Origin of the sequence: Pseudoalteromonas sp. SG44-5, from assembly GCF_014164175.1 — a bacterium.
Classification (GTDB): domain Bacteria; phylum Pseudomonadota; class Gammaproteobacteria; order Enterobacterales; family Alteromonadaceae; genus Pseudoalteromonas; species Pseudoalteromonas nigrifaciens.
On the sequence record NZ_JACJES010000008.1, the window covers coordinates 1 to 57,671 of the forward strand.

The 57,671-nt window shown below is 40.0% G+C and carries 51 protein-coding genes and 1 tRNA gene (1 of these 52 running past the window's edge); 31 read left to right on the forward strand and 21 right to left on the reverse strand.

From position 1 onward, the window contains the following. The 4 genes from ftsY to rpoH form a co-directional block, all read left to right on the forward strand. A partial coding sequence (ftsY, locus tag H5079_RS10330) for a signal recognition particle-docking protein FtsY (RefSeq protein ID WP_182684013.1) occupies positions 1 to 1,123 on the forward strand: 1,123 nt, incomplete at its 5' end. 233 nt (positions 1,124 to 1,356) lie between these two features. Beyond that, entirely contained in the window at positions 1,357 to 2,034 is a 678-nt protein-coding gene (gene ftsE / locus H5079_RS10335) for a cell division ATP-binding protein FtsE (protein WP_011327066.1), read from the forward strand. Continuing rightward, positions 2,031 to 3,017, forward strand: coding sequence for a permease-like cell division protein FtsX (ftsX, locus tag H5079_RS10340; RefSeq protein ID WP_011327067.1), 987 nt, complete (start codon positions 2,031 to 2,033; stop codon positions 3,015 to 3,017). Before ftsE ends, ftsX begins: the two co-directional genes overlap by 4 nt. Positions 3,018 to 3,241: 224 nt before the next feature. Further along, positions 3,242 to 4,105: an RNA polymerase sigma factor RpoH gene (gene rpoH, locus H5079_RS10345; protein WP_011327068.1), complete on the forward strand. Its 864-nt coding sequence runs from the start codon at positions 3,242 to 3,244 to the stop codon at positions 4,103 to 4,105. 145 nt (positions 4,106 to 4,250) lie between these two features. On the opposite strand, the gene H5079_RS10350 is transcribed toward rpoH, so the two are convergent. The 3 genes from H5079_RS10350 to gorA form a co-directional block, all read right to left on the reverse strand. Then, positions 4,251 to 5,087 carry a mechanosensitive ion channel family protein gene (locus H5079_RS10350; RefSeq protein WP_011327069.1) on the reverse strand — a complete coding sequence of 279 codons (837 nt, stop codon included), beginning with the start codon at positions 5,085 to 5,087 and terminating at the stop codon, positions 4,251 to 4,253. 91 nt (positions 5,088 to 5,178) lie between these two features. After that, the gene (locus H5079_RS10355) at positions 5,179 to 5,811 is read right to left on the reverse strand and encodes a hypothetical protein (protein WP_086996603.1); all 633 of its coding nucleotides are present in this window, start codon (positions 5,809 to 5,811) and stop codon (positions 5,179 to 5,181) included. Positions 5,812 to 6,081: 270 nt separating this feature from the next. Then, on the reverse strand, positions 6,082 to 7,443 hold the full coding sequence (gene gorA, locus H5079_RS10360; protein WP_011327071.1) for a glutathione-disulfide reductase: 1,362 nt from the start codon (positions 7,441 to 7,443) through the stop codon (positions 6,082 to 6,084). Positions 7,444 to 7,648: 205 nt separating this feature from the next. On the opposite strand from gorA, the gene prlC reads away from it, so the two are divergent. Both prlC and H5079_RS10370 read left to right on the forward strand, forming a co-directional pair. Continuing rightward, positions 7,649 to 9,700: an oligopeptidase A gene (gene prlC / locus H5079_RS10365; protein ID WP_182684014.1), complete on the forward strand. Its 2,052-nt coding sequence runs from the start codon at positions 7,649 to 7,651 to the stop codon at positions 9,698 to 9,700. Positions 9,701 to 9,904: 204 nt separating this feature from the next. Continuing rightward, entirely contained in the window at positions 9,905 to 10,663 is a 759-nt protein-coding gene (locus tag H5079_RS10370; RefSeq protein WP_182676967.1) for a class I SAM-dependent methyltransferase, read from the forward strand. Between the two features lie 176 nt (positions 10,664 to 10,839). On the opposite strand, the gene H5079_RS10375 is transcribed toward H5079_RS10370, so the two are convergent. The 4 genes from H5079_RS10375 to gpmM all read right to left on the reverse strand — a co-directional run bounded on the left by H5079_RS10375 (position 10,840) and on the right by gpmM (position 15,677). Beyond that, positions 10,840 to 11,580, reverse strand: coding sequence for a divergent polysaccharide deacetylase family protein (locus tag H5079_RS10375; RefSeq protein ID WP_182684104.1), 741 nt, complete (start codon positions 11,578 to 11,580; stop codon positions 10,840 to 10,842). 72 nt (positions 11,581 to 11,652) lie between these two features. Continuing rightward, the gene (locus H5079_RS10380; RefSeq protein WP_182684015.1) at positions 11,653 to 12,918 is read right to left on the reverse strand and encodes a S41 family peptidase; all 1,266 of its coding nucleotides are present in this window, start codon (positions 12,916 to 12,918) and stop codon (positions 11,653 to 11,655) included. A 68-nt stretch (positions 12,919 to 12,986) separates the two neighbouring features. Next, a complete protein-coding gene (locus H5079_RS10385; RefSeq protein WP_182684016.1) occupies positions 12,987 to 14,129 on the reverse strand; it encodes a murein hydrolase activator EnvC in 1,143 nt (380 codons plus the stop codon). A 3-nt stretch (positions 14,130 to 14,132) separates the two neighbouring features. Then, positions 14,133 to 15,677 (reverse strand): 2,3-bisphosphoglycerate-independent phosphoglycerate mutase, encoded by a 1,545-nt coding sequence (gpmM, locus tag H5079_RS10390; protein ID WP_182684017.1) that lies wholly within the window; start codon positions 15,675 to 15,677, stop codon positions 14,133 to 14,135. Positions 15,678 to 16,303: 626 nt separating this feature from the next. Here gpmM and H5079_RS10395 point away from each other — a divergent pair. From H5079_RS10395 to gpsA, 4 genes are read left to right on the forward strand one after another with little or no spacing between them, the layout of a single operon-like run. Further along, complete coding sequence (locus tag H5079_RS10395) at positions 16,304 to 16,735, forward strand: rhodanese-like domain-containing protein (RefSeq protein ID WP_011327078.1); 432 nt, start codon at positions 16,304 to 16,306, stop codon at positions 16,733 to 16,735. Between the two features lie 29 nt (positions 16,736 to 16,764). After that, entirely contained in the window at positions 16,765 to 17,034 is a 270-nt protein-coding gene (grxC, locus tag H5079_RS10400; RefSeq protein ID WP_011327079.1) for a glutaredoxin 3, read from the forward strand. A gap of 40 nt (positions 17,035 to 17,074) precedes the next feature. Next, positions 17,075 to 17,563, forward strand: a complete 489-nt coding sequence (gene secB, locus H5079_RS10405; RefSeq protein ID WP_011327080.1) for a protein-export chaperone SecB — start codon at positions 17,075 to 17,077, stop codon at positions 17,561 to 17,563. 3 nt (positions 17,564 to 17,566) lie between these two features. Next, positions 17,567 to 18,574 (forward strand): NAD(P)H-dependent glycerol-3-phosphate dehydrogenase, encoded by a 1,008-nt coding sequence (gene gpsA, locus H5079_RS10410; protein WP_182684018.1) that lies wholly within the window; start codon positions 17,567 to 17,569, stop codon positions 18,572 to 18,574. A 194-nt stretch (positions 18,575 to 18,768) separates the two neighbouring features. On the opposite strand, the gene trmL is transcribed toward gpsA, so the two are convergent. After that, positions 18,769 to 19,233 carry a tRNA (uridine(34)/cytosine(34)/5-carboxymethylaminomethyluridine(34)-2'-O)-methyltransferase TrmL gene (gene trmL / locus H5079_RS10415; RefSeq protein WP_011327082.1) on the reverse strand — a complete coding sequence of 155 codons (465 nt, stop codon included), beginning with the start codon at positions 19,231 to 19,233 and terminating at the stop codon, positions 18,769 to 18,771. Between the two features lie 110 nt (positions 19,234 to 19,343). Between trmL and H5079_RS10420 the strand changes: the two genes are divergently transcribed. Further along, positions 19,344 to 20,246 (forward strand): cation diffusion facilitator family transporter, encoded by a 903-nt coding sequence (locus tag H5079_RS10420; protein WP_310736337.1) that lies wholly within the window; start codon positions 19,344 to 19,346, stop codon positions 20,244 to 20,246. Between the two features lie 660 nt (positions 20,247 to 20,906). Here H5079_RS10420 and H5079_RS10425 read toward each other — a convergent pair. The 3 genes from H5079_RS10425 to H5079_RS10435 are packed head-to-tail and all read right to left on the reverse strand — an operon-like array spanning position 20,907 to position 23,925. Then, on the reverse strand, positions 20,907 to 21,839 hold the full coding sequence (locus tag H5079_RS10425) for an alpha/beta fold hydrolase (RefSeq protein WP_182684019.1): 933 nt from the start codon (positions 21,837 to 21,839) through the stop codon (positions 20,907 to 20,909). 3 nt (positions 21,840 to 21,842) lie between these two features. Continuing rightward, positions 21,843 to 23,258 carry an ATP-binding protein gene (locus tag H5079_RS10430; RefSeq protein ID WP_182684020.1) on the reverse strand — a complete coding sequence of 472 codons (1,416 nt, stop codon included), beginning with the start codon at positions 23,256 to 23,258 and terminating at the stop codon, positions 21,843 to 21,845. Then, positions 23,236 to 23,925 (reverse strand): response regulator transcription factor, encoded by a 690-nt coding sequence (locus H5079_RS10435; RefSeq protein WP_182684021.1) that lies wholly within the window; start codon positions 23,923 to 23,925, stop codon positions 23,236 to 23,238. The genes H5079_RS10430 and H5079_RS10435 overlap by 23 nt, the downstream gene beginning before the upstream one ends. A 164-nt stretch (positions 23,926 to 24,089) precedes the next feature. Here H5079_RS10435 and H5079_RS10440 point away from each other — a divergent pair, with 164 nt between their 5' ends. Further along, complete coding sequence (locus H5079_RS10440) at positions 24,090 to 24,575, forward strand: Spy/CpxP family protein refolding chaperone (RefSeq protein ID WP_182684022.1); 486 nt, start codon at positions 24,090 to 24,092, stop codon at positions 24,573 to 24,575. A 435-nt stretch (positions 24,576 to 25,010) separates the two neighbouring features. On the opposite strand, the gene yacG is transcribed toward H5079_RS10440, so the two are convergent. The 5 genes from yacG to H5079_RS10465 all read right to left on the reverse strand — a co-directional run bounded on the left by yacG (position 25,011) and on the right by H5079_RS10465 (position 29,976). Then, positions 25,011 to 25,241 (reverse strand): DNA gyrase inhibitor YacG, encoded by a 231-nt coding sequence (yacG, locus tag H5079_RS10445; protein WP_011327088.1) that lies wholly within the window; start codon positions 25,239 to 25,241, stop codon positions 25,011 to 25,013. 148 nt (positions 25,242 to 25,389) lie between these two features. Then, complete coding sequence (gene pilB, locus H5079_RS10450; RefSeq protein ID WP_182684023.1) at positions 25,390 to 27,063, reverse strand: type IV-A pilus assembly ATPase PilB; 1,674 nt, start codon at positions 27,061 to 27,063, stop codon at positions 25,390 to 25,392. Between the two features lie 120 nt (positions 27,064 to 27,183). Next, the gene (gene coaE, locus H5079_RS10455; RefSeq protein ID WP_182684024.1) at positions 27,184 to 27,816 is read right to left on the reverse strand and encodes a dephospho-CoA kinase; all 633 of its coding nucleotides are present in this window, start codon (positions 27,814 to 27,816) and stop codon (positions 27,184 to 27,186) included. A 1-nt stretch (position 27,817) separates the two neighbouring features. Beyond that, positions 27,818 to 28,714 (reverse strand): A24 family peptidase, encoded by an 897-nt coding sequence (locus tag H5079_RS10460; RefSeq protein ID WP_182684025.1) that lies wholly within the window; start codon positions 28,712 to 28,714, stop codon positions 27,818 to 27,820. 35 nt (positions 28,715 to 28,749) lie between these two features. Then, on the reverse strand, positions 28,750 to 29,976 hold the full coding sequence (locus tag H5079_RS10465) for a type II secretion system F family protein (RefSeq protein WP_182684026.1): 1,227 nt from the start codon (positions 29,974 to 29,976) through the stop codon (positions 28,750 to 28,752). 124 nt (positions 29,977 to 30,100) lie between these two features. On the opposite strand from H5079_RS10465, the gene H5079_RS10470 reads away from it, so the two are divergent. After that, a complete protein-coding gene (locus H5079_RS10470; protein WP_182684027.1) occupies positions 30,101 to 30,712 on the forward strand; it encodes a fimbrial assembly protein in 612 nt (203 codons plus the stop codon). Here the strand turns inward: H5079_RS10470 and H5079_RS10475 are convergent. The 3 genes from H5079_RS10475 to nadC form a co-directional block, all read right to left on the reverse strand. Beyond that, complete coding sequence (locus H5079_RS10475) at positions 30,693 to 31,124, reverse strand: prepilin-type N-terminal cleavage/methylation domain-containing protein (protein ID WP_182684028.1); 432 nt, start codon at positions 31,122 to 31,124, stop codon at positions 30,693 to 30,695. The genes H5079_RS10470 and H5079_RS10475 overlap by 20 nt on opposite strands. 11 nt (positions 31,125 to 31,135) lie before the next feature. Continuing rightward, positions 31,136 to 31,567, reverse strand: a complete 432-nt coding sequence (locus H5079_RS10480) for a prepilin-type N-terminal cleavage/methylation domain-containing protein (RefSeq protein WP_182684029.1) — start codon at positions 31,565 to 31,567, stop codon at positions 31,136 to 31,138. A gap of 551 nt (positions 31,568 to 32,118) precedes the next feature. Further along, the gene (gene nadC, locus H5079_RS10485; RefSeq protein ID WP_182684030.1) at positions 32,119 to 32,964 is read right to left on the reverse strand and encodes a carboxylating nicotinate-nucleotide diphosphorylase; all 846 of its coding nucleotides are present in this window, start codon (positions 32,962 to 32,964) and stop codon (positions 32,119 to 32,121) included. Positions 32,965 to 33,454: 490 nt separating this feature from the next. Between nadC and ampD the strand changes: the two genes are divergently transcribed. The 6 genes from ampD to lpdA all read left to right on the forward strand — a co-directional run bounded on the left by ampD (position 33,455) and on the right by lpdA (position 42,238). Beyond that, a complete protein-coding gene (gene ampD, locus H5079_RS10490) occupies positions 33,455 to 34,009 on the forward strand; it encodes a 1,6-anhydro-N-acetylmuramyl-L-alanine amidase AmpD (RefSeq protein ID WP_182684031.1) in 555 nt (184 codons plus the stop codon). Between the two features lie 13 nt (positions 34,010 to 34,022). Continuing rightward, positions 34,023 to 34,874 carry a beta-lactamase regulator AmpE gene (gene ampE, locus H5079_RS10495; RefSeq protein WP_011327100.1) on the forward strand — a complete coding sequence of 284 codons (852 nt, stop codon included), beginning with the start codon at positions 34,023 to 34,025 and terminating at the stop codon, positions 34,872 to 34,874. Positions 34,875 to 35,196: 322 nt separating this feature from the next. Next, entirely contained in the window at positions 35,197 to 35,946 is a 750-nt protein-coding gene (pdhR, locus tag H5079_RS10500) for a pyruvate dehydrogenase complex transcriptional repressor PdhR (RefSeq protein ID WP_011327101.1), read from the forward strand. Positions 35,947 to 36,029: 83 nt separating this feature from the next. Further along, positions 36,030 to 38,696, forward strand: a complete 2,667-nt coding sequence (aceE, locus tag H5079_RS10505) for a pyruvate dehydrogenase (acetyl-transferring), homodimeric type (protein WP_011327102.1) — start codon at positions 36,030 to 36,032, stop codon at positions 38,694 to 38,696. Between the two features lie 10 nt (positions 38,697 to 38,706). Continuing rightward, positions 38,707 to 40,653 carry a pyruvate dehydrogenase complex dihydrolipoyllysine-residue acetyltransferase gene (gene aceF, locus H5079_RS10510; RefSeq protein WP_182684032.1) on the forward strand — a complete coding sequence of 649 codons (1,947 nt, stop codon included), beginning with the start codon at positions 38,707 to 38,709 and terminating at the stop codon, positions 40,651 to 40,653. Positions 40,654 to 40,810: 157 nt separating this feature from the next. Continuing rightward, entirely contained in the window at positions 40,811 to 42,238 is a 1,428-nt protein-coding gene (gene lpdA, locus H5079_RS10515; protein ID WP_011327104.1) for a dihydrolipoyl dehydrogenase, read from the forward strand. A gap of 431 nt (positions 42,239 to 42,669) precedes the next feature. On the opposite strand, the gene H5079_RS10520 is transcribed toward lpdA, so the two are convergent. Then, positions 42,670 to 43,122: an REP-associated tyrosine transposase gene (locus tag H5079_RS10520; protein WP_182684033.1), complete on the reverse strand. Its 453-nt coding sequence runs from the start codon at positions 43,120 to 43,122 to the stop codon at positions 42,670 to 42,672. 226 nt (positions 43,123 to 43,348) lie between these two features. Here H5079_RS10520 and H5079_RS10525 point away from each other — a divergent pair, with 226 nt between their 5' ends. Then, a complete protein-coding gene (locus tag H5079_RS10525) occupies positions 43,349 to 44,023 on the forward strand; it encodes a tRNA-uridine aminocarboxypropyltransferase (protein WP_182684034.1) in 675 nt (224 codons plus the stop codon). A gap of 389 nt (positions 44,024 to 44,412) precedes the next feature. Then, positions 44,413 to 45,954, forward strand: a complete 1,542-nt coding sequence (locus H5079_RS10530) for a PAS domain-containing methyl-accepting chemotaxis protein (protein WP_182684035.1) — start codon at positions 44,413 to 44,415, stop codon at positions 45,952 to 45,954. A 523-nt stretch (positions 45,955 to 46,477) separates the two neighbouring features. Here H5079_RS10530 and H5079_RS10535 read toward each other — a convergent pair. Beyond that, positions 46,478 to 46,553 (reverse strand) — tRNA-His (locus tag H5079_RS10535). Between the two features lie 262 nt (positions 46,554 to 46,815). On the opposite strand from H5079_RS10535, the gene H5079_RS10540 reads away from it, so the two are divergent. From H5079_RS10540 to H5079_RS10585, 10 genes are all read left to right on the forward strand, one after another. Beyond that, positions 46,816 to 47,634, forward strand: a complete 819-nt coding sequence (locus tag H5079_RS10540) for a mechanosensitive ion channel family protein (RefSeq protein ID WP_011327107.1) — start codon at positions 46,816 to 46,818, stop codon at positions 47,632 to 47,634. A 32-nt stretch (positions 47,635 to 47,666) separates the two neighbouring features. Continuing rightward, positions 47,667 to 48,449 (forward strand): YdiY family protein, encoded by a 783-nt coding sequence (locus tag H5079_RS10545; protein ID WP_089367703.1) that lies wholly within the window; start codon positions 47,667 to 47,669, stop codon positions 48,447 to 48,449. A 121-nt stretch (positions 48,450 to 48,570) separates the two neighbouring features. Further along, a complete protein-coding gene (locus H5079_RS10550; protein ID WP_182684036.1) occupies positions 48,571 to 51,249 on the forward strand; it encodes an SLBB domain-containing protein in 2,679 nt (892 codons plus the stop codon). A 301-nt stretch (positions 51,250 to 51,550) separates the two neighbouring features. Beyond that, positions 51,551 to 52,528 carry a Wzz/FepE/Etk N-terminal domain-containing protein gene (locus H5079_RS10555; RefSeq protein WP_182684037.1) on the forward strand — a complete coding sequence of 326 codons (978 nt, stop codon included), beginning with the start codon at positions 51,551 to 51,553 and terminating at the stop codon, positions 52,526 to 52,528. Positions 52,529 to 52,589: 61 nt separating this feature from the next. After that, positions 52,590 to 53,693, forward strand: a complete 1,104-nt coding sequence (gene rfbB / locus H5079_RS10560; RefSeq protein ID WP_182684038.1) for a dTDP-glucose 4,6-dehydratase — start codon at positions 52,590 to 52,592, stop codon at positions 53,691 to 53,693. Between the two features lies 1 nt (position 53,694). Then, a complete protein-coding gene (rfbA, locus tag H5079_RS10565; RefSeq protein WP_182684039.1) occupies positions 53,695 to 54,573 on the forward strand; it encodes a glucose-1-phosphate thymidylyltransferase RfbA in 879 nt (292 codons plus the stop codon). Then, the gene (locus H5079_RS10570; RefSeq protein WP_182684040.1) at positions 54,570 to 56,009 is read left to right on the forward strand and encodes a lipopolysaccharide biosynthesis protein; all 1,440 of its coding nucleotides are present in this window, start codon (positions 54,570 to 54,572) and stop codon (positions 56,007 to 56,009) included. The genes rfbA and H5079_RS10570 overlap by 4 nt, the downstream gene beginning before the upstream one ends. A gap of 7 nt (positions 56,010 to 56,016) precedes the next feature. Further along, positions 56,017 to 57,129: a DegT/DnrJ/EryC1/StrS aminotransferase family protein gene (locus H5079_RS10575; protein WP_182684041.1), complete on the forward strand. Its 1,113-nt coding sequence runs from the start codon at positions 56,017 to 56,019 to the stop codon at positions 57,127 to 57,129. Further along, a complete protein-coding gene (gene tagD / locus H5079_RS10580; RefSeq protein ID WP_182684042.1) occupies positions 57,126 to 57,593 on the forward strand; it encodes a glycerol-3-phosphate cytidylyltransferase in 468 nt (155 codons plus the stop codon). Before H5079_RS10575 ends, tagD begins: the two co-directional genes overlap by 4 nt. A 3-nt stretch (positions 57,594 to 57,596) precedes the next feature. Beyond that, on the forward strand, positions 57,597 to 57,671 hold the start of the coding sequence (locus H5079_RS10585) for a phosphorylcholine transferase LicD (RefSeq protein WP_182684043.1). It continues 672 nt past the right edge of the window; the window shows 75 of its 747 coding nt (coding positions 1-75); its start codon is at positions 57,597 to 57,599; the stop codon falls past the right edge of the window.

Genomic DNA, 57,671 nt, shown 5'->3' on the forward strand with positions numbered 1-57,671 from the left:
ACGTATTGCAGCAGAGCAAGCAGAAGCTGAGCAATTAGAACAGCAACGTATTGCAGATGAACAGGCAGAAGCTGAGCGGTTAGAACAGCAGCGTATTGCAGCAGAGCAAGCTGAAGCTGAGCGTTTAGAGCAACAGCGTATTGCAGATGAACTTGCAAGCGAAGCAGCTCAAAAAGTAGAGAAACCTAAAAAAGAAGGTTTTTTCTCTCGCCTTAAAAAAGGTTTATTAAAAACTCGCGTTAATATTGGTTCTGGTTTTGCTTCCATATTTAGCGGTAAAAAAATAGACGATGATTTATTTGAAGAGCTAGAAACGCAATTACTCACCGCCGATTTAGGCGTTGATACCACAATGAAGTTAATAGACCGCCTAACTGATGCAGCAAACCGTAAGCAATTAAAAGACGGTGACGCACTTTACGAGCTAATGAAACAAGAAATGGCCGTAATGCTTAAAACTGCAGAGCAGCCGTTGGTTATTCCAGCCGATAAAAAACCATTTGTTATATTAATGGTAGGTGTTAACGGTGTAGGTAAAACGACGACCATTGGTAAATTGGCTAAGCAATTTCAAAGCGAAGGCAAGTCGGTCATGCTTGCTGCGGGTGATACATTTAGAGCCGCAGCGGTTGAGCAACTACAAGTATGGGGCGAACGTAATAGTATTCCTGTTATTGCACAGCATACTGGTGCCGACAGTGCGTCTGTTATTTTTGATGCTTTTCAAGCGGCAAAAGCGCGTAACGTTGACGTATTAATCGCAGATACAGCAGGGCGCTTGCAAAATAAAGACAACTTAATGCAAGAGCTTGAAAAAATAGCGCGAGTAATGAAAAAAATTGATCCTGACGCGCCGCACGAAGTAATGTTAACTATTGATGCGGGCACAGGGCAAAATGCAATTAGCCAGGTAAACTTGTTTAATCAATGCGTTGGTTTAACCGGTATTACTCTTTCAAAACTAGATGGCACGGCAAAAGGCGGTGTTATTTTTGCGGTAGCAGATAAGTTTAACATTCCAATTCGTTATATTGGTGTGGGTGAAAGTATTGATGATTTACGTGCCTTTAAAAGCGATGACTTTATTGATGCGCTATTTAGCCAAGATGAAGACGACGCTTAAAGCTTAGCAAGCTATTAGTACAAGCGTTGAAAAGTGATCAGCGCGACGTTCATAAAGTGAAGCTTCACCCAAATGGTCATGTTTGTACTTTGATTTTCCGGTTCTGTAGGTGTGGTTTATAACACACCTTTAAAAGGTGGAACTTTTATTTACCAAAAGAGGGAGCTTGCTCCCTTTTTAATTGCGAGGAATACCAGCTTTATTGATGTTTAATAGTGTTGGCATAATAAAAAATGATAAATTTTCAGCAAGTAAGTAAAACCTATCCAGGCGGGCATCGCGCTCTTGAAAAAGTTAATTTTCATATTAAACCTGGTGAACTCGCGTTTTTAACCGGCCACAGTGGCGCGGGTAAAAGTACGCTGTTAAAGCTAATTAGCTTAATGGAACGCCCTTCTGCTGGAAGTGTGTTTATTAACGGTATCGATTTAAACAAAGTAAACTCACGGCAAATTCCTTATGTCCGTCGCGACATCGGCATTATATTTCAAAACCACCGCTTATTAGAGCGCTACACTATATTTGATAACGTAGCACTGCCCTTGATCATTGAAGGCACACACCATAAGCAAATTGCAAAGCGTGTGCATGGCGCGCTTGATAAGGTTGGCTTGATTGATAAAATTAAATGCCACCCATCTATGCTCTCTGGTGGCGAGCAGCAGCGTGTGGGTATTGCCCGCGCAATTGTTAACTCCCCGCCAATATTATTAGCAGATGAACCTACGGGTAACCTAGATCCTGAGCTTTCAATGGAAATATTACGTCTTTTTGAAGAGTTTAATAACCATGGAACAACCGTACTTATTGCTACCCACGATCTAGGATTAGTGGCCCGGATGAAGTATCGCAGCTTAACCCTAAAAGATGGTCGTATGATTCAAGATCCGTTAGCCGAGGGCGCATTATGAGTTTACTTTTTAAAAGTCGTCAAAATAGTAACGATAAACAAAAAAAATCAGTATTTGCTGGCGGTTATTTTTTTATTATTAATATTTTTCGCCAAGGCGTACATAGCTTAGGTGAAATGTGGCGTACACCTCTAGCGTCGTTAATGACTATTGCAGTACTGGGTTTGAGCTTAACCTTGCCAGCTAGCTTATACTTAGTGGTTAAAAATGTGCAACAGGTAAGCAGTGGCTTTGAAGAGGCCAGCGAAATTTCTTTGTTCGTAAAAGAAAGCATGAACGAGCAAGAAACCCAAACCTTAGTAAAGCGCTTAGCACTCTACCCAGAAGTAGAAAGCGTGACCTTTATTTCTAAGCAGCAAGCTCTACAAGAGTTTAAGCAAGTATCTGGATTTGGTCAGGCGTTAAGCTATTTAAATAGCAATCCGTTACCCGATGTTGTGCTCGTTATACCAACATCGCGACACAGACAGCCTAATGCCGCAAAAGTACTTTTAACTAAGCTTGAAAGTGAGCGAGAAGTTGATTTTGGCAAGCTTGATATAGCTTGGCTTGAGCGCCTAAATGCATTGCTAAGCCTATTAAAAGAAAGTGTTATTACCATTGCGCTGCTATTGCTTACCTCGGTAACGCTAATAATAGGTAACACTATTCGTTTGTCTATTATGGATAAAAAAGAAGAAATACAAGTAATGAAGCTAGTAGGCGCTACTAATACTTTTATTCACGCCCCCTTTTTATGGACCGGAATATGGTATGGCGTTATAGGCGGATTATTTGCATTTATATGTGTGGCGCTAATGATGTGGTGGCTATCAACTGCGGTTAGCAGTGTGGCAAGCGTTTACCAAACTAGTTTTTCTTTAATTGGTTTAACCTTAAAAGAATTTGGCTCGCTGGTACTGCTTGCTACTAGCTTAGGGTTTATTGGTTCGTACTTATCGGTTAATCGTTATATAAAAGAAATTGAGCCAGATAAAGTCTGACATAAAAGGGTCACATTTTTATATTATTCTTTTTAAAGCAGTTTTTATAAAAGTACTTTAAAGCTATAGCAGGCTTAATTCATCACTTATTCAGTCGCTTAGCGTAGACTTAAAAAATACAAAAAACCACTTGATTTATACTTAAGAAAAGTTTTAAATTGGGGTTAGCACTCTTAGGTAAAGAGTGCTAAGATGGTTTCAAATGTTTATCACCGAGGTGAAAAATGAGTAAAGATTTATACGCAATGGCACTTACAGTTGGACAGCAAAGCGCAAGCATGGACGGTTACCTTCAAGCGGTAAGCACTATTCCTATGCTTAAAGTAGAGCAAGAACAAGAGCTGGCAACACGTCTTCAGGAAGAAGGTGATCTTAGTGCTGCAAAGCAACTCATTATGTCGCACTTACGCTTTGTAGCGCATATTGCAAAAGGCTACTCGGGTTATGGCTTGCCACAAGCAGATTTAATCCAAGAAGGTAATATTGGCCTGATGAAAGCGGTAAAGCGTTTCAACCCAGAAGTGGGTGTGCGTTTAGTATCGTTTGCAGTGCATTGGATTAAAGCAGAAATTCATGAGTTTGTACTTAAAAACTGGCGCATCGTAAAAGTTGCTACCACTAAAGCACAACGTAAATTGTTTTTTAACCTTCGTAAAAATAAAAAACGTTTAGGCTGGTTTAACCAAGCAGAAGTTAGCACAGTAGCTAGCGAGCTAGGTGTGAGTGAAAAAGAAGTACGTGAAATGGAATCGCGCATGAGCGGCCAAGACATGGGCTTTGACCTTACAGGTGATGACGACGACAGCGCACCAAGCAGCACCTATTCACCAGTACAGTATTTAACTGATGGCACTGCTGACTTAGCTGACGATATTGAGCAGCAACAATGGCAAGAACAATCACATACTCGTTTGTTTAGCGCTCTTAAAACGCTAGATGAACGCTCGCAAGACATTGTAAGCGCACGTTGGTTAACCGACGATAAAGCAACGCTACAAGAACTTGCTGAAAAATACAGTGTATCGGCTGAGCGTGTTCGCCAGCTAGAAAAAACAGCGATGAAAAAGCTACAAGCTGCAATGGTGTAAACCTAACCATTTAGCTAACAACAAAAAAGCCCCGCATATAAAATGCGGGGCTTTTTTGTTTGTTAGGATAAAAATAGCAAAATAGCAGTTTTCAGAAAGCGACTCGCTGTTAACAAAAAACACAGTGCTTAGCTGGCCTTTAATCCTAAGTGATTTTGCTTTGCACATCACTTTTAGTTGCTTCGCTATACCACAGCTCCATAAAGCATTCAGTTAACTTATGTTCTATTTCAAGTGCTTTATCGGTTGGGCAAAATAGGGTGAAGCTTGCTCTAAATTCTCCTAACTCAGTAGTACCAAAGTGAATCTCGGGTTCTGGGCCTGAAATTTTTGCATCTAATTTTCTTTCGATAATAGAGTTATACCGGCTCGCCACTTCTTCAAACTCTTCGCAGTAATGCTTGGCTTTATTGCGAAGAGTTTCGTAAATAGGGTACGGGTTAAAGCTGTCTTTACGCACAATATTAAAATGATGAGTAGCAAAGCGTTTAACAAAGTTTAAGTTTTTTATTGGGCTGGTAATTAATTTGTTATTAGGAATAAATATTGTTTTTCTAGAGAATTGATAAGTTCGCATATCAATTTCATGTAAGGTGGTTTTAATCCAGTTGGTCTCTGCTACTTCGCCATAATATTCACCAACTTGTACCCAGTCGCCAATTCTAAATGGGCGGGTTGTTACTAAGTAAAAAAAGCCAATTACACACTGAATAAACTCTCTAGTGGCAAGCACAATAGCAACGGCAAAAGCGGCTATAGACAGTGCAAAGTTTTGAATCTCAGTCGACCATATAAACAGCAGTAACAAAACCATAGTAAAGTTAATAAAGTGCTTAATATTGTGTGCAATGTAGCGAGTATCTTTTTCTTTTTTTTCTGCTCTATATCGCGCCAACTTATCAACAAGTACTTTTAAACTAAATGCGATAGTGAGCACCACCACTGAGATAAGAACTGGGTGTAGTAGTATATCTTTGATCATAAATTCCAAAATACGAGTAATTACAAACAAGCTTAGTATATTGATTTATGAAACCAATTAGCAAACTTAACCTCAAAAAAATTAAGTTGAGTTAGTCAGTTACTCCATTGCCAACATGGTGATGCTGTTTATTAAGCTGTTTACGACACAAAAGTACAAGCTCAATAGCTGAAATTAAAATTAAAGTATAACCAAGTGTTTCTATCCCTTCTTCTACAATGTTTTTAACTATACGCACGTAGCTCTCACCCATTATAGAGTGCCAAAATTCACCTCTGCCCATAATGCGAGAAAAAGCTAACAACGTAACCAAGCCAGATAAGCAAATGCCATAACTTGGTGTTTGAGTATAGGCTTGGATGGAGCTAAAAATAGTCCCTCTTTTTCTTATTAGGTAAACAAATGTACAAGCAAGTATTGAATAAACGATAGTTTGCCAGGCGCCATCAAAAACATACATATCAAGGTATGTATCAAATTCTCTTACAAACATCATTGCTGTTAGAGCTGCAAGTAATACCGAAGCTACCTTAAGTTTCGAGCTAATACGCGAGGCATAAAAAAACAAAATAGCACTTAAAAAAGTTAAAATATCTTGCATGTGCTCAGTGAGTGTTTCTTCACTATAAAGTGCATTTTGCTGTAATTCAAAGCCTTCAAGCTGAATTAATGAGGCAACACCAGCTAAGCATAATAAGTAAATAAAAGATCGTAGTAAAAACATGAAAAAATCCACATAGGAGACCATGCGCGAGATTTTAATTACAAAAAGGACAGAAAGCCAAAATATTATGGAAACTTTTTATATATTTATTGGTCTAAAACTTTTGCTGTTAAATTAATGGGTTAAATGTGTAATTGGTGTTTTTATGTTGTTTTACTTGTAATGGTTTGGTTGGTTGGTTTGTTGTGTGTTGCAAGTGTAAATATATTGAGCATAAAAAAGCCCTTACTAAATAAATAGTAAAGGCCTTTTGCAGTTTAAAGTCGATACTTAGCGCATCGTTACAAACTCTTCTGAGCCAGTCGGGTGTATAGCAACCACAGCATCAAAGTCAGCTTTAGTAGCGCCCATTTTCATGGCGACAGCAAAACCTTGAATCATTTCGTCTACAGCAAAACCTATACCATGCAAGCCGACCACTTTTTCATCTGGACCTGCGCACACTAGCTTCATTTTACAAGGCTGGCGATGTTGCGTAACCGCGGTATACATAGCGGCAAAAGCTGATTGGTATACTTTTACGTTTTCTGCACCGTATTGCGATATAGCTTCTTGCTCTGTTAAGCCAATAGTACCAATGGGTGGATGACTAAATACTACTGTAGGAACTAAGCTGTAATCCATTTTTAAATCATCTGGCAGTTCTTTATTAAATAAGCGCTCAGATAAAGTACGCCCAGCTTTAACTGCTACTGGGGTAAGCTCAATGCCGTTTTCGATAATGTCGCCCACAGCGTATACGTTTTTAGCTGTGGTATTTTGGTACTCGTCTACTTTAACAAAACCTTTGCTGTTAACTTCTACGCCTGCTGCAGCAATATTAATTGCATTTGTGGTTGGCTCGCGGCCAATAGCCCAAATTACTTGGTCTACGTTATGGCTTTTACCATTATCTAAATGCAAGGTTACTGAGCCGTCGTCTTCTTTAACCAATTTATGTGGTACAGATTCGGTATGCAGCGTAGGGCCTTCTTTTGCCATTACTTCAACTAGCGTATCGATTATATATGGGTCAAAGTTACGCAGTGGTGCGTGTTTACGCACAAATAAATGCGTGTCAGTGCCCAAGCTATGTAGTACGCCTGCAAGCTCTACAGCAATGTAACCTGCGCCAATAACAGCAACGCGTTTAGGTTGCTCTTTAAGCTCAAAAAAGCCATTAGAGTCAATGCCGTGCTCAGCACCTTCAATGTTTGGAATGCTTGGACGACCGCCAACAGCAATTAAAATATGATCAGCAGTATAATGCTCACCATCTACTTCAACTGTTTTATTATCTACAAATTTAGCAAAACCTTTAATTACGGTAACGCCGTTGTTTGCAAGGCCATTATCGTAACCTTTATGGATTCGGCCAATGTAGGCTTCGCGGCTTTCTACTAATTTGCCCCAATCAAAACCTTTTACTTCAACATTAAAGCCGTAATCAGGCGCATATAAATTAATTGCTTCAGCAACTTGAGCACCATGCCACATTACTTTTTTAGGCACACACCCTACGTTTACACATGTGCCACCCATATGTTTTGCTTCAATAAGTGCTACTTTAGCGCCACGCATTGCCGCACGGTTTGCCGACGCAATACCGCCGCTACCACCGCCAATTGCAATATAATCAAAATGCTGAGCCATGTTTAATCCTCAAAGTTTATTTAACTGTATTGTGCCGATGATAGCATATGCTCAAGGCAAATCACTTAATCAGCATAGGTAAAATTACCATACACCTTGTATAAACGAAAAAGATCTTATTGCGATCATCATAAGCTTAAATGCTCTTGTATTTAGTCACTTTGCCCCAACTTTAATGCTTATAATGCACAAATTTGAGATAAATATGACCAATGCAAACACTAACCCATTAATTGGGCTTGAAGGCTTACCGCCATTTTCAAAAATAAAGCCAGAGCACGTAGTGCCAGCACTAAAGCACGGGATTGAGCAGTGCCGCCAAGCCATTGAAGATGTGCTTGCTAAAAAATCATACACTTGGAACGATTTAGTACTGCCACTAGAAGAAGCCGATGATAAATTATCACGGATGTTTTCGCCGGTATCGCATTTAAATTCGGTAATGAATAACGACGAACTACGTGAGCAATACGAGCAATGTTTACCACTTATTTCTGAGTACTCAACTTTTGTAGGGCAGCATCAAGGTTTGTTTGCAGCTTACAACGCGTTATATAACAGTGATGAATTTAAAACCCTCACTACCGCTCAGAAAAAGTCGATTACTAATGCATTACGCGATTTTAAATTATCGGGTATTGCACTAGAGCCCGCGCAGCAAAAACGTTATGGCGAAATTAGCGCGCGTTTATCAGAGCTGGCCTCTAAATTTGGCAACAATGTTATGGATGCCACATTGGCTTGGCATAAACACATTACCGATGAAAGTGAACTGGCTGGTTTACCAGAGTCGGCGTTGGCTTTAGCTGCCGATACCGCAAAAAGTAAAGAATTAGACGGCTGGGTATTTACGCTCGATTTTCCATCGTACTTACCTATTATGACCTACGCCGATAATCGCGAATTACGCGAAGAAACATACACAGCGTTTTCTACACGTGCGTCTGATCAAGGTCCTAATGCGGGTGAATTTGATAACTCAGCAATTATGAGCGAAGAGCTAGCGCTACGTCATGAACTAGCACAGCTGCTTGGCTTTAATAGCTACGCTGAAAAGTCACTTGCCACTAAAATGGCTGAGACGCCTGCACAAGTATTCTCATTTTTAGAAGACCTAGCGGCTAAATCAAAACCACAAGCAGAGCAAGAACTTGCAGAACTACAAGCCTACGCAGAGCAAAAACACGGTATTACCGAACTAGCAGCGTGGGATTTTGGTTATTACGGCGAAAAGCTCAAGCAAGACAAATACGCCATTTCAGACGAAGTACTCCGCCCGTATTTTCCAGCTAATAAAGTATTAAGTGGTTTGTTTGAAACAGTTAACCGTTTATTTGGCATTAGCGTAAAAGAAGTCAGTGATTTTGACAGCTACCACAAAGATGTACGCTTTTTTGAAATATACGACAGCAGTAATACGCTACGTGGCCGTTTTTATCTCGACTTATATGCTCGCGATCATAAACGTGGTGGCGCATGGATGGACGACTGTATGGGGCGTAAAGTACGCGCTAGCGGCGAATTGCAAACACCAGTGGCGTATTTAGTTTGTAACTTTAACAAAGCAATAGGCGATAAGCCGGCCTTGTTTACTCATAACGAAGTAACTACTTTATTCCATGAGTTTGGCCATGGTATTCATCATATGCTAACTCAGGTAGATGCAGCTCCTGTTGCAGGCATTAACGGCGTTGCATGGGATGCGGTAGAGCTACCAAGTCAGTTTTTAGAAAACTGGTGCTACGAAGAGCAAGCACTTAGCTTTATTTCAGGGCATTACGAAACCGGCGAGCCACTACCAAAAGAGCTACTAGATAAGTTACTAGCGGCTAAAAACTATAACTCGGGCATGCAAATGCTGCGTCAGTTAGAGTTTTCGTTATTCGACTTTAAAATACATAACGACTACGTAGCCGGTGAGCCATGTAATATTCAAGCTGTGCTTAACGACGTGCGCAGTCGCACCTCGGTAATAAAAGCGCCAGAATTTAACCGCTTTCAGCATGGCTTTAGTCATATTTTTGCCGGTGGTTATAGCGCAGGTTATTACTCGTATAAATGGGCAGAAGTACTCTCTGCCGATGCTTATTCTAAATTTGAAGAAGAGGGCATTTTTAACCCAGAAACAGGGCGAGCATTTATGCAGCACATCTTAGAAAAAGGCGGCAGCGAAGAGCCAATGGAATTATTTAAAAACTTCCGTGGCCGCGAGCCAAATGTTGACGCATTACTTCGCCACAGCGGTATTGCTGCCTAAAGTATAGAGTTAACTCTATACACTTTGAGTTACTCACCAATATATAGCGCTCAGTTTTCATTGCAAAACTGAGCGCTTTTTTACAGCATTTGAACTTTAATTACTCTCAAATTTAAGACTATTGTTTTCCTTTCATTGCTAATTTAATGCTTTAAACTAAGGCGCTTGATATACTAAAAAAGTATTTTATCGTCGGAGTGTAGAGTGGTTATTAAGTGTGCCTTTAAAGAGTGCCGTCCTTATTTAAATGAGTTAGAAACACGTTTTGGCTTAGCCCATTGGGCAGAGCAAAGCAGTGGTTTTAGCCTGCATTACGACGATACAGGCCTGAGCTTATATAAAACCGATGAGCCTAAACTAGGCGCAATAAGCGTTGACTTTGTTACGGGCGCAGCAGCGCACAGACGAAAGTTTGGCGGCGGTAAAGGCCAAGCAATTGCCAAAGCAGTAGGCTTAAATAAAGGAGCGACTCCTATAGTCCTCGACGCCACCGCAGGGCTAGGACGTGATGGTTTTGTATTAGCGTCGCTTGGTTGTAAAGTTATATTGCACGAACGCCACCCCGTAGTTGCAGCACTTTTATACGATGGTCTGCAGCGCGCATACAACGACATTGAAATTGGTCCGTGGATGCAGCAAAACATGAGCCTCATATTTGGCTCAAGCCATACCTTGCTTGCTCAATGCGAAAGCATGCCAGATGTAGTTTACTTAGATCCTATGTTTCCGCATCGCGAAAAATCAGCCTTAGTTAAAAAAGAAATGCGCGTATTTCAAGACTTAGTAGGCGCCGACACCGACGCCGACGATTTACTCGAATTTGCCTACCCACTTGCCAGTAAGCGCGTGGTAGTAAAGCGCCCCGACTATGCCCCGTTTTTAAACGATAAAACTCCTAGCATGCAAATAAAAACGAAAAAAAACCGCTTCGACGTATACGTAAAAGCTGCGATGAACAAGTGAATTTCATTCTAATTCATTGTTAAGTATGCTTTGTGCTATAGATATATACTATGGGGTTAGCTACATTAGGTACTAGGTCGAAATTAGCCACGGTCAGTGTTTAAGTTGTGCGTAGGCGGGGCTTTATGCCGCGCTTATTAAAGAGCTGGCTTTTACTAACCGCTGCAATTTACTCTTTAGCGCTTCTCTGCTAGTTGTATATATTTACGCTCTACCAGCTTAGATACGGGTACTAATTCAAAACCTTGTTTGCTGAGCTGTGGTAAAACGTGGCGTAAAAATGCGATTGTTTCTGGGTAGGGGTGGGCAATTGCAATAGCAAACTTATGCTCAGTAGCGTGTTGTTTTAGCTCATCTAGGCGCAGTTGTAACTGTTCTGGTGTGGTTATGTTATCTAAAAAAATATGACGGCCAATATTTTCAACACCTAAAAAGTTAGCGGCATTTTGTGCCTGGCTTAATTCAGTGGTGCGGCTATCTAAAAAGTATAAATGTCGCTTTTTAAGCACTTCCATTATCCACCTCATAGCTTGGCTTTGCTGGGTGAGCGCCGATCCCATGTGATTATTAACCCCTTTAACTTGCGGTAAACTGGCCAAAGCAGTGCCAAGTGTTTGCTGTATCTGCTCTTTATTCATATTTAACGTAAGTGCGCCAGGGCCAAGCTCCTTGCCGTTAAGTGCTTGCATGGGAATATGCAGTAATAACTCTTTATTTGTTTTACTGGCTAAAGTGGCAAAAGCTTGTGCATAAGGCGTGTGAGGCAAAATTGAATACGACACTTGGCCAGGCAAAGTTAACAGTTCTAAATCCCTCTGGTGATAGCCTATGTCGTCTATTACTATCGCTATTTGCTTGGCTTTAGCATTGAGTGACGCAAAACCAAGCATCAATATCAGCCCTATAATTACTTTCATCATTATCGCTTTTTAAATTTATAGTTTTTATTATTTTTAGAGCTTATTAATTCAACATCAGTAAGGCTAAAATTATTGCAGGTTAAGTAATTGTTTAGCTTTAGCTAATTGTAAATCAGTTACCTTGCTGGCTAGTTGTGTTTGTTTACTTTTAGCTTGCTGGTTTTTGATTATAACGGCTTTATCACTTTGTGAAAGGGTTGTTTGATTAATCGCCACGTCGGGCGTAATACCAACACCTTCGATTGATTTTCCCAAAGGGGTAAAGTACTTAGCTGTAGTGAGCTTTAATGCAGTGCTGCCATCACCAAGTGGAATAAGTGATTGCACTGAGCCTTTACCAAAAGATTGGCCGCCAACAACCTTGGCGCGGTTATTATCTTTTAATGCGGCAGCTAAAATTTCGGCTGCTGATGCCGAGTTTTCGTTAATTAGCACGACAATAGGGGCGCCTTTTAAAATGTCTCCGTGTTTGGCATAAAAAGCTTTATTTGCCTCGTTATAGCGCCCTTTGGTTGTAACAATAGTACCGTTTTGTAAAAACAGATCCGATACCGCAACAGCGCTTCTAAGTGTACCGCCGGGGTTATCACGTAAATCAATAACTAGGCCTTTAAGTGGGTGCCCAAAGTGATTTTGCATGGCTGCTATTTGCAAAGCCACTTCATGTAAAGTGTGGTTAGAAAAACTATTGATAGCTAAATAACCGCTGCCTAAATCTAAGCGCTGACTAGTAACGCTTTCAAGCTTTATTTTACGGCGACTCACATTAAAATTAAGTGGTTGCAGTTGGTTATCACGCTTTATGGTTAAGCTAATATTACTAAGTTTGCTGGCTGTTATTAGCTGAGCAACATGCTCTACGGAGCTGTGTTGTGTTGTTTGATTATTAACGCTAATGATAATGTCACCGGCCATAACTCCAGCACTTTTAGCAGGTGAGCTACTCACTACATTTACAATGGTTACACTGTTATTTATTTGTTTAACCTCAATACCTAAACCGGTATAGCGGCCATTAGTGTTATCAAATAAAGTATTTAATTCGTGTTCATCAAGGTATTTAGAGTAGGGATCGAGCTGGGCATATAAATGCGCAAATTGTTGGTTGTTATAGCTAGTATGTGTGGTGTTTTGGAGTGCAAGATCTTCAACGTAGTAGGTATGAATATTAAATAGGATTTCGGTTATTTGTTGGTTTTTTAATTCTTTAATCGAACTAGAAAACACATTAGCTGAAAAGCTAATAAAAACAAATAGGGCAAGTAAATACAGGCTTAAGCTAAGCGTAAAGCCTGTATTTTTAAACCATTTTGCTAAGGTGCTTTTTTTGTCCATCGGCTGCTCCAATGCGGCGCAGCGGTTAATTTATACCAATGGTATGTTTTAAATAAGATTGGTATTTGCTAAATGCGTTTGCACCATTTTTCCGGATTTACTGCACGCCCTTTATGGCGCATTTCAAAGTATAGACCAGAACTTGCTTGCCCGCCGCTTTGGCCAACTAGCGCTACCGTTTCGCCTTCTCTTACCATGTCGCCAACATCTTTCAATAAGGTTTGTGCATGGCCGTAAAGGCTCATAAAGCCCTCACCATGGTCAACTACAATTACCCAGCCGTAGCCTTTTAACCAATCGGCAAATACCACTTGGCCGTTATGAACACTGTTAATATTGCTGCCTTCTTTTGCGCCAATTAATACGCCTTTCCAGTCAATACCACCGTGTTTTCGTTGTCCAAAAGTGTGCTCTAACTTACCTCGGCTTGGCCAGTTTAGTTTGCCTTTGCTATTATTGAGGCCGAGTAATTCAACTTTTTTATTTTTTTCTTTCTCTAACTCTTCAATAGTTGTGATCAGCGTTTGTTGGTTTTCTTTTAAATAGTTAATTGAGCTTTTGGTGCTGTTTAGCTGTGCCTGTAAATTTTTTAAATTGGCTTGGCGTTCACTTTGGGCGTTAACTAATGCGGTTTGGCGTCTTTTTTGTTCATCATGCAGGTTTACTAGTTTTTGCTTTGTTTTAGCCAGTTCAGCCTGGTTTTGCGCTATTTGTAACTGCAGCGCTTTTAGCTCTTCGAGTTGTTCAATACGGGCTTTATTTAAATAATTATAATAGCTTAGAGTGCGCTCAAACTTAGCTGTGTCTTCTTGATTGAGCAGCATTTTTGCATAGTCATCGTCGCCACCGGCCATATAAGCACTTTTAAGTTGCGCAGCTAATGCGTGTTGAAACTGTGCATGTTGTTGTTCGAGTTGATCGGCTTTTTGTTGTTGCAGTTGTTGCTGTTGCTCGGTTTTTTTAACCGACTGCTCAGCCATATTTAGGGCTTTGGCGTTTTTAGCTATTTCGAGTTCGTGCTGTTGTAGGTTTTTTTGTAGCGTGGCAACTTTTTTGCGTTGCGCGTTGTATTCAGATTGGCTTTGTTTAAGTGCCGTTTGTACTTCGCTGAGATCTTTTTTGGTACGATCTTCATTAGCGACTGCAGTTGCAGTCGCTAAAAAAGTCAGTATTAAAATTAGCTTAGTAACGCTATTAATACATTTTTGCATAGATTATTTCAACGTCATGATAGGTTTGCCTGTCATTTCAGTTGGCTGCTCCATGCCCATTAAGTGCAGCATAGTAGGCGCTACATCACTAAGCGCCTTACCCTCAGATGGTGTTGCGTCGCGGCCCACATAAATAAATGGCACCGGTTCGCTAGTATGTGCAGTATGGGCTTGGCCTGTTTTAAGGTTGGCCATTTGCTCAGCATTACCATGGTCGGCAGTAATAAGCGCTTCACCGCCATATTCGTTAAGTGCTGCTACTACGCGGCCAATACAGTGATCAACTGCTTCGCAGGCTTTAACTGCCGCTGCAAATACACCAGAGTGACCCACCATATCGCCGTTAGGGTAGTTACAAATAATAGCGTCGTATTTGCCGCTTTTAATTGCCGCAACGAGTTTGTCGGTAAGCATTTCTGAGTTCATTTCGGGCTGCAAATCGTAGGTTGCAACTTGTGGTGAAGGAATAAGTTCGCGGGTTTCACCGTTAAATTCGTCTTCGCGGCCACCACTAAAGAAAAACGTAACGTGGGCATATTTTTCGGTTTCTGAAATACGTAGTTGAGTTTTACCGTGTTTTTCAAACCATTCGCCAAGTACGTTTACCAGTGGCGTGGGGCCAAATGCAACCGGGGCGTCTATATCTGCAGCGTATTCGGTCATCATTACAAATGCGCTAAGGGCAGGTGATTTTTGTTTGGCAAAACCGTCAAAGTTAGGCTCAACAAATGCACGTGTAATTTCACGGGCGCGATCGGCTCTAAAGTTAGCAAATATAACCGTGTCGCCATCGTTAATTTGTACAGGCTCTGCGCCTGCAGGAGTAATGGTGCTTGCGGCTACAAACTCATCGTTTTCGTCGCGCTCATAAGCTGCTTCAAGTGCGCTCAGGCCAGTCGGGTAGCTAAAGTCGCCTTGTGCTAACGTAAGTAAGTTATAGGCTTTTTCTACGCGGTTCCAGCGGTTGTCTCTGTCCATTGCGTAATAACGGCCAATTAGCGATGCTAAGCGGCCACATTGTAGCTTTGCAAATACTGCTTCAATGCGTTCAATAGAAGCTTTAGCACTGCGTGGAGGTGTGTCGCGGCCATCTAAAAAGCCATGAAAGTACACCTCTTTTGCACCGCGTTTTGCAGCAAGTTCAATACTTGCCACAATATGATCTTCGTGGCTGTGTACGCCGCCTGGGCTTAATAGCCCCATAATGTGCACGGCTTTATCGGCACTTACGGCTTTATCTATGTTATCGACTAGTGCAGGGGTAGAGTCAAACTCACCATCGTTTATCGCTTTTGTTATACGAGTAAAGTCTTGATAAACAACGCGTCCTGCGCCTAAATTAACGTGGCCAACTTCAGAGTTACCCATTTGACCATCAGGAAGGCCTACATCAAAACCCGAAGCTGAAATTAATGTGCGCGGGCGGGTGGCCCATAATTCATCTAATACAGGGGTGTTTGCAGCCAGAATCGCATTACTTTGCTCATCTTCGCGGTATCCCCAGCCATCTAAAATCATTAATACCAGTGGTTTTTTATGCTCTGACATAGTCACTCCTCAAGGTTAACGTTGCGATAAAACACGCTAACATTACCGCTAACATGCTGATGCTAAGCATACCGTGTTTTATAGCTAGGATCAGCAATCAAAATAAGATATTAAAACTTTTTAATATCTTACTAAAAATTAACAACAAGCTGTTACTTTGTTCTTACTAAAAACACCTCGTAAAAGCGTATTATGCTTTGCCTTGACTCGCATTTTTAGCTGATTTGGGTATACTTGCGCACCTAATACCAATTTTATTAAAAACATGCACATTCTAGCTGATTAAATAGCTCATTAACTGCGTTAAAAATAATTTATATAGAACAACTATATATCATCATTTTTACTTGTTATTGACCCATTTCATTGACGCTACAATAGCCCATTAATTTAATGCAATTGGTATAATACCAACTTTATTAAAGCGCTGTGTATGCGAGTAAGGTAAATTAGGTATATATTGTGTTTAAAATTTCACAAAAGTTAGCACTTCTGTTTAATTTTATGTTGTTTGTGAGTAGCTTACCTCTTGTTATACTTGCTTATAGAGTTAATGCAATTGGTATTGAACGAAAAAAATAGCTAAAACATCACGTTTTAGGATGTAATTTTATAGTGGATGTCGAATGGATCAATATATTGAATTTATCACCAATCACCCAATTTTAAGTGCAGCTTGGGTGGGTATTGTGTTTCTTATTGTTAGTGGTTGGATCAAAAGTAAACTCTCAGCAGTGCGCCAAATAAACCCTCAGCAGTTAACGCTGCTTATCAACCGTGAAGACGGTCAAGTTATTGATATGCGTGCGCAAAAAGAGTTTAACACCGGACATATTGCCGGTGCTCAGCATTTAAGCCCTGAAAATGCGAAAAAATCTGACTTTTCAAACCTTGAAAAGTATAAGAGTAAACCCATTATATTGGTATGTACTACAGGCATGACCGCTTCAGGAACTGCAACCGCTATGCATAAAGCGGGTTTTGAGCAGGTAAGTGTGTTATCTGGTGGTATGGGCGCGTGGCAATCTGCGAGCTTACCAACTACAACCGGTCGCTAATAAATATTAGCTCCGATAGAGGATATATTATGAGTAATGTTGTTTTATACACCAAAGCGTATTGCCCTTTTTGTCAACGTGCTCGTGCACTTTTAGACAGTAAAGGTGTGCAATACACAAACTTTGATATTGGTGTACAGCCTGAGCTGCGCGATGAAATGATCGCCAAAGCAGGCGGCGCAAGCACGGTACCGCAAATCTTTATTAATGATGAGCATATAGGTGGCTGCGACGACATGATGGCAATAGAAGCACAAGGTCAACTTGATAAAAAGCTAAATGCCACACTAAACGCTTAAATTTTAACTAATTATAATAACGAACAGGTTAAGGATTACAATGAACGAAGAAACGCAAAACGCAGCAGCACAACAAGAAACTGGCGCACAATTTACTATTCAACGTATTTACACAAAAGACGTGTCGTTTGAAACGCCAAATTCTCCAGCTATTTTTCAAAAAGAATGGACACCAGAAGTTAAGTTAGACCTAGACACTCGCTCTAATAAGTTAGACGAAGGTGTATTTGAAGTGGTTTTAGCACTAACAGTGACTGCATCTATTGGCGAAGAAACGGCCTTTTTATGTGAAATTCAACAAGCAGGTATTTTTACTATTGCTGACGTTGAAGAAACACAACTTGCTCATATGCTTGGTGCATTTTGCCCTAACGTATTGTTTCCATATGCGCGTGAAGCTGTTTCTAACCTTGTTAACCGTGGTACTTTTCCACAGCTTAACCTTGCGCCAGTTAACTTTGACGCATTATTTGCACAATACATGCAACAACGCACAGCGCAAGCTGAGCAGGCATCAGTAGACGCTTAAATTATGAGTACAGCAACTTCAGCTGTTACTGTATTAGGGGCGGGGTCTTATGGCACCGCCCTTGCTATTTGTTTAGCCCGAAATGGTCACCAAGTGACACTTTGGGGGCGCAATAGCGACGACGTTGCCACGCTTGCAGCTGAGCGAAAAAATCAACGTTACTTACCTGATATTCCTTTTCCCGACACTTTAACTCTTGAAGCCGACTTACAGCGTGCTGCTGCAAGTAGTGAAATAGTGTTAGTGGTTGTGCCTAGCCATGCATTTGGCGACACCTTAAAGCAAATTAAACCTGCTTTACAGCAAGGCGCAAAAGTTGCGTGGGCAACTAAAGGGTTAGAGCCAAATACCGGACGCTTATTACAAGAAGTTGCAGTACAAGAGCTTGGCGATGCAATTCCATTAGCGGTGCTTTCGGGGCCAACATTTGCTAAAGAAATGGCCATGGGATCACCTACTGCTATTTCGGTTTCATCCACCTCTACAGAGTTTGCACAACAGTTAGCTGATTTACTGCATTGCGGTCGCTCATTTAGAGTGTACAACAATGATGATTTTATTGGCATACAGCTAGGTGGTGCGGTTAAAAACGTTATTGCTATTGGTGCAGGCATTTCCGACGGCGTAGGTTTTGGCGCTAATGCACGCACGGCACTAATTACTCGCGGCCTTGCAGAACTAACACGCTTAGGCTGTGCTTTGGGTGCAAAACCCGAAACCTTTATGGGGATGGCAGGCCTTGGCGATTTAATTTTAACCTGCACAGATAATCAATCGCGTAATCGTCGCTTTGGTTTAGCGTTAGGCAAAGGCGAAAGCGTAGAAGCTGCAATAGAGTCTATAGGCCAAGTGGTCGAAGGCTTTAGAAACACTAAAGAAGTGTATTTATTAGCGCAGCGCAGCGGTGTAGAAATGCCAATCACCGAGCAAATCTATAAAGTACTGTACGAAAATAAAGACATGAAAGAAGCGGCTATGGCTTTATTAGGCCGAGAGCAGCGCTCAGAATAAAAGGGCAGCTTTCATAAAACTAGGTTTTAGGTGTCAGGTTTTAGATAGACATTAGCCAAGCTCGGTGTGTGGGTTAAACCACAGACGGGCTTAATGTCGCGCAGGTTAATCTTTAAACCTGCGCGAGGTAAGCCCCCCCTACAAGTTAGGCGCTTGGTTTATTCACTTACCTAAAACCTTGCGCCTAAAGCTCCTTACTTTGCGCCCGGAAACCCAAGTTGGCGCCACGATTCATACACAAACACCGAAACCGCGTTAGATAAGTTCATACTGCGGCTATTGGCTTGCATCGGAATGCGTACCCGTTGCTCGTTTGGAAGCGATTGAATTAGCTCATCCGGAAGGCCGCGTGTTTCAGGGCCAAATACTAAACAGTCGCCGGCCTCGTATTGTGCCTGATGATGAAATTGGCTGCCTTTAGTGGTGCAAGCGTATATTTTTTTAGGCTTGCATGCTTCTAGGTAAGCTTCAAACGAAGCATGGCGCTGTACATGGCTAAATTCATGATAATCAAGGCCGGCACGTTTTATTCGTTTGTCATCCCATGCAAAGCCAAGTGGCTCAATTAAATGTAGCGAATAGCCCGTATTTGCACATAAGCGAATAATATTACCCGTATTCGGTGGGATTTCAGGTTGGTATAAAACAATATCCAGCATAACGAGCCTTATAAAATAGTCAGTAATTTAACGATTTGCAGTATACACAGAAAGCGTGTAAAAAACTGATATACTCACTTTATTCAATACACTTATTAACGGATAAATACGTGCATAATCGCAGTTACGAATTTTGGGTAAAAACCTCTAGTTTAGTCACTATGGTCATGGTGAGCTTAATGATTGCAGCTAAAACCTGGGCATGGCTTGCCTCGGGTTCAGCGTCAATGCTGGGCTCATTAACCGATTCACTCATGGATATTACCGCCACAGCTATGAGTTTTTTAGTATTAGGTTATGCGCTGCGCCCCGCTGATGATGACCACCGTTTTGGTCACGGTAAAGCCGAAGCGCTTGCTGGGCTAGGGCAGGCCGCATTTATTGCAGGTTCTGGCTGTTTGTTAGCATTTCATAGTATAGAGCGCTTGTTTAATCCTTTAGAGCTCACTCATTCATTATTAGGTGTATGGGTAAGTATTTTTGCCATTGCCTGTACGTTAGTGATTGTATTTGTACAAAATAAAGTAGTTAAACATACCGAATCTATCGCAATAAAAGCCGACTCAGTACATTACAAAGGCGATTTAATTTTAAATGCTGCGGTGCTACTGGCTATTTTACTCTCGTATTATGGGGTGTTGTACGCCGACCCTATTTTTGCAGTTGGCGTTGCCGGTTACCTACTTTATAACAGCTGGGATATAGCCCGAGATAGCGCAGATCACTTAATGGACAAAGAGCTGCCAGACGAAGAAAAACAACGTATTTTAGATGTATCGAAAAGCCATATCGATGTGCGCGGTGTACACGGTGTGCGTACCCGTCAAGGTGGGAAAGTTAAGTTTATTCAATTACATTTAGAGCTAGATGATCACCTAAGTTTAATTCGCGCGCACAATGTAGCCGATGAAGTAGAGGCAATGATCACTAAAGAATTTGAGTCAGAAGTTGATATTCTAATTCACCTAGACCCTTTGTCTTCCGTGGAACTGAGTGACACTGAGGGACACTGAGGGAGCCGCAGTAACTGAGCCGTAAGCAAAGCTGGTATCTCAGGTTAAAACCAAGCAAACACCGGATTTAACCTGATACCTTTGCCTTAGACGTTAGTTTACCTCGCGCAGGGTTTTAAAAATTTAACAAGCGCGGCATAAAGCCCCGCCTACGGTTTAACCCAAACACCGAGCTTGGTTTTTTCTCTACCTGAAACCTAACAGCTCAAACATAAACCTTTGCCGTAGGCGGGAGTTTACCTCGCGCAGGGTTTTAAAAATTTAACAAGCGCGGCATAAAGCCCCACCTACGGTTTAACCCAAACACCGAGCTTGGCTAACTCCTACCAAAACCTGACGCCTAATACCTAAAACCTAAACCTTTGCCGTAGGCGTGAGTTTAGTTTACCTCGCGCAGGGTTTTAAAAGCTTAACAAGCGCGGTATAAAGCCCCGCCTATGGTTAACCTAAACACCGAGCTTGGTTTTTTCTCTACCTGAAACCTGACGTCTAATACCTCAAATCTAAACCTTTGCCGTAGACGTTAGTTTACCTCGCGCAGGGTTTTAAAAGCTTAACAAGCGCGGCATAAAGCCCCGCCTATGGTTAACCCAAACACCGAGCTTGGTTTTTTTCTACCTAAAACCTGACGCCTAATACCTAAAACCAGCTCTTCCACACCTATTCACAAAACTGGTACAAACTTGTTAGCAATGGCTGGCGTATTTCATCACGCTCAAATAATAGTTCGTGCTTAGCACCGGCAAAGCTCTTTATTATTGCCTGGTTATGTCGGTTTGCTAATTTATATTGCGCGGCGTTATCTACTACTTCGTCGCGCTCTGCGCTGGCAATAAACAGCGGAATATTAATGCTTAACTTATCAACCGATGCAATAAAGGTAAATGCGGCTTGTAGCCAACCATAGGTTACGCCACCAAGTTGCAGTAGTGGGTCTTGATAAGTTTGCCTAAAGTTTTTATAACGCACTTGGCTGCTAGTTAATGAGTTTAAAGCAAACTCTTCTGGGCTGTAATCGTTTTGCCCTAGGGCATAACTTTGTGAAAAACCGAAAAAAACAGCTGCGTTAGCAATTAGTTTTGCCAGCGGTTTTGGAGTGTTTTTAGTGTGAATGTCAAACATAGGTGCCGATAAAAACAACCCACTAAAGTTATTTTCAAAATGAGCTAAATAGTCAAAGGCAATTGCGCCGCCCATTGAGTGGCCAAGCAGTATTTTTTTGCCTTGCCAGTGGTTATCAACAATTTGTTGATTAAATAAATGCAGGTCGTGGCGATAATCAGTAAAGCATTTTACATAGCCTTTATGCTTATTGGCTAACTGTCGGTAAGAGCGACCTTGGCCTTGATGATCAACAATAAACACGGCAAAATTATTACTGTACAGCTCCCACAATAGCTCTTTGTATTTATCAAGCCCTTCAATGCGCCCTGAGCTAATAACAATCGCGGTATGCGCATGCTCAGGTTTTGCATAGGCGTAAAATAACTGCCCGGCAGGGGTATTTAAATAGGCTTTAACTAGGGTGTTGTTATAAAAATCATTAATACTGGGTTGATTATTAACAAGCTCGTTTTCACTACTGTAAAACATTCGCTACTCTTTTATTATTGGCAAAGTAACCATGGCGCACAGGCCACCTTGTGGTTTATTTGATAAAACCAAGCTGCCGCCATGAGCAATAATCGCATTTTTGGCAATCGCTAAGCCTAAACCCGTGCCACCACTCACTCGGTCACGCGCATCTGACTGCCTAAAAAACGGCTCACATAGCTTGCTAAGCTGGTTGTTTGGTACACCTGGGCCATCATCACATATTTCAATATAAATGGCATCACCGTGCTTTAGGGTAAGGCTAATAGTGTGCTGTGCATATTTAATCGCGTTGCGCAGTAAGTTTTCCAGTGCGCTGGCAATTAGCGCTTCATCGCAATTTAGTGTTACCGCCGCCGAGCCGCTTACTTGCAGTTGCTTGTTGTGCTGTTTTGCTTCAAAGGTGGCATCGTTAAGTACATGATCAACAATATCTTGCAGTGACTGTTTGTGTAGCGATAACGCTTGGCTATTTGCCTCTAAACGCGACACTTGCAATACATCGGCAATCATTTTATCAAGCTGGTTGGCTTCTTTTTCTATGCGAAGTAAATACGATTGGCTGGCTTCGTTAGCTTGCATTTGCGCAAGGCCGGTCGCCATTTTTAAGCGAGTAAGTGGCGAACGTAGCTCGTGTGATATATCGGCTAGTAGGCGCTTTTGTGCGCTAATTAATTGCGCTAATTGGTCGGCCATACGGTTAAAGTCGCGCCCTAATATTCCCAGCTCATCTTTACGATTTACCGAAATTGCGGCGCGCGCTGTTAAATCCCCCGCAGAGAGTTTTATAGCGGCTTTTTTTAAGCTATTAATAGGGGCAATTAAGTTACGGCTAAATAAAAAACTTAAAATAAGTGAGGCAATAATAGCAATTGATATTTTTATCCAACCCGGCATTAACTTTAACCGCAGATATAGCGGCGTATGGTTGTAAATATCTATTTCATATAAATAAAAATCACCCTCAGGTACTCTAATTTTTATTGGCCCAATTGCTTGGTATTTTTCGGTATAAATAACTTGCGGCGGCATGCTCTTAGTAAAGTTAAGCAAGCTTAAATCAACATCGGCGGGTATGCTTTTATTTGTTAGCGAATCTTCTAGCTGCTCTGCATTTAAATACAAAAGCTTACCATTAGTACGTCGAGGGTGCTTTAGCGTATCGTTAAGCAAACGCTTGTGCTTTATGGTAGAGCGCTCAATGTTTTTAGCGGTATAAGCTAAGTTTTTTTCCATTGGGCCATGCAAAGGGTTATAACTAACAGAGTTAATAGTTGTAACACTACTTAAAAATATAAGTGCCGCACCTGTGCCAATAATAGTTAACCAAAACCAAGTAAAGATTTTAAAAAACAAATAGTGCCGAGGGTGTTTAAGCCAGCTAAAACTTGCCAATTTATTCGCCTTGAATAAAGACATAGCCCGTCCCTCTAATGGTTTTAATTAGCTCGTTAGGTAGGTGTTCAGCTATTTTTTTACGAATGTTGCTAACGTGCATATCAATAGAGCGATCAAACGAGGCTAAGCGCCTGCCAAGTACATCTTCACTTATTTGCTCTTTACTAACCACCTCGCCAGCACGTTTGGCAAGTAATGCGAGTATTTCGTATTCGGTGCCAGTAAGGGTTAAGGTTGTTTGTTTAATTAAGGCTTCACGAGCAGCCAAATTAATAATAATACCGTTAACCACTAATTTATTATTGCTAGTGGCATTCATGGTGGTTATATGTTCAATACGGCGCGTAATTGCTTTAACTCGAGCAAGTAATTCACGATGATTAAAAGGTTTAGGTATGTAATCGTCTGCGCCAAGTTCAAGGCCAAAAATACGATCAAAATCTTCGCCTTTGGCGGTAAGCATAATTACCGGTGTAAGCTTGGTTTGCCTAAGTTGTTTAAGTACTTCAAAACCATCAAGGGTAGGCAGCATTACATCAAGTAGTATTAGTGCGTAGTCGTTCGCTTGCGCTAGTTTTAAGCCCTGCTCGCCGTCGTGTACGCTTTGCACGTTAAATCCTTGCGCGGTTAAATACTCGCTTAATAGCTCACACAAACCTGTGTCGTCATCAATCATTAATAGTTTCATTTTCAAACCCTTGAGTTGTGCCGTATGAGCTGATTTTACCTGCTAAATAGTACAAAAGTGAATCTTTACATAACCTTTACACTGCTTTGCGTTACTTTGCATTGCAGCGGGTATAGTTAGCTCAACAGATTAAAACAACCAATCCAATAGTAAAGGTAATGATTATGACTAAAGTAAATACACTTTCAAAACTAGTACTTATTTGTGGCTTAGCAACCGCTACTTTCGGTGCAACCAGTGTTATGGCCAAAGGCGATATGCATAAGCAAGGTCGCCACTCACAAGCGCACTTTTTACTATCGGAGCGCGGCGCTGATAAACTCGATTTAACACAAGAGCAGCAAACTAAATTAGAAGCTATATTTGCAGCACAAAAAACGCAAATGCAAGCACTTAAAGGCACCGACAAAGAAACGCGTAAAGCACAGCGCACCGCTCACAAAGCTAAAACGGAAAGCTTGTTATCAGCAGCAACGTTTGACGAAAATGCAGCAAAAGAGCTACTAGCTCAACGCCACGAAAAAGGTGAGGAAATGGGTTTAATTAAATTAAAAACTCAGCACCAAGTGTGGCAAGTTCTAAATGCAGAGCAGCAAGAAAAGTTTGCAAAAATGCAAAAGCGCATGGGTAAGAAAAAACATTCAAAATAGCTCGGTGTTTAAATTACCCGTAGGCGGGGCTTGCCACCGCGCTGCGCGCACGTAGTGCTAAAGATATATTCACAAAGAGGTTAAGAGCCGCTGCGCTTTAGAGGAGTAAACAGTAAATTAGTTGTTTAAATGGCTTCTCATTTGCTCTCATTGTCTTCTCTTTGTGAAAAAGGTTGGTTTTAGCTAGAGCCAAGATCGGTGTTTAAATTACTCGTAGGCGGGGCTTTATGCCGCGCTGGTTAAAACTTAAAAACTATTGCGCGAGGTAAACTCCCGCCTACGGGTTGGGGGTTTATTGTAGGCGGGGCTTTATGCCGCCTAGTTAAACTCTAAAACTATTGCGCGAGGTAAACTCCCGCCTACAAATTCCAGACAAAAGACAAAGCCAAGCAAGGTGCTTGGCTTATATACTTTGCTGCTCTCTAAAATTTATTTTCACTTAAAAAAGTCATCTTCATTTTTTGCCATCATGGCTTCTATGTCTTCAATCATGTCTTGGCTAAAATCTTCAGCTGAAGTGATAGGGGCTGAAATTCTGTTATTTTCAAACGACCATTCGCCTAAATCAATAAGCTGACAACGTTTTGAACAAAACGGGCGGTGTGGGCTTTGCTCTGACCATTCAACCTTACTTTTACAGGTTGGGCAGTTAACAATAGTTGGCATAGTAATCTCTCAATCTTGTTTTAAATGGTGCTGTCTAATAGCCAAACTATAAGTCAGTTTAAATGCTTTTAGTATTGTATTGGCTTTTATAGAGTCGTATCATTTTTCTGATACCTGATACCTGATACCTGATACCTGATACCTGATATTAAAAACTCGTTACCCGATTAATCTCAGCTAAGGAGGTCATGCCGTCGGCGGCTTTACGAATGCCCGATAAACGCAGGTTATTAAATCCGGCTTTAAGCGACACTTCAGCTATTTCTAGTGAGTTACCACCGCGCATTATAATTTGTGCTATTTCTGGGGTAATTTTCATTACTTCGTAAATACCTACACGGCCTTTATAACCATCGGTACAGTTTTCGCAACCTTTAGGAGCATACAAGGTCATTTCACTAATTTGCTGCTGGCTAAAACCTTGACGTAGCAGTTCTTCACTAGGTAAATTTTCAGGTGTTTTACATTTAGGGCATAAGCGGCGCGCTAGGCGCTGAGCTATAATTAAACTAATTGAACTTGCTACGTTATATGCAGGTACGCCCATGTTTAATAAGCGGGTAATGGTTTCGGGCGCTGAGTTAGTATGCAAGGTCGAAAGCACTAAGTGACCTGTTTGCGCCGCTTTAATTGATATTTCGGCGGTTTCTAGGTCACGTATTTCACCTACCATTACTACATCGGGATCTTGGCGTAAAAATGCGCGCAATGCGTTGGCAAAGGTCATATCGGCTTTAATATTAATTTGTACTTGGTTAACCCCTTCGAGGTTAATTTCTACCGGATCTTCGGCGGTACTAATATTGCGCTCTGGCTGGTTTAATATATTTAAGCCGGTGTAAAGCGATACCGTTTTACCCGAGCCTGTAGGCCCAGTTACTAATATCATTCCTTGTGGTTGCTCAAGCGCATCCATATACAGCTTTTTTTGCTCGGGTTCGTAACCTAATACATCAATGCCAAGCATGGCGCTAGATGAATCAAGAATACGCATTACAATCTTTTCGCCCCATAAAGTGGGCATGGTGCTTACCCGAAAGTCGATACTTTTACGCTCGGTTATTTTTAGCTTTATGCGGCCATCTTGTGGTTTACGTTTTTCGGCAATATCAAGGCGCGACATTACTTTAATACGCGCGGAAAGCTTAGTAGCTAAACTGTTTGGTGGGCTGGCTACTTCGTGCAAAATACCGTCAATTCTAAAGCGAATTCGGTATTTGTGCTCGTAGGGTTCAAAGTGTAAATCAGACGCACCTTTTTTAATCGCATCCATTAATATTTTATTGATGTAAACAATGATTGGTGCATCGTCTTTATCATCGTCTTTAGGAGTGTCTTTTTGTATATCGGCGTCTAGTTCGGCAAACTCTTTAAACTCGTCATCGCTTAAATTTAAGCTGCCAGTGGCATCAAGCAATTGTTCTATTTTTTTATCGAGTTGAATGTAGTCAACCACTACCACTTCGCAAGACAAACCAGTACTAAATTCAAAGTTTTCAAATGCGCCGTAATCGGTAGGATCAGAGGCGGCAATATACACTTTTCTGCCTTTTTGTACTAAAGGCAAAATATGATGCTTACGGATCAGTTTTTCTTTTATTAACTCAGGAGAAATAAGTGCAGTATTAAAGTCTTTTAAATCAAAAAAAGGCACCCTAAATAAATCAATGCATTGCGCCGCTAAATCTTTACTGTCAATTTTTCCGCATTTAGCAATAAGCTCAGCAGTAGAGGCAAACTCTTGCTGTTTAGTTTTTACTATATTGGCATCAACACGGCCAAGGGTAATAAATTTTCTTAATAACGGTGAGTTAATATTCATTGCGCACCTGTATAAATCCTTCAATAGTTAGCAATTTATCAGAAAAAAGCAGGGATTACATTGCCCATCACAATCTAGGCTAATTTTAGCAACTAAAATAGCTGTTTTTATAATTTATGGCTATTTTAACGCCAATTTTAAATAGCCTTTATGTAAAGCAATTAAGTCGTGTTTAACCAAAGCTAAGCTGCGATCGTTATTTAAAATATCATCTGCTTGTTGTTGTTTTTGTTCACGTGACATTTGCGCGGTAATAATACTATTTACTTGATCTAAGCTTATGTTATCACGTTTAACCGTACGCTCTATTTGCACGTTTTTTGGCACGTCTATAAGTAAAGTGCGGTTACAGTATTTATCAAGGCCATTTTCAAAAAGTAGCGGGGCAACCAGTACCACATAAGGGCTGGTGGCGTTATTTAAATCGGTAATAATTTGCTGGCGAATAAGTGGATGTAATAGCGTATTTAACCAGCTTTTATGCTCAGTATTGCTAAAAACTAGCTCGCGTAAAGCACTGCGGTTTAAGTTGCCGTCGGCTAAGAGTATATCAGCACCAAAGTGTGCAACAATTGCCTTTAACCCTTCGCTGCCTGGCTCAACTACTTGGCGAGCAATAATGTCGGCATCAACAACGCAAATATCCAGCGCTTCAAGCATATTACTTACAGCCGTTTTACCACAGCCTATACCGCCAGTTAAACCCAGTACCCAATTATTAATGTTTGTTACTTTAACTGCTTGTTCGCTCATATTAGTAACCAATTAAATTAAAGTAGTTAGCTTGCAGTTGCTCGCCCCATAACATAGTGATCCAGCCTGCAATAGCTAGGTAGGGGCCAAACGGAATGGGCGTGGCTTTGTCTTTTCCTTGAATCGTTAATAGCGCAATACCAATAATGGCGCCCACTACGCTCGAGAGCAAAATAATAGTCAATAACGATTGCCAGCCAAGCAAAGCACCAAACACGGCAAGTAATTTAAAGTCGCCATAGCCCATGCCTTCTTTACCGGTAAGTAATTTAAATAACCAAAATACGCTCCACAAACTCAAATAGCCGCAAGCAGCACCAATAATGGCATCAGCTGGGGTAACGGTATAGCCCAGTACTGCTGCAATAAGCGCCAGCCATACAAGCGGTAGGGTAATTTGGTCGGGCAGGAGCATATGGTCAATATCAATAAAGGTAAGTGCCACTAAAGCCCAAGTAATTGCTATATAAAGTAAAGCCTGCTCAGTAGCACCCAACTTATACGCAACAACTAAGCTCAATAGTGCAGTTATTGCCTCTACAATAGGGTAGCGAGCCGATATAGGGTTACTACAACTGGCGCATTTACCTTTTAAAAATAACCAGCTAACTACGGGTATATTTTGCCACGCTTTAATTGCGGTTTTACATTTAGGGCAGGTAGAGTTGGGCTTAATTAAATTAAAAGTTGAGTTTAAAGACTCGCTTTCATCTGCTTTATTACTTTTAAGTTCGCTTTCTAAAAGCAGCCGGCATTCGCCTTGCCATTCGCGTTGCATCATTAGTGGCAAGCGGTAAATAACTACATTTAAAAAACTACCAACACATAAACTCACCAAGCCAATAGTGGTTAAATAAAACCACAATTCACTTTGCATTACTTCTATAATACTTTGCATATAACGACCAAATAATTAAATAATGAGTTTAAAAACTAAATAACAGAGCCAAGTTGGAATATAGGCAAGTACATGGCAACAATTAGACCACCTACTAGCACGCCTAATACGGCCATGATTAATGGCTCTAGCAAGCTTGAGAGCCCATCTACCGCATCATCAACTTCTTGCTCATAAATAGTCGCTACTTTGGCTAACATGCTATCAAGTGATCCCGACTCTTCGCCAATAGCCACCATTTGTATTACCATGTCAGGAAATATTTTAGAATTACGCATTGCCCAGTTCATTTGATTACCCGAGCTTACTTCGGCTTTTATTTCTAAAATAGCATAACGATAAACCGCATTACCCGAGGCGCCTGCGGCAGAGTCCAGCGCATCAACTAGCGGTACACCAGCAGCAAAGGTGGTCGAAAGCGTACGCGCGTAGCGGGCAACAGCCGCTTTATTTAAAATCATACCAATAACGGGCAGTTTTAATATAGCTCGGTCGGTAGCATCACGTAACTTTAAACTTTTAAGGTGTGCTTCTTTAAAAGCCCAACCAAAGGCAAATATTATTATAAGTATTATCCACCAGTACTCTTGCATAAATTCCGATATAGCAATTACAAATAAGGTAAAAGCAGGGAGTTCAGCGCCAAATCCGGCAAAAATATCCTGAAATTGTGGTACTACAAATATTAGCAATATAGAGGTAACAATAAGTGCGATAACTAATACCGCGATAGGGTAAAACATCGCTTTTTTAATTTTTGATTTAAGCGCTTCAGACTTTTCTTTATAAATGGCAACCCGGTCGAATATTTTATCTAAAGCGCCAGACTGCTCTCCCGATGCCACTAAATCACAATATAAATCATCAAAATAACGGGGATGGCGCCTTAGTGCTCGCGATAACGGTTGGCCTGCTTTAACTTCATCAGCAATGGTTTCCATGAGTTTACCAAGGCTTTTATTAGTCGCTCCAGTACCAATCATTTCAATTGACTGTATTAGCGGTACACCCGCCATAAGCATGGTGGCAATTTGCCGAGTGACTATGGCAATATCTTTAGGGGTGATTTTTTGTAAGCGTGCACCAAATAACGGTTTGGCTTTACGCTTTACTTTTGAGGGGGTAATACCCTGTTTACGCAGTTGGGCTTTTACTAACGCAACACTAGAACCTGTAAACTCACCTTCTAAACGTTTCCCGCGAGTGCTAACGCCTACCCACTCAAAGGTATCTTGCCCTTTTTTTTCTTGTTGTTTAGCCATATTGATTCCATATCACCATGAAGGTATAACATTTAGCTTAGTGCTATATAATAGCTGCAAAATTGCACATAAACAATTGATGCAAAAGCTTTTACTAACTTATAACAAAATGATGGAATCATGTATGTTAAAACAAAAACTTAAACAGAAACTCCAGTGGTCAATTATACATTTACTCTTAGGGGCTTTGGTTTTAACTATTGCTGCAATGCTTATTTATTTAAATTGGTTTTATGATGGTCGTTATTTGCTAACAGATTTGGTTGGCTTAGCGGTAATAATATTTACCTTAGATCTTATTTTAGGCCCAGTACTGAGTTTTTGGCTACTCTCACCAGATAAAGCAAAGAAAGAAAATGTCATCAATATTTTATTAATCGTATTACTGCAAGCTGTATCATTTAGTTATGGTGTTGTTCAAATAGACAGCCAAAGGCTTGCCTATATTATTAAATGGCAAAGCTCTTATTTTGCTGTATCAAAAGGTAATTCCAGGCTAAGTGAAACCTCGGAACATTTTTACAATTTTAACGAGCCTAAAATAGGTACTACTAATAGGAGTAAGTACGATAAGCTTATTAAAGAGTCGATTTCGCCAGTAGAAATGTATGAGTTTTTTGAAGCATCAAGTTATGCAACAGAGTGCGGGATACAGTGCGTAGTAATAACAAAAAAAGGTATAGTAAATGTTACAAAGGATGGTAGTAGCCTTGTTTTTAGCAAGTCCCTTCGTTAATGCAGGTGCTAGTTGCTAATAGTTCCCATTGCAGTTGGTTCGCATTTATTGTTGCAAGCATAATATAAGTATCGCCTACGCTAGAAATAGATGCTTCGTTACTAGCTGTTGATTTTATTTGGATGCTTTGGGTGGTGTTGGCAATTTCAATGTCGGAGATAAACTCAGGGGCTAAAAAGTCTGATTTATTACTGCCTAATTTGCTAAAAGTATTACAATTATTTAGAGATTCCTTTGTATAAAAGCAAATTTCAATATTACGTTGTAATGTGTTGGTTGCTAAAACGACTTCGGTAAATTTAGCGCGCTTATAATGGTTGTTATAAGCAGGCAGAGCTAATGATATTAATATCCCCATAATGGAGATAGTTATCATTAGCTCTATTAAAGAAAAACCGTAGGCTTTCCTCATTTTATATTTTCTTAACAAAGACCTGCAGCGATACATGTACTCTTGTCATCTACAGCCCAAGTTAAAGAGCCTGTTGTTTCGGTCGGCACTAAAATATAGTTCATACTGTTTACGTCAGATGTTCCAAGGGCTGTGATAGCTGCTGTTTCAGCTTTAAGTGTCACGCTAGCAACATTTTTACCAGAAGAAACACCAGCTTGCATACCTATTTTAGCCGCAGTATCACAGTTTTTTAAATCGCCAGCTCCACGTGTTTGGAAACATACATCTATTAAGCCTTTAGCTGAAGATGCAGCTAGCACAACTTCAGAAAAACGTGCTTTTTTAGTATATGTTTGGTACTGCGGTAACGCGATTGCAGCCAAAATGCCGATAATTGCGATAACAATCATTAATTCAATTAGGGTGAAACCCTTTTGGTTCTGTTGTGTCATTGTTTTCATGTTTCCTCTCCTAAAGGATAATGTTGTGGTAAATAAGCGTTATTTAAGTAGCATTAGTGCTTGGCTTAATTTGTTTATTTAACCTGTTTACTTAATTTGTTTATTTAAACAGTTTACTTAACTTGTTTATTTAAAGAACAAACTTTACTGTACAGCGTATTTTGGTTTGTATAAACAAGAACACGTTGTGCATTTAGTTATTAAAGTTACCAATATTTAGCACTTTAATGTGTTATTGAGTTGCTTTTATATTTATAAATTAGCTTATATTTTTAGGTATAGCTGTATAAATACTTAACTTTTTTATGCATTTCATTGCACTCATTAATATTAAACCAGCTAATTAGTGCTTTTATATTAATGGTACATTCATTTATAGTACAACAGCGTGAGTTTACCACTGTTTTTTACTTTTTAGTACACGGATTATATTTAAAAAAAGTATTTTATTTAACAAAATGTTAAAAAGCAATCCTTTCGGGTTATTTAATGCTTTATAGTATCTATTGTCAATGAATTAGCGCAGTTTAAATTTAAAGTCTGCGTTATTATTAATCAAATCGCATTGATAAATCGATTGATTGTAAGTTTTTTGTTAACGCTCCGCTTGATATAAAGTCTACCCCAGCTTGTGAGTAAGTTTTAAGCGTTTGTAGGGTCATATTGCCCGAAACCTCAAGTTTTGCACGTTTGTTAGTAACCACTACAGCTTGTTTAATTTGCTCTACGTTAAAGTTGTCGAGCATTATAATATCGGCACCTGCATCAAGCGCTTGTTTTAGATCAACAAGTGATTCAACTTCTACTTCTATTGGTTTGTTTGGTTGGTTTTGTTTAGCTTGCGCCACGGCTTTGTTTATACCGCCACACGCTGCTATGTGATTTTCTTTTATTAAAAACGCGTCGTATAAACCAATACGGTGGTTTGCACCGCCGCCACATTTAACGGCGTACTTTTGTAAAATGCGTAAACCAGGTATGGTTTTACGGGTATCGAGTAGTTGGGTTTTTGTACCCGCAAGTTCTTTTACATAATGAGCTGTGGTAGTAGCAGTACCCGAAAGTGTTTGTACAAAGTTAAGTGCTGTACGCTCGGCAGTTAAAATAGCGCGAGCCGAGCCTGTTGCTGTAAATAAAGTACTGTTAGCTTTAACTGCATCGCCATCGTTTACTAGTACATTTACTACAACACTAGGGTCTACTTGCTTAAATACTTCAATAATTAGGTCTTTACCACAAAATATGCAGTCTTCGCGGGTAATTACTTTAGCGTTCGCTTGCTCGTTTGCTGGAATAAGTTGCGCGGTAATGTCGCCATTTTCAGCACTTTGGTAATTTAAATCTTCACCAAGTGCAAGAGTAACTAGTTGACTAACTAAAGTGTGTGGAATAGGCATAAAAAAGCTCGTAACAGTAAATAAATTAAGCAAATTTTACTATGTTTGAATTGCAATAACCAGCTTTGTAGTAAAGGCTGGTATCAGGTTTTAGGGAAGAGCAGGTTTTAGGTTTCAGGTTTTAGGTAGAGATAAGCTCGGTGTTTAAATTACCTGTAGGCGAGGGCGCCGCACGTAGTGCGAAAAACATATTCACAAAGAGGCTAAGAGGGCGCTGCGCTTTAGAGTAGTAATAAGTAAATTAGTTGTTTAAGTGGCTTCTCATTTACTCTCTTTGTGAAAAGGTCGGTTTTAGGTAAAGATCAAAGCAAGCTCAGTGTTTAGGTTACACGTAGGCGGGGCTTTATGCCGCGCTGATTAAAATTTAAAAACAGCGCGAGGTAAACTCCCACCTACAAGTTCGCTGTTTGGTAAGCTTTTATTGCTTCGTCTATCATTTTTAAATTAAATCCTTTAGCATCGATGTTATGTAGATCTTTTGATTTAAATTATGAACATAGATTTAAATGGGGTGGTAAATTGTGCTTTGCAGCGTGGTTGTTCGCATTTTGATGAGCGCCCGAGTGATACAGACGTTTCTTTATTGGTAATTCACAATATATCCTTGCCGGCGGGGCAGTTTGGTACACCCTATGTTGATGATTTATTTATGGGTACGCTTAATTGTGAAGCGCATAGTAGCTTTAGCGATTTACACGGTGTGCGGGTGTCGGCACATTGCTTTATTAAACGCAGCGGTGAGCTAGTGCAGTACGTGCCATTTACTAAGCGAGCATGGCATGCTGGGGCGTCTGAGTTTAACGGGCAAACTAACTGCAATAACTTTAGCATTGGCATTGAGCTTGAGGGAACCGACACCACAGCTTATACTTTAGCGCAATACACTAGTTTAAAAACACTAAGTAAAGCCATAATGCAACGCTATCCAAATATAACAACAGAGCGAATTGTAGGGCATTGCGATATAGCACCAGGGCGAAAAACAGACCCCGGTAGTAGCTTTAACTGGCATTTATTTTTAACTATGCTTAAACAATCAGGCTAAGTGAGTAACAACAATGATTTTGGTTTCGATAATAATTGCATTAATACTTGAGCGCTTAGGTGCTCGTTCAGCCCATTGGCAAATTAGCTACTACGCAGACGGTTATGTAAATCGCTCGGCAAACCTGCTCACTAATAAAGGCGTATTTGGCTCGGGTGTTGGCTTTTTAGTGTGGCTACTTTTACCTGTACTGGCTATTGGTTGTTTATATTTGCTGTCTGACTTTGTGCTGTGGCAACTTATTTTTAATGTAACAATATTACTCGTGTGTTTTGGCTGTGCTAAGCAGCGTGCATTATATAAGTCGTACTTAAACGCTTTAACCCGAGATGATAAAACTGCGGCTACCTTATATGCACTGCAAATGGGCCAAAATCGCACAGAAGAAGAGCAAGACGGCGAAACAGTTGGACAAACCCTGGCATGGGTTAACTTTAGATTTTACTGCGCGGTGATTTTTTGGTTTGTAATATTAGGCGTAGCCGGTGCGGTTTTATATGCACTCGTGCGCACATTCGCAGATTTAGTAACGCAAGATGACGACGAAATAATAGCAAAGCATTCTAAAATGCTACACAGATTATTATTTTGGCTTGATTGGTTACCAGCGCGCATTACCAGCTTTGGTTATTTAGTAATAGGTAACTTTAATAAAGGCACTAGTTGCTGGTTACGCTACGCGCTTGATTTTTCAAGCCCTAACCGCAAAGTGGTTACTTACACTGCCTTAGCCGCAGAGCAAGTAGAAAAACGCTACTACGACTGCGCGTACGAAGCCACTTGTATGATTAAATTGGTAAAACGTAATGTATTGTTTTATTTAGTACTGATTGCATTATTAACCCTGTTTGGTGGGCTGGATTAAAAAACATTGCGCGAGGTAAACTCCCGCCTACGGGCTAACACCTAAACTCTCCGCTATCACTTTTACCCTCCCTGGTCTGACCAATTTATTTTCGTCTCATTTACCTTTCTTTATTTATACTATTTTGTGTATTCTTTAAACTTTGCGCTGAATGCGTTACGCTGGCTAAGTGTCCTTAAAGCTACTGTAAATTGACAGCAATTAGGCTTTTTGTTACCGTATGTCAAAATTTGGTATGACCAATTTACCTTTTGGTTAAATTGTTCAGTTCAAAGCCTGGTTTTAAGGGCTTTTGGTATTTATACAACGCGGACGTTGACTGATGTCTTTAAAGATTAAAGCTGCAAAATTATCGGATGTGATTTTACAACAACTTGAGAACATGATTCTTGAGGGGTCGTTGGCACCAGGCGAAAAACTGCCACCGGAGCGTGAGTTAGCTAAGCAATTTGAAGTGTCGCGGCCATCACTGCGCGAAGCAATTCAAAAGCTTGAAGCTAAAGGTTTAGTAACCAGACGCCAAGGCGGCGGTACGTATGTAAAAAATCAGCTCGAAGAAGGGCTTACTGATCCGCTGTTTGATTTGATCAGTAAACACCCTGAGTCGCAGTTTGATTTACTTGAATTTCGCCATGCATTAGAAGGGATTGCTGCGTATTACGCTGCACTGCGTGGCACCAATAACGATTTTATTAAAGTAAAACAAAGCTTTGATCAAATTGCTTTGGTACAAGACGACTTACAACAAAAAGCGAAAGCAATAAATGCTTTTCATTTTTGTATTGCAGAGGCGTCACATAACATTGTTTTACTACATTTAGTGAGAGGCATGCAGGCATTGCTTGAGCAAAATGTATTGCAAAATTTAACCGTGTTATTAACAAAATCAGATATCAGTAACCAATTAGGCCACCACCGTGGTTTGCTAATGGATGCTGTTATTGAAGGTAAGCCCGAAGAAGCACGTTTAGCTAGTAATGCGCATTTAGCATATATAGAAGAAGCATTACTGGAAGCGGGTAAAGAACATTCGCGAATTGAACGCAGTTTAAGACGCACCAAACAAAATTAAGCAAATACATCCTTACTCAAAATTAGTAAGTGGGATGTGTTAAATACACAACATTCGTATTTTAAACATAAGGAAACCTCCATATGTCTGAAGTCAATAAAATTGACGTAGACGCGCTAGAAACACAAGAGTGGTTACAAGCTCTTGAATCGGTTGTGCGCGAAGAAGGTGTTGAACGAGCTCAGTTTTTACTTGAGCAAGTGTTAGAGCAAGCCCGTTTAGATGGCGTAGATATGCCAACGGGTATTACCACTAACTACGTCAATACAATTCCGGTAGAGCAAGAACCTGCTTACCCGGGAGATGTAAATATTGAACGCCGTATTCGTTCAATAATTCGTTGGAACGCGATAATGATTGTATTGCGTGCATCGAAAAAAGATCTCGATTTAGGCGGCCATATGGCGTCTTACCAATCGTCTGCGGCATTTTATGAAGTGTGTTTTAACCACTTTTTTAAAGCACCAAACGATGTAGACGGCGGCGACTTAGTTTATTACCAGGGGCATATTTCTCCGGGTATTTATGCACGCGCATTTGTTGAAGGGCGTTTATCGGCATCACAGCTAGATAACTTCCGTCAAGAAGTAGGTGGCGAAGGTTTACCGTCGTACCCGCATCCTAAATTAATGCCTGAATTTTGGCAGTTTCCTACGGTTTCTATGGGCCTTGGTCCAATTTCGTCTATTTACCAAGCACGCTTTTTAAAATACCTAGACGGCCGTGGCTTAAAAGACACTAAAAACCAACGTGTATATGCCTTTTTAGGTGATGGCGAAATGGATGAGCCAGAGTCTCGTGGCGCTATTTCATTTGCTGCACGCGAAAAGCTAGACAACCTATGTTACTTAGTTAACTGTAACTTACAGCGTCTAGATGGCCCAGTTATGGGTAACGGTAAAATTATTCAAGAGCTAGAGGGCCTATTTAAAGGCGCTGGCTGGAACGTAATTAAGCTAGTGTGGGGCAGCGGTTGGGATATATTACTGGCTAAAGATAAAACCGGTAAGCTATTACAACTAATGAACGAAACGGTTGATGGCGATTACCAAACGTATAAAGCAAAAAATGGCGCGTATGTACGTGAACATTTCTTTGGTCGTTACCCTGAAACAGCAGCACTTGTTGCTGATATGACAGATGACGAAATTTTTGCGCTTAAGCGTGGTGGTCATGAGCCATCTAAATTATTTGCTGCATTTAAAAAAGCAGAAGAAACCAAAGGTCGTCCTACTGTTATTCTTGCTAAAACCGTTAAAGGTTACGGCATGGGTGAAGCAGCTGAAGGTAAAAACATTGCGCACCAAGTTAAAAAAATGGACATGTCGCATGTTGCACACCTACGCTCACGCCTAGGCCTTGACGATTTAATATCTGAAGAGCAACTAACCGAACTGCCTTATTTAACACTTGAAGAAGGCACTCCTGAGCACACTTACTTACACGCTCGTCGTGAAGAGCTTAAAGGTTATACACCTAAGCGTATTGCACGCTTTAGCGAAAAGCTAACAGTGCCAGAAGTAGAAGCGTTTAACCCGCTACTTGAAGAACAAAAACGTGATATTTCTACCACTATGGGTTTTGTTCGTGCCCTTAATATTTTACTAAAAGACAAAGGCATTGGTAAAAACATAGTACCTATTATTGCCGACGAAGCACGTACCTTTGGTATGGAAGGTTTGTTCCGCCAAATTGGTATTTATAACCCGCATGGCCAAAACTACACACCTCAAGATCGCGATATTGTTTCTTACTATAAAGAAGCTACATCGGGTCAAGTACTGCAAGAAGGTATTAACGAGTTAGGTGCAATGTCGTCATGGGTTGCTGCAGCAACATCGTACAGCACCAACGATTTACCAATGATCCCATTTTACATTTACTACTCTATGTTTGGTTTCCAACGCGTTGGCGACATGGCATGGATGGCAGGCGATCAGCAAGCACGTGGTTTCTTATTAGGTGCAACAGCAGGGCGTACTACGCTTAACGGCGAAGGCTTACAACACGAAGATGGCCACAGCCATATTCTTGCCAGCACAGTACCTAACTGTATTTCTTACGATCCAACGTACGCATACGAAGTAGCGGTTATCATTCAAGATGGTATTCGTCGTATGTATGGTGACGATCAAGAAAACATTTACTACTACTTAACGTTAATGAACGAAAACTACCATCAGCCAGCTATGCCAGAAGGCGCTGAAGAAGGTATTCGTAAAGGTATTTACAAGCTAGAAAGCTACGCAGGCAAAAAAGCCAACGTACAGCTATTAAGCTCGGGTACTATTATGACTGAAGTACGTAAAGCAGCTAAAGTATTGAGCGAAGACTACGGTGTTGCGTCTGACGTATTCTCAGTAACGTCTTTCAACGAGCTAACGCGCGATGGCCAAGATGTTGAGCGTTTTAACATGCTTAACCCTGAAGGCGAGCAAAAAACAGCGTATATCACTAGCGTATTAAACGATTCAGTAACGGTTGCAGCAACCGATTACATGAAAAACTACGCAGAGCAAGCGCGTTCGTTTATCCCAAGCAATAACTATAAAGTGTTAGGCACCGATGGTTACGGCCGCTCTGATAGCCGCGAAAACCTTCGTCGTCACTTTGAAGTTAACGCAGACTACGTTGTAGTTGCTACGTTATCTGAACTTGCTAAACGTGGTGAAGTTGAAAAGTCGGTAGTTATTGAAGCACTTAAAAAGTTCAATATCGACACCAACAAACTTAACCCACTGTACGCATAAGAGGTTTGCAATGAGTATTGAAATTAAAGTACCCGATATCGGTGGTGATGAAGTAGAAGTAACCGAAATCTTAGTAGCCGTTGGCGACTTTGTTGAAGTTGACCAAGCATTACTAACCGTTGAAGGCGACAAAGCATCAATGGAAGTGCCGGCCGATACAGCTGGCACAGTAAAAGAGATTAAAGTAAGCGTTGGCGACAACGTAGCTACTGGCTCTTTAGTGTTTATCTTTGAAGGCGAGAGTGAAGGCGAAAGTGCAGATAAAAGCGACAGTGCAGCAGAGCAAAAAGCGCCTGCAACTGACGCTAAACCAGCACCAGCGGCTTCTAGCTCTGCAGCACAAGACGTAACCTTGCCAGATATTGGCGATGACGAAGTTGAAGTAACTGAAATTTTAGTAGCCGTTGGCGACAGCGTTACTGAAGATCAGTCTATTTTAAGCGTTGAAGGCGACAAAGCGTCAATGGAAGTACCTGCGCCGTTTGCTGGCACAGTTAAAGAAATTAAAGTAGCGACTGGCGATACAGTAAAAACCGGTTCATTGGTATTTGTATTTGAAGTAGCGGGTAGTGAGTCTGCAGCACCAGCTGCTGAGTCAACACCAGCCGAAACTAAAGCAGCACCGGCAGCCGAGCGAAGCTCAGCATCAAGCACAAAAGAAGTTAACGTGCCTGATATTGGTGGCGACGAAGTTGAAGTGACCGAAGTTTTAGTAGCCGTTGGCGACAGCGTTACTGAAGATCAATCGTTACTAAACGTTGAAGGCGACAAAGCAGCAATGGAGCTTCCTGCGCCGTTTGCTGGCACAGTTAAAGAAATTAAAGTAGCTACTGGCGACAAAGTATCGACCGGCTCGTTAATTTTTGTTTTTGAAGTTGCTGGTGGCGCACCTGCTGCAGCCGCTAAACCTGAAGCCGAAAAATCAGCACCTGCTGCTAAAAGCGAAAAGCCAGCACCAAAAGCCGAAACAGCGACGCAATCTGCTCCAGCAGCTAGCAACGAAAGCTTTGCTGATAACAGCGCGTATGCACATGCATCGCCTGTGGTACGCCGCTTAGCACGTGAGTTTGGTATAAACCTAGCTAACGTAAAAGGCTCTGGTCGTAAAAACCGCGTAGTAAAAGATGACGTGCAAAACTATGTTAAAAACTTAGTTAAGCAAGTTGAATCTGGTCAATTGTCGGCAGGTAAAGGCAACGCAGGCGGCAGTGAGCTTGGGCTTATTCCATGGCCTAAAGTTGATTTTGCTAAGTTTGGCGAAATTGAAGAGAAAAAACTATCGCGTATTCAAAAGCTATCGGGTAAAAACTTACACCGTAACTGGGTGCAAATCCCACATGTTACTCAGTTCGACGAAGCCGATATAACCAGCCTTGAAGAATTCCGTAAAGAGCAAAATGCCCTTAACGAGAAGAAAAAGCTAGGTGTTAAAATTACGCCATTAGTATTTGTAATGAAAGCCGCAGCAAAAGCATTGGCCGAATTTCCAACTATTAACTCGTCACTGTCTAACGACGGCGAAAGCTTAATTCTTAAAAAGTACATTAATATTGGTGTAGCGGTTGATACGCCAAATGGTTTAGTAGTACCAGTGTTTAAAGATGTTGATAAAAAAGGCATTATTGAACTATCGCGCGAGCTAATGGAAGTATCTGTTAAAGCACGCGACGGTAAGCTTACCTCGGCAGATATGCAAGGTGGCTGTTTTACTATTTCAAGCTTAGGCGGTATTGGCGGTACGGCATTTACGCCGATTGTTAACGCGCCAGAAGTGGCTATTTTAGGTGTGTCTAAATCTGAAATGAAGCCAAAATGGAATGGTAAAGAGTTTGAACCAAAACTTATGGTGCCATTGTCAATGTCGTACGACCATAGAGTGATTGACGGTGCGCTAGCAGCACGCTTTACTGTTACGCTGGCAAGCTACATGAGCGATATTCGTCAATTAGTGATGTAATTGCTAAAAATGTATGAAATCAAATCCCAGCCAGTTGTTTTTTGCTGGGATTTTTACCATTTGCAATGATACAATCTTTGCACAGAATTTCTGCCTCGCAGAAGCATGGCAGTTAAACCTTGGGGCTGTGTCCCGTTCAAATAATTAAGGTAATAGCATGAGCAACGAATTAAAAACTCAAGTTGTTGTACTAGGCGGTGGTCCTGGTGGTTACTCTGCGGCTTTCCGTGCTGCTGACTTGGGCTTAGAAGTTACACTAGTTGAGTCTCGCGATACACTAGGCGGTGTATGTCTAAATGTGGGTTGTATCCCTTCAAAAGCGCTTTTACACGTAGCTAAAGTAATTGATGACGCAGCGGCAATGGCCGATCATGGCGTTACTTTTGGCGCACCACAAATTGACTTAGACAAAATCCGTTCATGGAAAGACTCTGTTATTGGCCAACTAACTGGTGGCTTAACTAGCATGTCGAAAATGCGTAAAGTTAAAGTTGTATACGGTTACGGTAAATTTACTGGCAGCAACACCATTGCTGTTGAAGGCACCGACGGTACAACAACAATTACGTTCGATAACGCAATTATTGCTGCAGGTTCTAAACCAGTTAGCTTACCTTTCATCCCAGAAGATGATCGCGTAATTGACTCAACTGGCGCACTAGAGCTTAAAGATATCCCTGAAAAGCTACTTGTACTTGGTGGTGGTATTATTGGCCTAGAAATGGGCACAGTATACCGTGCACTAGGTTCAGCAATCGACGTAGTTGAATTTGCTGATCAACTAGTACCTGCTGCTGATAAAGACATTGTTAAAATTTACCAAAAGTACGTAAGCGACAAATTTAATGTAATGCTTTCTACTAAAGTAACGGGCATTGACGCAAAAGACGATGGCCTATATGTAACGTTTGAAGGTAAAAACGCACCAGCAGAACCAGTACGTTACGACAAAGTACTTGTAGCAGTTGGCCGTACACCAAACGGTAAGTTACTTGATGCAGATAAAGCAGGCGTTAACGTTGATGATCGCGGCTTTATTAATGTTGATAAGCAGCTTAAAACAAACGTTGAGCACATTTTTGCAGTGGGCGACATTGTTGGTCAGCCTATGCTTGCGCATAAAGCAGTTCACGAAGCACACGTTGCAGCTGAAGTTATTTCTGGTCAAAAACATTACTTTGATCCTAAATGTATTCCTTCAATTGCCTACACAGATCCAGAAATGGCGTGGGTTGGTGTAACTGAAAAAGAAGCAAAAGAGCAAGGCCTTAGCATTGAAACTGCGGTATTCCCGTGGGCTGCATCAGGTCGTGCAATTGCATCTGCACGTACTGAAGGCTCTACTAAGCTTATTTTTGATAAAGAAAGTGGCCGTGTAATCGGTGGCGCTATGGTTGGTATTAACGCAGGCGAAATGCTGGGCGAAATTGGCCTAGCAGTAGAAATGGGCGCAGATGGCGAAGACTTAGCACTTACCATTCATGCTCACCCAACATTGAACGAATCAATCGGCCTAGCAGCTGAAATTTACGAAGGTTCAATCACTGACTTACCAAATAAAAAAGCAGTTAAAAAGAAAAAGTAATTTCTTTTAGTTAATTGTTTAAAAACCCAAGCCCAGCTTGGGTTTTTTTATGGGCGAAAAAGCAGGTTTTAGGTATTAGGTATTAGGTTTCAGGCAGAGATCAAACCAAGCTCAGTGTTTAGGCCGTCCGTAGGCGGGGCTTTATGCCGCGCTTGTTTAAGGTTCAAAAAACATTGCGCGAGGTAAACTCCCGCCTACGGGGTTGGGTGTTTGTTGTAGGCGGGGCTTTATGCCGCGCTTGTTTAAGGTTCAAAAAACATTGCGCGAGGTAAACTCCCGCCTACAGGTGGGTGTTTGTTGTAGGCGGGGCTTTATGCCGCGCTGGCTAATTAAAAAACATTGCGCGAGGTAAACTACCGCCTACGGGTAGGTGTTTGTTGTAGACGAGGCTTTATGCCGCGCTGGTTAAAATTAAAAAACATTGCGCGAGTTCAAGTAATATAAATACAATCCCAATGAGGATAAAAAGCAACACTCTTAACTAAAGATGCTCTAAGGGGATTTGCTACTATATAACGAGCACAATTAGTTAAGTCGCTTTCATCCCTAATTAAATGGTCATAAAAATCAGGTTGCCACAGCTTTTGTATTAAAAATTGATCCCTTGCTTGTTTTGTACAGCGACCTTTGAATGTACGAATCAAGCAGCTAAGAGAAGAGCTCATTTTTAATTGAAATAACCAATGTATATGATCGGGCATAAACACAAAGGCAATCGTTTTAGATGCGCCTTGTTCCTCTAGAACTCTCATTTCATTTATTAATAATCTATTTAAATAAAGATCAGTAAATAAGCATTGTCTGTCATATGTAACTAGAGTTACGTTGTAATAGTGATTAGCTAAAGATACACGCCCTTTACGAAGTAGCTGTGAATTTTTCATTTAAAAGAATCATTAGAAAAGTCATAATTTAAAAGTAGCAGTGATTTTTAAATTTGCCTAAGGTAAAGCTTTACGCCGCGCTTGTTTAAGGTTTAAAAAACATTGCGCGAGGTAAACTCCCGACTTCAGGGTTGTATCACCTTGTTAATACCTAAAGCCCTTACATATCTATTTTCATCAAATATAGCTACAATGCGCGCCTAATTTATTTAAGGTAAACCCCCCAGTGAAAAATGCCGTTTTAGCATTACGTGCCCAACAAATAAGCGAATCGCGCCGTGAGTTTAACGCTCGAGGCGCTAAAATGACACGTTGCCAGCAATGCCTACTTGCAGAGCTTTACTGTATTTGTGAAGGGGTTGTACAAGCCGATTGCGACGCCGCAGTGTGTTTACTTATGTATCATAATGAAAGCTTTAAACCTTCAAATACTGGGCGTTTAATTGCCGAAATAGTACCTGAAAACTATGCATTTAGATGGGACAGAACTGATCCCGATGCCAAACTTTTAGCATTAATAAACGATCCGCAATATCAACCTATGGTTGTATTTCCTGCTGAAGATGTAGAGCCGGGCAGAGCGGTAACTGAAGTAAATATAACAGCCGGTAAAAAACCGCTATTTATATTTCTAGACGGCACCTGGCGCGAAGCTAAAAAAATGATCCGCAAAAGCCCGTATTTAGATAACCTTCCGGTATTATCGATCACTGCCGACAAACTCTCAGACTACCGCCTTCGCGTTGCTCCCCATGCGCATCAACTTGGCACCGCAGAAGTGGCCATTATGGTGCTAGCGTTAGCGGGAGAGAAAGATGCAGCCATAAAACTAGAACAGCACTTTATAAAATTCCGCGATGCGTACTTATTAGGTAAACGCAATAAAGGTAGGCCAGAGTAGAAGGGCAGGTTTCAGGCAGAGATTAAACTAAAATCGGTGTTTAAGTTGCTCGTAGGCGGGGCTTTATGCCGCGCTTGTTAAAATTAAAAAACTGATCGAGGTAAACTCCCGTCTACAAGTAGGTCTATATCACTTATCTATAGCTTAAAAGCTAGAACCTTATATCTAACGCTTTTAATATTTTTATAATTTATTTCCTGCTTCCCTCACATTGCTCAAAAAACAAACTACTCTTTTAACAATAGTTATTTGTAACTAAAAATACACTCAATATAATCAACTTTTTTACTATTTAAAAAATAAAACAAATAAAAAAGCATTGTAATTGCGCCTTTTACATTTATAAATTATCCTTCAGCGATATATCACCCTAAGGGAATATCATTCAAATGAGTCAGCAAAAACAAGCGATAGTCGACCAGGAAGTTACTTTTGGTATTGATGAAGAACTACTCTCTACTACAGACTTGCAAGGAGTTATAACTTACGCAAATGATAACTTTTGTAAAGTTGCTGGGTATACATTAGACGAGCTAGTAGGTAATAACCATAGTATGGTGCGCCACCCTGATATGCCCAAAGCTGCGTTTGCCGATTTATGGTCTAATTTAAAAAATGATATTGCTTGGCGAGGTGCAATTAAAAACAGATGTAAAAATGGTCAATACTACTGGGTTGACGCATTTGTAACGCCAATTTATGAAAATGGAAAAAAAATAGGCTATCAATCTGTTAGGCGCCGACTATTACCTGAGTACTTAAACAGCGCAGAAAATCTGTATAAGCGTATTAATAGTGGCAAGTCTATAAATACATTTACTCATAATCTGTCGGCACTCAAACTCCCTCTATATTTATGCTTTAGTGCACTTTTTGCTTGGTTAGCTAGTTATTCACTGTGGTTTATTTTGCTGTTTATTCCTCTGCCATTTGTTATTTATTATGATCAGCTCGTTTTATCACAGCGATACCTTAAAAAAAGAAAAACTGAGTCAGACAGTATCTCTCGCCATGTGTTTTCGGGCAGTAATATATTTAGTTTTGCTGATTTTCAAATTAAATTACTCGAAGGAAAAGTCACTACAATAGTAGGGCGGATCATCGATGGAACATTGAGTTTAGAAAAGGGTGCCAACTCGCTCAAAGCCGTTGCTCAAAAATCTAAATTGGGAGTTGAAAAAGAAGCTGCAGAGCTACATCAGGTTTCGTCAGCGGTTGAGCAAATGGTTAACTCAATTGATGAAGTTGCCAAAAGTACTGTTATAACTACCCAGAAAGTAAATCAAGCGCATTCAAATTGTGAAGCAGCTACGCAGGCTATGTCGCAAACTATGGATAAAGTTTCTTTACTCGCAAATGAGGTAGATAATTCAGCTAATTCAGCAACAGAATTAGCCAAAGAGGCAGGTAAAATTGGCGATATCATGCAAGAAATTCAAGGTATTGCAGATCAAACTAATTTACTTGCGTTAAACGCAGCCATAGAGGCAGCGCGTGCTGGAGAGCATGGTAGAGGTTTTTCTGTCGTTGCAGATGAAGTTCGCGCACTATCAAGTAGAACCCACTCTGCCACTGAGCAAATACAAACATCTATAGCAGAAATGCAGTCAACGTTATTAAGCTGGTCTAAAACGATGGAAGTTGGAAAAAATGCTGCAGAAGACTGTGTTAAAGAAACACGCCAAACACAAGAGGTAGTTTCTCAGGTTCATCTTTCTATTAGCGATATATCAGATCTCACGGGCCAAATATCTACAGCTGCCGAAGAACAAAGTATGGTATCGCAAGAGATTAGTCGTAACATTTACAATATTAGTGAAACCTCAAGCGAAAATCTAACTCAAGCACAATTAGTAGAAGTCGAATCAGATTCTATTGATAAACGCTCAAAAATGCTTGCATCATTAGGGCTATCTTTCAAAGTAGATTAAAGGGCGGGTAAGAGCAGGTTTCAGGCATTAGGTTTTAGGCAGAGATTAAGCCAAGCTCGGTGTTTAAATTACCCGTAGGCGGGGCTTTATGCCGCGCTTGCTAAAATTTGCGCGAGGTAAACTCCCGCTTACGGGGTGTGTTTGTTGTAGGCGGGGCTTTATGCCGCGCTTGCTAAAATTTGCGCGAGGTAAACTCCCGCTTACGGGGTGTGTTTGTTGTAGGCGTGGCTTTATGCCGCGCTTGCTAAAATTTGCGCGAGGTAAACTCCCGCTTACGGGGTGTGTTTATTGTAGGCGAGGCTTTATGCCGCGCTTGCTAAAATTTGCGCGATGTAAACTCCCGCTTACGGGGTGTGTTTGTTGTAGGCGTGGCTTTATGTCGCGATTATTAAGATCAAAAAAGCGCAAGGTAAATTTCCTACTACAAGTTCTGTATTTTTGTTTGTTTAATATGGGTTTTTAAAAGCGTAAAAATTTGAGAAGCAACGTAAGGAATTTAAAATTTTCTTGAGGAAAGAAAAATTGGGGCGATTGACGGGGCTTGAACCCGCGACAACCGGAATCACAATCCGGGGCTCTACCAACTGAGCTACAACCGCCACAACACACCTTGGTTGGTGTGAGGAGCATAATACATAAAGTATTAAAAGTTGTGAAGCAAAAAAGTGAAAAAAATTAAAAAAAGAGCGAAATAGCATGTTTAGTGTGTGTTTTGCACGAAAAGCAGTCAAGTTAACTAATGTTTTAATAAGTAACTGGATTAAAACTCATTTATGCAAACCCATTATGTAATGAATCTAAAATGTAAATAATATATAATTTGCCGATAAAATCAGATGAACGACTTTCAGGGACCACAAAATGGAATCGGTACTCAATTGGCTTAATGAAAACTCAGGCCTAATTTTACACTATGGAATACAAGCGGTAATAGCGCTGGTTATCTTTTTATTAGGTGGGCGAATTGCAAAATTTTGTGCAAACTTAACCGAAAAAGCATTCGACAAAAAGAAAGTAGACAAAGCAGTAGGCTCATTTGTTTCTAGTATTGTATTTGCCATAGTATTTATGGCGACCGTTTTAATGGCGCTGTCGCAAATAGGGATCGAAACAACCTCATTTATTGCTATTTTAGGTGCTGCTGGTTTAGCTGTAGGTTTAGCACTACAAGGCTCTCTTTCTAACTTTGCATCAGGCGTGCTGATTATTTTACTACGCCCTTTTAAATCGGGCGACTACGTAGAGGCAGGTAATAAAGCCGGCACTATTAAAAAAATCGAAATATTTTCAACAGAGCTGCGCACCCCAGATAACAAAGTTATCATAATGCCAAATTCAAAAATCATGTCAGATGCAATCGTTAATTACTCACGAGAGTCAACACGCCGTATAGATTTAGTAATTCGTGTAGATTACGATGCCGATTTACGCAAAGCGAAAGAAGTGCTTAAATCAATACTCGATAGCGAGTCACGCATTTTAAAAGATCCGGCTTATAACGTATCAGTATCTGAGCTTGCTGAATCAAGCGTAAACTTTATAGTTCGCCCGTGGGTTGAGTCAGCCGATTATTGGCCTACGTACTGGAGTTTACTCGAAGAAATTAAAATTATATTTGATGAGCAAGGGATCAATATTCCAGCTCCTCAAATGGATGTACATTTACGCAAACAAGATTAATTTACTTACAGCTATACAAAGGTTATTTTTAAATGAAACTAAAGCTTTTATCAATTTTAGTTGCAGCAACAGCAGCAACTAACGCATTTGCAGACGACGCTGAGCAAAAAACCTGGGAAGTTACCAGTGAGCTAGGCGCTATTATTACCAGCGGTAACACCGAAACCACCACACTTAAAGGTGGTATTAAGGTATTGCATCATCTAGAACGTTGGAATAATGAGTACAAAATCGACGGTATTTATAAAGAAGACGAAGTAGAAAACGACGATGGTACAAAAGACAAACAGCGTACTAACGAAAAATACGCTATTTCTGCACAAGGCAATTACAAATTAAATGAAAAACACTCGCACCTATTCATTTATGGTTCACACGTTTCAGACTATTTTGGTGCCTATAGAAGTGAGTCGGTAGTTTCTGCTGGTTATGGTTTGCGTTTATTAAACGAAAAAACCATGTGGTTAAGTGCCGAAATTGGTCCTGGTTATAAGTACTTTAAGTATCCAGATGTAAGCACAGAAGTTGACGAAAATGGTAATTCACTTGCTGGTGAATACGAAGGCGAAATTATTGCCTTAGGTAAATTAGATTACAACTGGAAGATTTCTGATAACGCTCGTTTTACGCAATTAGTAACAGTGGAGTATGGTGACACCAACACCAAAACACGTTCAGAAACTGCACTACTTGCTAAAATAAATGGTTCATTACAAATGAAGGTTGCTTACAATATTATTAACAACTCAGATGTTGCTGATGACAAAGAAAGCACCGACACAGAGACCTCGTTAACATTGGTTTACAGTTTTTAACTGATTTAACAAAACGCAGTATTTTAGTAACAAAGAAAGGGGCGTAAGCCCCTTTTTTATTCGTCTAATTATAAGTACAATGGCGGCCATTTCGGCTGTAGACTTAGGGAAATACCTACTCGTGAACGTTTTTAAATACTTATTTAGTGCTTTTATACTAATATGTTGTTTTAACACATTGGCTTTCACGCCAACTGCATCGCAATTAGAGCAATTTAAAAAGCTCCCTAAGTCTCAGCAAGAAGCGCTCGCAAAACAGTACGGCGTAGACTTATCTATAATGACCGGAGATAGCTCACTTGATCAAGGTAGTACAAAAAAACAGGGATACACCATTGGTGAGCGTCTAGACGATATAGAAAAAGAAGAAGGGCAATCAGAAGAAGAGCGCTTTAACCCAAATTTAAAAAAAGTAAAGCCTTTTGGGTACGGACTATTTTCTGGAGAGCCGACAACATTTATACCTAGCGAAACGGCAGCAGTACCTGATACATATTTGATTGGGGCTGGCGATGAATTACTAATTAACTTTTATGGCAAAGAAAGTAACAGCCTAGAAGTAATTGTTGATCGCGAAGGACGCATCAATATTCCCGACTTAAGTCCTGCTCAAGTAGCCGGTTTAACCTTCGCAGAAGTAAAAGATTTAATTACAGCGAAAGTAGAGCAAGAAGCAATTGGTGTTAAAGCGTTTGTATCGTTAGGTGAATTACGGAGTATGCGTATTTTAGTACTCGGTGAAGCTTATAAACCAGGTAGCTATAGCGTGTCGTCGATGACTACCGTTTCGCATGCATTATTTGTAAGTGGTGGCGTATCTGACATTGCTTCACTACGCAATATTCAAGTAAAGCGTTCGGGCAAAGTAGTAACCAATTTTGATTTATACGACCTACTTATCCATGGCGATAGTAGTAACGATATTGTATTAAAGCCAGGCGATGTAGTATTTGTTCCTTCCGTAGGCGAACAAGTATCTGTTGAAGGGTTAGTTAAGCGGCCCGCGATTTTTGAGCTTAAGAAAGGCGAAACAGCCACACAGTTGCTTAAAATGGCTGGTGGGCTAAAAGCAGACGCATATGCTAAAAATGTTTTAGTTGAACGCTATAATAATAATCGAAAAGAAGTTTTGTCTGTTGATTTCTCAGCTGAAAATATTAACTATATCCCGCAAGATGGTGACCATATTCGCTTTAACTCTATAAGTGCGCAATATAAAAATACAATTAGCTTAATTGGTGCAGTAGTCCGCCCAGGTAATTATCAGTGGCATAAAGGTAAGCGGATTTCTGACGTGCTAACATCGGTACGCGGTGACTTACTACCGCAAGCCGATTTAAGTTATGCGCTAGTAGTGCGCGAAGTAAATATAAGTGGCGACATACAAGTTCATCAATTTGATGTGGCACAAGCCATAGTTAAAAATAGCGAAAATGACATAACGCTAAATGCAAACGACAAAATAATAATATTTAGCCGCTTCGAAGAAGAAAAAACAGAAAAGCTTGCCCTAGAAAATATGGCATTAACTAAAGAGCAACAAGAGCAACAGAAAAAAACAGAACAATGGCATCAGTACGAGCAAACTGAGTTTGAAAAGTATGTAGGCGTTATCAAAGAAGAAAATAACCCTGAAATACAAGATGATAAAGAAAAGTCGCTAGCCGAAATTAGTAAGCGTAAAGCCAAAGAAGAGCTTATATTTGAAAATAAAGAATATGCGCTATTTAGCCGTAAAAAATTATTAGCGCCTATTTTAGCTAAATTAAAATTACAGGCTTCGGTTAATTCGGCAATGCAGCTGGTAGAAATTAACGGAAATGTAATGTTCCCAGGTGTGTATCCGTTAACAGTAGCGGGTAACGTTGATGATCTAGTTATTGCCGCAGGTGGATTGTTAGAATCAGCATACGTAGAACAAGCCGAAATCACTCGAATATCGACAACCGACGCTTCGCAAATAGAGCATGTTAAATTTAACTTAAAGCATGCAATGCAAGAAAATTCAAATAGTAATATCCCTTTGCGTAGCAAAGACAGTCTAAATATTTTTTCAATTCCTAATTGGCAAGAAAACGTAAAAGTCGAGCTTAAAGGAGAGCTTAAGTTTCCGGGCTCCTACACTATCCGTCGTGGCGAAACGTTAACTAATTTATTAGAGCGTGCTGGTGGTTTTTCACAATTTGCAGAGCAGAGAGCAGCTGTTTTCACGCGAAAGTCAATTAAACAGCAAGAGCAAGAGCAACTAGCTAGACTTGCTACAGAGCTGCGCCGCGATATAGCGTCAAAAAGCTTTCAAAGCTCTATAAGTAGTAACCGACTATCGTATGATGAAATGAATAAACTACTCAACGATCTTGCTAGTGTTGAAGCTGTAGGGCGTTTAGTTATTGATTTACCACTTATAGCAAATAACCAACAAAATTTAGTTTTACAGGATGGCGATATACTTTATGTGCCAAGTAAACGTGATTCTATTAGTGTAATTGGTGAAGTTAATTACTCAACCTCGCACTTATACCGAGCTGGCATAAGTGTCGACGACTATATAAATTTAAGTGGTGGCTTAAAAGAACGTGCAGATGAGGACCGTATTTATATCATTAAAGCCAATGGCTCAGTTAAAATTCCTACCACAGGCAACTGGTTTGTAGCTAATAGCTCAAACCAACTAGAGGCGGGTGATACTATTGTAGTGCCAATGGATGCTGGACACTTAGATAAGTTAACCTTGTGGAGTACAGCAACACAAATACTATATCAAATGGGTATTGCAGTTGCAGCCATTAGCGGTATTTAATCCAATGACACGCTTAGTCAAAAGTAATTAAGAAAGCTAAATTAACTTTAGCTTTCTTGTAGGTTAAATTAAATTTAATTAATAAAATCAGTACGTAGGAACTGTAACCTAGGGGCGGAAGCGTGTTTAAAGGACTAATAAATAGTTTTAGCTGTTAGTTATAAGACTTTAGTGAGGGATTGAACAAGTTTTCTGATGCGAAGTATTATGAACATCAATTAAAACTGATTTTATAAATAACAATAACTCGATTAAATAATCTGGTTACACAACTATTGATAGCTGATTTGATGAGATACTAATGAACAATCAAGGTGGAAAACTAAATAACGAAAAAATGGCAAGTAATATATATGTAGAAAATCACCATCTAACAGATGATGAAATTGACCTGCATGAGATTTTTTCTGTTATATGGCAGGGGCGATGGATAATTATTATAATAGTTTCTTTGTTTTCAATTGCTTCAGTAATTTATGCAATGAAACAACCAAATATTTATAAATCTGAAGCACTTTTAGCTCCTGCAGAGCAAGAGCAAGCAGGGGGGTTAGGAGCATTGGCAGGTCAGTTCGGCGGTTTAGCTAGTTTAGCCGGTGTAAACTTAGGCTCAAATGGAAGTGTAGATAAAACTCAAATGGCAATTGAGGTTTTAAAGTCACGTCAATTTACCAGTGATTTCATTCAAAAGCATAATATTCTTGCTGATTTAATGGCCGTTAAAGCTTGGGATATGAAAACTAATGAAATTATTTACGACGAGGAAATATTTGAAGCTAAGAGAAATAAATGGTTAAGAGAAGTAGAAGCACCTTTTAAGCCTAAGCCGTCAATGCAAGAGGCCTACAAAGTCTTCGAAAAAATTATCAACATTAAGAAAGATAATGAAACAGGAATGGTGAGCTTATCTATAGAGCATTTTTCGCCTATTATTGCGCAGCAATGGGTTAATTGGTTAATTACAGATATCAATCAAACAATGAAGGAGAGGGATGTAATTGAGGCAACTAAAAGTACGAACTTCTTGGCTCAACAGCTGGAACAGACAAAAATTGCTGACATACGTACGGTATTATATAAATTAGTTGAAGAGCAAACTAAAACTATAATGTTTGCTAATGTTCGTGCTGAGTATATATTTAAAACGATTGACCCTGCACTGGTACCAGAAGAAAAGTTTAAACCTCAACGTGCTTTAATTGTTTTAATAAGTACTTTTTTTGCGGGTGTACTAAGTGTGTTTTTTATTTTAATTAAGTTTTATATAGTAAGAAAATAATTTTATATAAGTTAGTGCGAATAGGAAGTTTTGACTTCGAATTTATTAAAAAGGGCCAATAGTGAGAATATTAGTTACGGGTGGTGCAGGCTTTATTGGTTCAGCTGTTATGCGACATATAATAAATAATACCAATGACTCAGTTATAAACTTAGATAAGTTGACATATGCAGGGAATTTAGAGTCACTTCAAGAAATATCCAACAGTGAGCGCTACTGTTTTGAGCAAGTTGATATTTGTGATAAGGCCGAGCTGGAGCGTGTGTTTGCTCAGCATAAGCCTGACGCTGTAATGCATTTAGCTGCAGAGAGCCATGTAGATCGTTCTATAACTGGTCCTGCAGAGTTTATACAAACTAATATTGTTGGCACTTATAATCTTTTAGAGGCAGCTCGAGAATATTGGAATACATTAACTGATACAGTAAAGGAAGCTTTTCGGTTTCATCATATTTCTACCGACGAAGTATATGGTGATTTACCTCACCCAGATGAACAGGAAGGGAATGCTTTGGGTAAAGAGCTACCGTTATTCACGGAACAAACTTCATATGCACCTAGCAGCCCATATTCAGCAAGCAAAGCCTCTAGCGATCATTTGGTACGTGCTTGGTTACGTACTTATGGTTTTCCGACTATTGTCACTAATTGTTCTAATAACTACGGGCCTTACCACTTTCCTGAGAAGTTAATACCACTTGTCATTTTAAACGCATTAGAAGGCAAGGAGTTACCTATTTATGGCAAAGGTGACCAAATACGTGACTGGCTATACGTAGAAGATCATGCTCGTGCACTTTATAAAGTGGTAACCGAAGGTAAAGTTGGTGAAACATATAACATCGGTGGCCATAACGAAAAGCAAAACATTGAAGTTGTTAAAAGTATTTGCAGTATTTTAGATACTTTAGTACCTAAGGATTCCCCGTACTCAGAGCAGATAACGTACGTGGCAGATCGCCCTGGACACGACAGACGTTATGCCATAGATTCATCAAAAATGAGTGCAGAGCTAAACTGGACACCGGTTGAAACCTTTGAAACAGGTTTACGTAAAACAATTGAATGGTATTTAGAAAACCAAAGCTGGTGTCAGAATGTGCAAGATGGTTCTTACCAACGAGAGCGCCTTGGTGAAATAAATACGCAAGATAAAGGAGAGTAACATGAAAGGAATTATCCTTGCTGGAGGCTCCGGCACTCGGCTTTATCCTATAACTATGGGGGTTTCTAAGCAGTTACTCCCAATTTATGATAAGCCAATGATTTATTATCCGCTATCGGTATTAATGTTGGCGGGTATTAGTGAAATTTTAATAATCACTACCCCAGATGATAGCGATTCATTTAAACGTTTATTAGGTGACGGTTCACGCTTTGGGATTGCACTCAGTTATACCATACAACCAAGTCCAGATGGCTTAGCGCAGGCGTTTATTCTAGGGGAAGAGTTTATTGCTGATGACGATGTATGTTTAGTGCTTGGTGATAACATTTTCTACGGGCAAGGCTTTACGCCAAAGTTAAAACATGCGGTAGAAAATGCTAAAAATGGTCAAGGTGCAACTGTATTTGGCTACCAAGTAAAAGATCCAGAACGCTTTGGTGTAGTAGAGTTTAATGAAAATCAAAAAGCAATTTCGATTGAAGAAAAGCCAACCAAACCCAAGTCGCACTTTGCAGTAACTGGGCTTTATTTTTATGATAATTCAGTAATAGAAATAGCAAAGCAAGTAGAGCCTTCAACGCGTGGTGAACTTGAAATTACCTGCCTTAATGAAATGTACCTAAAGCAAAATAAACTCAATGTAGAAATGCTTGGTAGGGGGTTTACATGGTTGGATACGGGCACTCATGAGAGTTTACTTGAAGCGGCTCAGTTTGTAGAAACAATTGAGAGATGCCAAGGATATAAAATAGCCTGTTTAGAAGAAATTGCATTTAATAATGGTTGGTTAACTGCTGAGAGTATAGCAGTAAAAGCTAAAGAAATGTCTAAAAATGGGTATGGTCTTTATTTAGCTGATTTATTAAAAAACGCATGAAATCTACAGCTAACAGTTTAAAGTGGAGTGCAATCGAACGATTAGCAACCCAGGTAATTCAATTAGTAGTTATGCTATTTTTAGCGCGAATGCTAGGCCCGCATGTATTTGGATTAGTGGGCATGCTAGCAGTATTTATTGCAGTGGGTCAGGTTTTTACAGATAGTGGCCTCACCTCAGCTTTAATACGTCATTCAGAACGAACTGAACTTGATTTTTCAACCGCATTTTATTTTAATATTTTTGTTAGCTTCTTTTGTTACGCAATACTTTTCTTCTCAGCTCCTTTTATTGCAAGTTTCTTTGAACAACCTCAATTAGTCTCTTTGGTTCGTGTACTTGCTTTGGTTGTTATTATTAATAGTTTTACAATTGTTCAAAGAGCAAAGTTAACTATTACTATGAACTTTAAAACACAAGCAAAAGCATCGTTACTAAGTGTCGGTATAAGTTGTATTATTGCTATATGGTTAGCTAAATCAGGGTATGGCGTATGGGCATTAGTAGGCCAAACATTAACGAATGCATTTTTTAATGTTATTTTACTTAATATATTTCATCCATGGTTCCCCAAAACAGGTTTTAGTAAACGTTCTTTTAATTACTTATTCAGTTTTGGCTCAAAGCTACTGGCTGCTTCACTACTCGATACTATTTTTAAAAATATATACCAAATGATTATTGGCAAGCAATTTAATACAGCTCAAGTGGGCTTATTTACCCAAGCCAACCAACTGTCAAGCGTACCAGCAATGACTCTTACTTCGATTATTCAACGTGTTACTTACCCAATGTTGAGTAATATACAAAATGAGACTGAGAAGTTTGAGTCAAATTATCTGTTAACTTTGCGGATGTCTGCTTTCGTTGTTTTTCCGCTAATGGCAGGTTTGGGTATTATTGCTAAACCATTTGTTGAGGTAGTGTTAGGAAGTGACTGGTCTGCAGCTGCTGAGTTGTTAATGATTTTGAGTTTTGCTTTTATGCTCTATCCAATTCACGCGATAAACTTAAACTTACTGCAAGTTAAGGGCCGTTCAGATATTTTTTTGAAGCTTGAGATAATCAAGAAAGCGTTAATTGTATTAATGTTGTTTATAACTATTCCCTTAGGAATTAAGGCAATCTGTGTGGGTTTGCTAATAAATACTTATGTGGCATTTTTTATAAATTCTTATTACACAGGCAAGTTTAGTAGATTAAAAATTCGTAATCAATTGGCTGCTCTTCTACCTATTTGGTTAATAGTATTAGCAAGCGCCTTAATTACATATAGTTTGGCCGCTGAGTTAGTCAAACTGTACTCGATGAGTGCTTATAGTCACCTAATGTTGATATTCGTTATAATGCCAGTGATGTATGCTGCTTTTGCTCGTTTTATGCAGAATGACTTATATAGCCAAATTATTAATATAGTTTTGAGCAGAAAGGTTTAATGTGAAAATGGATAAAATAACAGTAACTTCACCGTTGCTTCCTCCTTTAGAAGAAGTTACTCCTTACTTAGAGGATATATGGCAGCGAAAATGGCTAACCAATAGTGGTTATTATCATCAACAATTGGAAAAAGAACTCTGTAAATATTTAGGTGTTCCTTATATTAGCTTATTTTCTAATGGCACATTAGCGCTTATAATAGCGTTGCAATCACTTGAATTGAAAGGGGAGGTTATTACAACTCCTTACACTTTTGCAGCGACGGCACACGCTATCAAGTGGAACAATTTAACCCCTGTTTTTGTTGATATTGATCCAAATACGTTTAATTTAGATCCAGCTAAAATTGAAGCAGCTATAACAGAAAAAACCTGCGCGATATTACCAGTACATGTATATGGTATGCCTTGTAATGACAAGCTAATTAGTCAAATTGCAGCTAAGCATAATCTTAAGGTTGTTTATGATGCTGCCCATGCCTTTGCAAATAAAGAAAATGGCCAATCAATCCTAAGCTATGGTGATTTATCAATTTTGAGCTTTCATGCGACTAAAGCGTATTCCACGATTGAAGGGGGAGCTGTTGTTTGCAAAACATTAGAAGAAAAAACAAAGTTAGATAAACTTAAAAACTTTGGGTTTGAATCTGAAACTGAAATTAGCTTATGCGGGATGAATGCAAAATTAAATGAAGTACAAGCTGCCTTTGGTTTAGCTTCGTTACCTAAGGTTGATGAATCAATAAGAGCGCGCGCTCGCGTAGCAAAACTATATGATAAAGCGTTTTCTAAAGTGGCGGGTATTAAAATATTACATCGTGAAAACAATGTAGAACTGAATCATTCTTATTATCCCATCTTGGTTGATCAAGAAAAATTTGGCATAACGCGTGATAAGTTACTTGCTAAATTACAAGAGAAAAACATTTTTGCCAGACGCTATTTTTATCCTCTAATAACAGAATTTGATTTATATAAACGTTACTGTGGTCTCACTCCAGTTGCATCGGACATTTCAAAGAAAGTGTTATGTTTACCTATTCATGCAGAGTTAACATTGGCGGAGCAGGAAGTCGTGATATCAACTGTGCTTTTAAGTCGAAGAGCTGAAAAAAAATGAAGGTTATTTTAACGTACGGAACCTTTGACTTATTTCATGTTGGTCATGTTCGTTTACTAGAACGATTGGCAAGTTTGGGGGATAAACTTATTGTAGGACTCTCATCAGATGAGTTTAATAAAAGCAAAGGTAAAAGCTCTTTCTTTTCTTATGAAGAAAGAGCAGAAATTTTAGCTGCATGTAAGTATGTTGACTTAGTGATTCCAGAGCGTGAGTGGGAGCAAAAAGAGTCAGATATTAATAAATACAATGTAGATATTTTTGCAATGGGAGATGATTGGAAAGGCCATTTTGATTCATTAAGTTCACTTTGCCAGGTTGTATATTTACCAAGAACTAAAAGTATTTCAACATCAGAAATTAAAACCTTAATTGCAGATCTAAAAAAGAACGATTTAAATAAAGTTCAAAAAAGTCTAAATGACGCGATCGAAATTATTAAAAAACTTAATTACAGCGAGTAAGATATGGGTCCAAAATTGAGTAGTGAAGAAATTCGTGAGCAACTTTTAACAATGGCCATTGATATCACACAGACCCTT

Coding starts and splice junctions, on each gene's coding strand:
- ftsE (WP_011327066.1), top strand. CDS start 1,357: ATGATAAATTTTCAGCAAGTAAGTAAAACCTATCCAGGCGGGCATCGC.
- ftsX (WP_011327067.1), top strand. CDS start 2,031: ATGAGTTTACTTTTTAAAAGTCGTCAAAATAGTAACGATAAACAAAAA.
- rpoH (WP_011327068.1), top strand. CDS start 3,242: ATGAGTAAAGATTTATACGCAATGGCACTTACAGTTGGACAGCAAAGC.
- H5079_RS10350 (WP_011327069.1), bottom strand. CDS start 5,087: ATGATCAAAGATATACTACTACACCCAGTTCTTATCTCAGTGGTGGTG.
- H5079_RS10355 (WP_086996603.1), bottom strand. CDS start 5,811: ATGTTTTTACTACGATCTTTTATTTACTTATTATGCTTAGCTGGTGTT.
- gorA (WP_011327071.1), bottom strand. CDS start 7,443: ATGGCTCAGCATTTTGATTATATTGCAATTGGCGGTGGTAGCGGCGGT.
- prlC (WP_182684014.1), top strand. CDS start 7,649: ATGACCAATGCAAACACTAACCCATTAATTGGGCTTGAAGGCTTACCG.
- H5079_RS10375 (WP_182684104.1), bottom strand. CDS start 11,580: ATGAAAGTAATTATAGGGCTGATATTGATGCTTGGTTTTGCGTCACTC.
- H5079_RS10380 (WP_182684015.1), bottom strand. CDS start 12,918: ATGGACAAAAAAAGCACCTTAGCAAAATGGTTTAAAAATACAGGCTTT.
- H5079_RS10385 (WP_182684016.1), bottom strand. CDS start 14,129: ATGCAAAAATGTATTAATAGCGTTACTAAGCTAATTTTAATACTGACT.
- gpmM (WP_182684017.1), bottom strand. CDS start 15,677: ATGTCAGAGCATAAAAAACCACTGGTATTAATGATTTTAGATGGCTGG.
- H5079_RS10395 (WP_011327078.1), top strand. CDS start 16,304: ATGGATCAATATATTGAATTTATCACCAATCACCCAATTTTAAGTGCA.
- grxC (WP_011327079.1), top strand. CDS start 16,765: ATGAGTAATGTTGTTTTATACACCAAAGCGTATTGCCCTTTTTGTCAA.
- secB (WP_011327080.1), top strand. CDS start 17,075: ATGAACGAAGAAACGCAAAACGCAGCAGCACAACAAGAAACTGGCGCA.
- gpsA (WP_182684018.1), top strand. CDS start 17,567: ATGAGTACAGCAACTTCAGCTGTTACTGTATTAGGGGCGGGGTCTTAT.
- trmL (WP_011327082.1), bottom strand. CDS start 19,233: ATGCTGGATATTGTTTTATACCAACCTGAAATCCCACCGAATACGGGT.
- H5079_RS10425 (WP_182684019.1), bottom strand. CDS start 21,839: ATGTTTTACAGTAGTGAAAACGAGCTTGTTAATAATCAACCCAGTATT.
- H5079_RS10430 (WP_182684020.1), bottom strand. CDS start 23,258: ATGTCTTTATTCAAGGCGAATAAATTGGCAAGTTTTAGCTGGCTTAAA.
- H5079_RS10435 (WP_182684021.1), bottom strand. CDS start 23,925: ATGAAACTATTAATGATTGATGACGACACAGGTTTGTGTGAGCTATTA.
- H5079_RS10440 (WP_182684022.1), top strand. CDS start 24,090: ATGACTAAAGTAAATACACTTTCAAAACTAGTACTTATTTGTGGCTTA.
- yacG (WP_011327088.1), bottom strand. CDS start 25,241: ATGCCAACTATTGTTAACTGCCCAACCTGTAAAAGTAAGGTTGAATGG.
- pilB (WP_182684023.1), bottom strand. CDS start 27,063: ATGAATATTAACTCACCGTTATTAAGAAAATTTATTACCCTTGGCCGT.
- coaE (WP_182684024.1), bottom strand. CDS start 27,816: ATGAGCGAACAAGCAGTTAAAGTAACAAACATTAATAATTGGGTACTG.
- H5079_RS10460 (WP_182684025.1), bottom strand. CDS start 28,714: ATGCAAAGTATTATAGAAGTAATGCAAAGTGAATTGTGGTTTTATTTA.
- H5079_RS10465 (WP_182684026.1), bottom strand. CDS start 29,976: ATGGCTAAACAACAAGAAAAAAAAGGGCAAGATACCTTTGAGTGGGTA.
- H5079_RS10470 (WP_182684027.1), top strand. CDS start 30,101: ATGTTAAAACAAAAACTTAAACAGAAACTCCAGTGGTCAATTATACAT.
- H5079_RS10475 (WP_182684028.1), bottom strand. CDS start 31,124: ATGAGGAAAGCCTACGGTTTTTCTTTAATAGAGCTAATGATAACTATC.
- H5079_RS10480 (WP_182684029.1), bottom strand. CDS start 31,567: ATGAAAACAATGACACAACAGAACCAAAAGGGTTTCACCCTAATTGAA.
- nadC (WP_182684030.1), bottom strand. CDS start 32,964: ATGCCTATTCCACACACTTTAGTTAGTCAACTAGTTACTCTTGCACTT.
- ampD (WP_182684031.1), top strand. CDS start 33,455: ATGAACATAGATTTAAATGGGGTGGTAAATTGTGCTTTGCAGCGTGGT.
- ampE (WP_011327100.1), top strand. CDS start 34,023: ATGATTTTGGTTTCGATAATAATTGCATTAATACTTGAGCGCTTAGGT.
- pdhR (WP_011327101.1), top strand. CDS start 35,197: ATGTCTTTAAAGATTAAAGCTGCAAAATTATCGGATGTGATTTTACAA.
- aceE (WP_011327102.1), top strand. CDS start 36,030: ATGTCTGAAGTCAATAAAATTGACGTAGACGCGCTAGAAACACAAGAG.
- aceF (WP_182684032.1), top strand. CDS start 38,707: ATGAGTATTGAAATTAAAGTACCCGATATCGGTGGTGATGAAGTAGAA.
- lpdA (WP_011327104.1), top strand. CDS start 40,811: ATGAGCAACGAATTAAAAACTCAAGTTGTTGTACTAGGCGGTGGTCCT.
- H5079_RS10520 (WP_182684033.1), bottom strand. CDS start 43,122: ATGAAAAATTCACAGCTACTTCGTAAAGGGCGTGTATCTTTAGCTAAT.
- H5079_RS10530 (WP_182684035.1), top strand. CDS start 44,413: ATGAGTCAGCAAAAACAAGCGATAGTCGACCAGGAAGTTACTTTTGGT.
- H5079_RS10540 (WP_011327107.1), top strand. CDS start 46,816: ATGGAATCGGTACTCAATTGGCTTAATGAAAACTCAGGCCTAATTTTA.
- H5079_RS10545 (WP_089367703.1), top strand. CDS start 47,667: ATGAAACTAAAGCTTTTATCAATTTTAGTTGCAGCAACAGCAGCAACT.
- H5079_RS10555 (WP_182684037.1), top strand. CDS start 51,551: ATGAACAATCAAGGTGGAAAACTAAATAACGAAAAAATGGCAAGTAAT.
- rfbA (WP_182684039.1), top strand. CDS start 53,695: ATGAAAGGAATTATCCTTGCTGGAGGCTCCGGCACTCGGCTTTATCCT.
- H5079_RS10570 (WP_182684040.1), top strand. CDS start 54,570: ATGAAATCTACAGCTAACAGTTTAAAGTGGAGTGCAATCGAACGATTA.
- H5079_RS10575 (WP_182684041.1), top strand. CDS start 56,017: ATGGATAAAATAACAGTAACTTCACCGTTGCTTCCTCCTTTAGAAGAA.
- tagD (WP_182684042.1), top strand. CDS start 57,126: ATGAAGGTTATTTTAACGTACGGAACCTTTGACTTATTTCATGTTGGT.